The sequence below is a fragment of the Microbacterium sp. zg-YB36 genome, from assembly GCF_024623575.2.
Classification (GTDB): domain Bacteria; phylum Actinomycetota; class Actinomycetes; order Actinomycetales; family Microbacteriaceae; genus Microbacterium.
The window spans coordinates 1-57,671 of sequence record NZ_JANJFD020000011.1 but is presented as its reverse complement, the minus strand read 5'-3'; the positions used below and the strand labels follow the sequence as shown (position 1 = coordinate 57,671).

Genomic DNA, 57,671 nt, shown 5'->3' with positions numbered 1-57,671 from the left:
CTACCTCGGCGCGTATCTCACGTCGCACGAGCTGGCCACCGGTGGCATGAACGATCTCGCGCAGTACTTCGGGAACCGCATCGCCGGCCCCGACGTCACCCCGGAGCAGTTGCGCGAGCGGAGTTGGTGGAAGGGCGCTGACGGGTTCATCATCGTCGACGACTATGACCTCGTCGCGACGAGCCAGGGCAACCCGCTCGCCGTGCTGCAGCCGCTGCTCGCGCAGGCCGGCGACGTGGGGCTGCACGTCATCCTCACGCGCCGCACCGGGGGAGCCAGCCGCGCCGCCTACGACCCGATCATCCAGCGGTTCACGGATCTGGGCGTGACCGGCATCCTGCTGGGCGGAAACCCCGAGGAGGGCGCGCTGATCGGACGGGTCAAGCCGGTGCGCGCCGCCCCGGGGCGCGCGCAGATCGTCAGTCGCGAGCACGGGCTGGTCTCGGCGCAGCTGGCCTTCCCCCCGCCGACCGCCCACTGACCCCACCGCGCCGCCGAGTGAGTATTCGTGCCGCCGAGTGAGTATTCGTGCCGCCGAGTGAGTATTCGTGCTGCCGAGCGAGTATTCGTGCCGCCGACATTGCAGGTGGACGGCACGGCTACAGCGCGAGCGTCCAGATGCGGAAGGTGAGTTCGCCGCCACGCCAGGGCATGGTCTTCTCGCCCTGCGCGGCGAACCCGGCATGGCGGCAGAGGGCGTTGGATGCCGGGTTGTCCACACCGGGATATGCGACGAGAAGGTCGCGGCGACCGTCCGCCTGTGCGGAATCGATCAGCTGACGCAGCGCCTCGCCCGCGACGCCTCGACCCTGAAACTCCGGCAGTACGCTCCACCCCGTCTCGAACGCCGGATGCCCGTCGTGCTCGACCTCCCAGTAGCCGATGCCGCCGGCCGGGTCCGCGTCGACATCGATGCGGAACATGTGGCCCGAGCCGAGGCTCCACGCACGCAGGTAACGCTCCTGCCGGTCGACGAGTTGCGCCGGGGTTTCCGAGCCGCCGAGGAACACCGTCATCTCGGGCGTATTCATACGGACGAGCAGATCGAAGTCGTCCTCACTCCAGCGTGCAAGCGTCACCGGCATCCGGCGCCCCTCTCGACGCGTCCCATCCTGTCCGCCGCATTGAGTAGACGCCAAGCACCGGGTGCGATGAATACTCACTCGACGCGATGAATACTCACTCGCGGGCACGAATACTCACTCGCGGGCACGAATACTCACTCGGCGGCGGGTGTGGGGTGCGCACAACGGGGGGTCGGGGGGTGGGCGGCGGTGCCTGTCGATACCAGCCAACCGGGTTGAGGTCGGGTTGTGGGACACCTACGGTCGTATGATTCCGTTTCCCACCGAAAGGTGACCATGACCGACGCCGCAGTCCGTCCCCGCAAGCCCGCCACGAGCAAGCGCACCCCCGCCGGTGGCGCCCCGACCGCGCCGCACACCGCCGAGCAGGCCCACGAGTCCCGCATCGACATCGACGCCGTCACCGACCTGCTGCTGGGAACCTGGGCCGCCACCCGCCGCGAAGCGCGCGAGATGGTGAAGAACCCGGCGTTCTGGCGCATCGACGGGCAGCCGATGGCCGAACACCGGGAACGGGTCCTGGAGCAGCTGCACCTCCTCGTCGAGCACGGTGGCTCGCGGCGGGCCTACCCCGAGGAGTACGGCGGGCTCAACGACAACGGTGCCAACGTCGCCGCGTACCTGGAGCTGGTCCTCGCCGATCCGAGCCTGCAGGTCAAGGCGGGCGTGCAGTGGGGTCTGTTCGGCTCGGCGATCCACCACCTCGGCACGAAACCCCACCACGACAAGTGGTTGCGCGACGTGATGAACCTCAAGATCCCCGGGGCCTTCGCGATGACGGAGACCGGCCACGGATCGGATGTCGCCGCGGTCGGCACGACCGCCACCTACGACCTCGACACCGAGGAATTCGTCATCCACACCCCCTTCCGGGGCGCCTGGAAGGACTACCTCGGCAACGCGGCACTGCACGGGCGGGCCGCGACCGTCTTCGCGCAGCTGATCAGCGGCGGCGTCAACTATGGCGTGCACTGCTTCTTCGTGCCGCTGCGCGATGAGCAGGGCGACTTCCTCCCCGGCATCGGCGGCGAGGACGACGGCGTCAAGGGCGGGCTCAACGGCATCGACAACGGGCGCCTGCACTTCGACCAGGTGCGCATTCCGCGCGAGAACCTCCTCAACCGCTACGGCGACATCGCCCCCGACGGCACCTACTCCAGCGAGATCGCCAGCCCCGGTCGCCGCTTCTTCACGATGCTCGGCGCGCTCGTGCAGGGTCGGGTGTGCATCGAAGGCGCGGCCACCAACGCCACTGCGCTGGCGCTCAAGATCGCCGTCACCTACGCCAATCAGCGTCGCCAATTCGACAGCGGCAGCGGCAGCGACGAGGTCGTGCTGCTGGACTACGCCAAGCACCAGCGGCGCCTGCTGCCGCGCCTGGCGGAGGTGTACGCGCAGCATTTCGCCGGCGACGAGCTGATCCAGAAGTTCGACGGCGTCTTCAGCGGGCGCAAGGACACCCCGGACGAACGCGAAGACCTCGAGACCCTCGCCGCCGCGCTGAAGGCGATGTCCACCTGGAACGCGCTGGACACAATCCAGGAGTGCCGTGAAGCGTGCGGCGGCTCCGGCTTCCTCGCCGAGAACCGGCTCGTGGGGCTCCACCAGGATCTCGACGTGTACGCCACCTTCGAAGGCGACAACACCGTGCTGCTGCAACTGGTGGGCAAGCGCCTGCTGAGCGACTTCGCCAAGCAGTTCAAGGGTGCGGATGCCGCGAAGCTCGCTCGTTTCGCCGTCGGCCAGACCGCAGGCAGGGTCTTCCACGGCGCGGGTCTGCGCCAGCTCGGCCAGGCGGTCACCGATTTCGGGTCCACGGCACGTTCGGTCGAACTGGGGCTGCGGGCCGATCAGCAGCACGACCTGCTGTCGGGCCGGGTGCAGCAGATGGTGTCGGATGTTGCCGGGCGCCTGCGCCCCGCTGCCAAATTGGCACCCGCGGCGGCCGCTGCCCTGTTCAACGAGAACCAGTCCGAGCTCATCGAAGCGGCCCGGGCACACGCCGAGCTGTTGCAGTGGGAGGCACTCACCGACGGCGTGAACCGCGCCGGTGACGAGGGCACGCGTGAGGTGCTCACGTGGCTGCGCGACCTGTTCGGGCTGTCGCTGATCGAGAAGCACCTCGCCTGGCACCTGATCCACGGGCGCCTGTCGACCCAGCGCGCGGCGTCGGTGTCGCGCTACATCGACCGGCTGTGCGCGCGGCTGCGTCCGCACGCACAGGACCTCGTCGACGCGTTCGGCTTCGAGCCGGAGCACGTGCGCGCCCCCATCGCGTCGGGCGCCGAGCAGGATCGTCAGCAGGAGGCGCGCGAGTACTACGCCGCGCTGGCGGCATCCGGTACGGCGCCGGTGTCGGAGAAGTCACTCAAGAAGAAGTGACGCTGCCCGGCGCATAACTCAGGAAGAAGTCCCGACTCGGGCCCGTGCGATGATGCGCGGGCCCGTTCTTCCTGAATCGTGCGCCCGCGCGCCGTCCGCACCCCGCCGTAGGGTGGCGGGGTGAGCATCGACACCCGTCTCGGCCCCGACGATGTTCCTCGATGCGCGTGGGTGGGCGATGACCCCGAGTACACCCGCTACCACGACGAGGAGTGGGGTCGTGCGCTGCACGGCGACCGGGAACTGTTCGAGAAGATGAGCCTGGAGGGCTTCCAGGCGGGCCTGTCGTGGATCACGATCTTGCGCAAGCGCCCGCGGTTCCGCGAGGTCTTCGCCGGCTTCGACCCCGCCTCCGTCGCGGCGTTCGACGACGACGACGTGGAACGACTGATGACGGATGCCGGGATCGTGCGCAACCGCGCCAAGATCACCGCCGTGATCGGCAACGCCCGCCTCGTTGAGGCGATGGCGCCGGGCGAACTGGACGCGCTGATGTGGTCCTTCGCCCCTCCGCCCCGGCCGCGCCCGCAATCGTTCGCCGAGATCACCGCGACCACCCCCGAATCCGACGCGATGTCGAAGGAGCTTCGCCGCCGCGGCTTCCGCTTCGTCGGGTCGACGACGATGTACGCGCTGATGCAGTCATCGGGCATGGTCGATGACCACGTGGCGGGCTGCTGGCGCGCATAACACTGGGATGTCGCGGCGCGCAGGGCTACGGTGGGGCCACCGTGGATCGGCGGGACGGGCATCACCGGGAGGTGCCATGGCATCGGATGCGAGTGCGGGCTCGGGGCCGGTCGTCGTGCGTCACCCGGTCCCGACCGCACTGCGCCCCTTCGTCGCCGGCATCCTCGGCTTCGACGAGCAGGCGCCGCCGGAGGGACGCATCCGCGTGCAGCCGGGGGGCAGCCTGCTGGTGCTCAATCTGTCGTTCGCGGCACCGATGCGCGTGGTGGAGCTTCCGGCGGGTGAGGGCGCCGGCGTGACCTACCAGGCGTTCCTCGCCGGGCTCATGCCCGGCCCCGCCCGCACAATGTTCACGGGCAGGCATGCGTCGGTGCAGATCTACCTCACTCCGGTCGGCGCGCACCGGCTGCTGGCGGCGCCGGGCACCGAGACGGCGGCACGCGTGCTGCCGGCGGGGGACGTGCTGCCGCGCAGCATCCGGAATCTCCCCGATCGTCTCGCCGACGCCGCAGCGTGGGGAGAACGGTTCGCCCTCGTCACCGATGCGTTGCTGACGTTGGCGGCGAGCCCCGCCGCGGTCGACGAGCTGGTGCCGTGGATGTGGCGGGAATTGCGCCGCTCGGGCGGCCGCGTCAGGGTCGACCAGCTCGCCCGCGCGTCGGGCTGGAGCGTGCGGCACGTGTCGCACCGCTTCACCGAGTCCGCCGGCATCCCACCGAAACTGGCCGCCCAGCTCATTCGGTTCGAACGCGCCCACGCCGCGCTGTCGGCCGCCTCCCTCGCCGACGTCGCCGCCCGGGGCGGCTACGCCGACCAGAGTCACCTCGCCCGCGAGGTGCGGCGCTTCGCGGGCGAGACGCCGACCCAGCTCGTCCGGGCCGAGCGTCCCACCGCGTTCACCGCCCTGCGCCAACCTCCTGCGTCACCGGCTCCATAGCAGGCAGAAGCGTGACGTCGGCGATCTCCGCCCCGACGTCGTAGGCGACGCAGATCGTGCCGAGGTCGGTGGCGGTCACCGACGACAGTGTGAGTCGCCGCGGCTGTGGCAGCCCACCGAACAGGCGGGTGCCGGAGCCCAGCAGCAGCGGATGCACGAACAGGCGCAGCCGGTCGACCAGGCCCGCCGCCAGCAGGTCGCGGGCCAGTGCGCCGCTGCCCAGGAGCGCGATGTCGCCGTCGACCTGACGCTTCAGGTCGGCCACCACCTCCGGCCGGTCGATCTCGATGCGGGCCGTCCCCTGCCACTGCGGTAGACCCAGCGTGCGCGAGGCGACGTACTTCGGGGCAGCGTTGAGGTGCGCCGCCATCGGGTTACTGTCGGGCTGGAGCGGCCAGAACGACGCCATCTTCTCGTACGTCTTCCGCCCGAACAGGTAGGCCGCCGTGGCTGCCGCCTCGGCCGAGCCCTGCGCGCGGTGGATGCCGCCTGCGAAAGGTGCCCCCCAGCCCCCGTGCGTGAAGCCGCCGCTGGTGTCCTCCTCCGGTGAGCCGAGGCCTTGCATCACGCCGTCAGCGCTGAGGAATTCGATCATCGTCAATGTGCCCATGTCCTGCTCCTTTCCGCCTCGACGGTAGAAGCTCGCCTTCGACCGCATCTAGAACGAATCGGCAAAACGTCATCTGGCGCGCATAGCGGCGCATGGGGACTTCTCCCCACGGCGGCACCCTCGCGCGCCCACTAGGGTGGACCAAGCGCCGACGATATGTCGGACCCGACGCCACGCAATCGCTGGACACGACAAAGGGGGACTGTTCCAGATGAGGTCCTTCGCGTGGCTTCGTGCGCGCCCGCGCAGCCTTGCCTCGGCGTCAGTCGTCACCATCTCCGCCATTGCGCTGACGACGATGGCCTTCCTTTACGAGGGGTTCCCGACCACCGATGTCGAGCTGAACGACGGCTCCGTCTGGGTCACCAAGCAGTCCAGCTACCTCGTCGGCCGCTTCAACGATGCCTCCCAGGTGCTCGACGCCGGGCTGCGCACCGTCTCGGACCAGTACGACATCGTGCAGGACGGGCGCACCGTGCTGGTCCTCGACCAGGCCAACTCCACGCTCGCTCCGGTGGATGTGGCCACCGTCGCCACCGTCGGCGACATCGACATCCCCACCGGCGCCACCGTGGGCGTCGGCGCTGCCACCGTCTCGGTGCTCGAGCCGCAGGACGGCGCGCTGTGGGTCACCCCGGCGTCGGGGCTGGCGGGCTTCACTCCCGCCGACGACCCGATCGCCTCGTTCGGCGAGGGCGCCGCGGCCGTCACCGGCCCCGACGGCACCGTCTACGTCGCCTCGCCCGAGCAGGGCACCGTGACCACGGTGCGCTTGGGGCCGGAAGACGTGGAATCCTCCAGCGAGGAGATCGACGGTCTCAACGAGGGCGACGAGCTGTCGATCACGGTGGCCGGCACCACGCCGGTGCTGCTGAACAAGACCGACTCCCGGCTGTGGGTCGCAGGCCTGGGCCTGCGGGACCTCAAGGGTGTGGCGGATGCCGTCATGCAGCATCCCTCCACCTTCACCGAGCACGTCAGCTACGCCACCCCGACCGCGCTGGTCACCGTGCCCCTGGGCGACGGTGACGTCACCGAGACCAAGGCCGGCGGCAACGGCGCCCCCGCGGCGCCGGTGTCGCTCAAGGGCTGCGTGTATGCCGCGTGGGGCGGCTCGGCCCGCTTCGTCCGCGACTGTCCGCAGGACCGCGACGACCTGGTCGACGAGATCCCCGGCATGGCGGCGGATGCCACCGTCGTTTTCCGCGTGAACCGCGACGTCGTCGTGCTCAACGACATCGTCGCGGGCTCGGCGTGGACGGTCACCGAGTCGCTCGAGATGGTCGACAACTGGGACGACATCATCCCGCCCGAAGGCGGCGACGAGACCGAGCAGACCTCCACCGAGGTCTCCGAGGAGACGTCCCTGCCCGAGCGCACCGACGTCAACCACCCGCCGGTCGCCGAGGACGACGACTTCGGCGTGCGGCCGGGTCGCACCACGGTGCTGCCGGTGCTCGACAACGACAACGACCCCGACGGCGACGTGCTCACCGCCGAGGCGCAGGGCGGGGTGACCGTCGGCGACCTCGCCCCGATCTACGGCGGGCGCGCGCTGCAGGTGACGGTGCCCGAGGGGGCCACCGGCAACGAGCTGTTCACGTACGAGGTCAACGACGGCCGCCCTGGCGGCACGGATCAGGCCACCGTCTCGCTCGAAGTGCGCCCGTGGACGGTCAACTCCGCCCCGGTGCAGCGCACGATCCCGGTCGTCGTCGTCGAGCAGGGCGGACAGATCACCTACGACACGCTGCTGGACTGGATCGACCCCGACGGCGACGACATGTTCCTGCGCTCGGCGGCCACCGACGGTGGCGACGAGGTCGACTTCACCTCCGACGGCGAGATCACCTTCCGGGCGGTCGGGTCGGTGCAGGGTCGCCGCGAGGTCACCATCACCGTCTCCGACGGAAACGAGGACACCACCGGCACCGTGCAGGTGGACGTGCGCCCGGTCGGTTCGACCAAGCCCATCACGTCGCCCGACCACGTCGTGGTACGCACCGGCGAGAAGATCTCGATCTCTCCGCTGGACAACGACGTCTCTCCCAGCGGCGCCCCGCTGCGCCTGGCCCGGGTCACCGAGATCGCCGGCGCCGAGGTGTCGCCGGATTACAACGCCGGGACCTTCTCGTTCGTCTCGCCCACCCCCGGCGTCTATTACGTGCAGTACCTCGCCACCGACGGACCGCAGACGGTGGTGGGTCTGGTGCGCGTGGACGTGCTGACGGCAGCCGACCCCGACGACCCGCCGATCGCGGTGCGCGACGTCGCGCTGCTGCCGACGGGCAAAGACGTGCGCATCGACGTGCTGGCCAACGACTCCGACCCGGCCGGCGGCATCCTCGTCGTGCAGTCGGTCACCGCACCGCCGAACTCCCGCGTCTCGGTGTCCGTCATCGACCACCGCTATCTGCTGGTGACCGACCAGTCCGGGCTCTCCCAGCAGGTGACGATCCAGTACCAGATCTCCAACGGCCGCCACTCGGCGCAGGGTGACGTCGTCGTGATCCCGATCCCGGCGCCCGCGCAGCTGCGGCCGCCGGTCGCCGCCGACGACACCGTCGTCGTGCGTGCCGGCGACGTCGTGAGCATCCCGGTGCTGGAGAACGATTACCACCCCAGCGGCGACGCGATCACGCTGCTGCCCGACCTCATCGATCCGCTGATCGACCCCGCCGACGGTGAGGCGTTCGTCTCGGAGGAAGCCCTGCGCTTCCGCGCGGGCCCGGAGGCCAAGACGGTCTACGCGACGTACGAGATCGCCGATTCGCTCGGGCAGAAGGATGCCGGGTACGTCACGATCCAGATCCTCGACGTCGATGCCGAGAACAACCAGGCACCGCGCCCCCGGGACGTCACCGCCCGGGTGCTCAGCGGCTCCGAAGTGAAGATCCCGATTCCGCTGGACGGCATCGACCCCGACGGCGACTCGGTGCAGCTGGTCGGCGAGGCCTCCGCGCCGACGCTCGGGCGCATCGTGGACGTCGGGGACAACTTCCTGCTCTACGAGGCGTTCGGCGAGTCGTTCGGCACCGACGAATTCACCTACACGGTGCAGGACCGGCTCGGCCGCTCCGCCACCGCCTCGGTGCGGGTCGGCATCGCGCCGGCGACAGGCGTGAACCAGGCGCCGTTCGCGGTGAAGGACGTCGTGCTGATGCGGCCGAACCGTACCGTCGCCGTGCCCGTCACGGTGAACGACTCCGACCCCGAGGGCGACATCGTGCGGCTCGTCGACGGCGGCCTGGAGGTGCCCGAGGGTATCGAGGCATCCGTCAAGGGCGACCGCGTGGTCATCTCCAGCGCCGAAGAGACCGGCACCAAGACCATGACCTACACGATCCGCGATGAGCGCGGAGCGTCGGCCATCGGTTCACTCGTCGTCACGATCGACCCGGATGTGCCGCTGCAGACGCCCATCGCCCGCGACGACCGCGTGACGATCGCCGACGTCGGCGATCAGCCGCACGTCGACGTCGAGGTGCTGCTCAACGACGAGGACCCCGACGGGGTGCGCGACGAGCTGGCGATCAGCACGGCCGAGGAGGACGTCACGGTGCGCTCGGCCGGCGTCGTGCGCGTCCCGATCGCCGAGACGGCGCGCATCGTCCGCTACGACGTCACCGACGTCGACGGTCTCACCGCCTCCGCGTTCATCCACGTCCCCGGCTTCGCCGACCTGCGACCGTCGCTGCGCTCGACCGGTGCCATCGAGGTCATCAGCGGCGAGACGATCGAGATCGCCCTCGAAGACCACGTCGTCGTCGCCGGCGGCGGCCGGGCGATCATCACCGAGGCCGCGAAGGTCTCGGCGATCCACTCCAACGGTGCTTCGCTCGTGCAGGATGCCTCGACACTGGTCTACACCTCGGCGGACGGCTACAACGGCGCCGACGCGATCACGTTCGAGGTCACCGACGGCACCGGACCGGACGACCCGGAGGGCCGGATCGCGACGCTGAGCATCTCGATCACCGTGCTGCCGCCCGACAACGAGCCGCCGACCCTGTCGGGGGCCTCGATCACGGTCGCCCCGGGCGAAGAAGCGGCAACCCTGGACCTGCGCGGTCTCGCGTCCGACCCCAACGAGGAGGACGTGCCGAACCTGCAGTTCCGCACCGTCGACTCGGCCCCCGAAGGCTTCTCGGCGTCGGTGTCCGACGGGGTCCTCAGCGTTTCCGCCGACGCGGACACCCCCAAGGGCACCGTTGCGACGATCGACGTGGAGGTCACCGACGGCGAGACCGATCCGGTCACGGCGACGATGACCGCGACCGTCTCGGCATCCACTCGTCCGCTGGCCGTGGCCACCGACGACGTGCTGGCCGAGGCGCACCAGGGCGTCACGCAGACGATCGATGTGCTCGCCAACGACCAGAGCCCGTTCCCGAACGAGCCGCTGACCGTCATCGACGCGCAGGTGGAGTCCGGGCAGGTGCAGGGGCAGCCGCGGGTGCTGGAGAACGGCCGTGTCGAGGTCACCCCCGGCGCCGAGTTCACCGGCAGTCTCGTGGTGCGCTATCGCGTGCAGGATGCCACCGAAGACCCCGACCGTCTCGTGGACGGCCGCATCCGGCTGACGGTGCAGGGCCGCCCCGACGTACCAGGTACCCCGACGGTGTCCAGCGTGCAGGATCGCACCGTGGTGCTGTCGTGGTCGTCGCCGTCGAACAACGGCGCCGAGATCACGTCCTACACGGTCACCTCGACGGCGGGCAACTACACCAAGACCTGCGCCTCGACCACGTGCACCCTCGACGGGCTGACCAACAACGTCGAGTACAACTTCACCGTCACCGCGACCAACCGCGTCGGCACCTCGGACCCGTCCGCCCCGTCGGCCACTGCCCGGCCCGACGCCCGGCCCGACACCCCGCAGCCGCCGGCGCTGGGCTTCGGCGACCGCGCGCTGGACGTGTCGTGGACGACGCCGTCGACCCCGGGTTCGCCGGTGCAGTCGTTCGACCTGGAGATCTCGCCCGCCCCACCGTCGGGTGCGACGCAGAAGACCGGCGTGACCGGCAACGCGATGCGCTGGGAGGGCCTGGAGAACGGCACCGCCTACCAGGTGCGGGTGCGCGCGGTGAACCGCGCCCCCGAACCGTCGGCATGGAGCAGCTGGTCGCCCAACGAGATCCCCGCCGGGCCGCCGGCGGCCCCCGCGGCACCCACCACGCAGCGTCTGTCGCCGGTGGGCGGCCAGGCGCAGCTGCAGGTGTCGTGGACGCAGCCGTCGACGAACGGTGCGGCCATCGATGCCTATACGCTGCGCGTGCTGCGCGGCGGCAGCGTCGTCAACACGATCCCCGTCGGCGGCGGCCAGCTCACCCAGGCCGTGAACGTCGAGGCGTCGACGGCCGATTACACCTTCACCGTCGCTGCGACGAACAAGGCAGGGCAGGGTGCGTTCAGCGCGCCGTCGGCCCCGCGCCGGGCGTTCGTCGAGCCGGGCGCTCCCACCGGGGTGAGCGCGTCGCCGGGGAACGGACAGCTCTCCTTCACCGCGACGGCGGGCGCCGGCAACGGCGCCAACGCGAACGAGCTCGACTATGAGTACTCGATCAACGGCGGCGGCTGGAGCGGCTCCTTTGCGACCTTGACCAAGGGAGCGACCATCTCCGGTTCGGTCGGGGGGCTGGCCAATGGCACGACCTACTCGATCGCCATCCGAGCGGTCAACCGGATGGACGGGCAGTACTACGCCGGCCCCGGTTCGCCGGGATCCAACGGGGTCGTCCCGTTCGGCCCGCCGAACACTCCGGGCGCGGGCGCGTCGGCCAGCGGCACGTCGATCACCTTCTCGTGGTCTCGCCCCGCCCTCAACGGCCGCGACATCGCCCGCATCGAGATCAACATCGCCGGCGGCGGGTGGGAGAACGTCGGCGCGCAGAACGGCAGCCGGGCCGTCGACTACGGCCACGCCCAGCACCACACGATCCAGGTGCGGGTGGTCGACACCGAGGGTCAGGTCAGCGGCGTGGCATCCGCCAGCGCCCGCACCTCCGACCCGCCGCCACCCCCGAGCGCGCGTTCGGTGAAGGGGTCGCCTCGGCCCGAACAGGGCTGTGTGCACATGTGCTACAACCTGGCCGTCACCACCAGCGCCAACTTCCCCGCCGGCAGCTACCGCTACCAGTGCATCGCGGGCGGCCGGCAGTGGAACGACTACGAGGGCCCGGTGCACATCGGCGCCGGCACCACGACGGAGTTCCAGTGCTGGCGCGGCGACCCCGGCGCCGTCACCTACGTCAACATCGTCGGCTGGGGCGCCGCAGAATCGTTCGTCTGGTGACGCACCGAGACCATAGGAAAGCAGGAAACTCATGACGATGACCGTGGAGCAGGCAACGTGGTTCCGTGACACGTTCACACGTCTGGCCGACAACGTCGGGCAGGCCGTGCTCGGCAAGGACGAGGTCGTGCGCCTCGTGCTGACGGCCATGCTCGCCGAGGGGCACGTGCTCCTTGAGGACGCGCCGGGGACGGGAAAGACGAGCCTGGCTCGTGCGCTGGCGGCCACCGTTCAGGGCACCAGCAGTCGCATCCAGTTCACGCCCGACCTGCTGCCCTCGGACGTGACGGGTGTGACGATCTACGACCAGGCGACGCACAAGTTCGACTTCCACAAGGGACCGGTGTTCGCGCAGGTGGTGCTGGCCGACGAGATCAACCGTGCCTCGCCGAAGACCCAGTCGGCGCTGCTGGAGGTCATGGAGGAGTCGCGCATCACCGTCGACGGTGTCGCGCACGAAGTGGGCCGCCCGTTCCTGGTGATCGCCACGCAGAACCCGATCGAGCAGGCCGGTACGTACAAGCTCCCCGAAGCGCAGCTGGACCGGTTCATGCTGAAGACCTCCATCGGCTACCCCGACCTGGCCGTGGCCGAACGCATCCTCGCCGGCTCCGCCGATCGCAACCCCACCGCCCGGCTGCAGCCGGTCGTCACGGCCCACGCCGTGGCCGAGATGGCCGATCTCGCCGCGACGGCCCACGTCGACTCCGCGCTGCTGCGCTACGCGGCGCAGATGGCCGAAGCCACCCGCGGGACCAAGGAGACCACCATCGGCGTCTCGGTGCGCGGCATGCTCGCAATCGTCCGCGCCGCGAAGGTCAAGGCCGCCAGTGAGGGCCGCCACTACGTGCTGCCCGACGACATCAAGGCACTCGCGCTGCCGGTGTGGAGCCACCGGCTCGTGCTGGACCCCGAGGCGGAGTTCTCCGGCGTCACCGCCCGCAGCGTCGTGCAGCGGGTCGTCGACGACATCCCGGCGCCGCAGGCCCGCGCGGCATGACCGCCTCTGCGCACCCCGCCGCCCCGACGCTTGCGCGCCGGGGCGCTCGGCGTGCGCCCTCGGCCGCGCGCCCGACCCTCCGCGCCCGCTACGAGGCATCCGTTGCCCCCGTCGCCGGGCCCGTGGCGCGTCGGCTCGGCCGCATCTTCGGCGTCGTCACGCCGCTGGGCTGGGGGGTCGCCGCGGTGACGGCGGTCGCCGGCATCGCCGGCATGATCCTTGGCTGGTGGGAGCTGACCACGCTCGCGCTGTGCGGCATCGCGCTGCTGGCCGTGTGCTCGGTGTTCCTCATCGGCCGCACGCAGTACGACGTGTCGCTGGATCTGACCCGGGAGCGGGTCGTGGTCGGCGAGCGTGCCGTGGGCAGCCTCACACTGCGCAACCCCGGCACGCGGGCGATCCTGCCCGCACGCGTCATCCTGCCCGTCGGCCACGCCCGCCCGGTGTTCGAAGTGCCGCGGCTGGCGGTGGGCGCCAGCCACGACGACCTCTTCGCGATCCCGACGACCCGCCGCGCGGTGCTGACGGTCGGCCCGGTCAGCGCCGTCCGCGGCGACCCGCTCGGCATCTTCCAGCGCACCCAGGCGTGGACGGATCCGCTCGAACTGTTCGTGCACCCGCACACGGTCGGGCTGGGCGGGATGTCCGCCGGATTCCTGCGGGACCTGGAAGGCCTTCCCACCCGCGATCTGTCCAGCGACGACGTGTCGTTCCACGCGCTGCGTCAGTACGCCCCGGGCGATGACCGCCGTCACGTGCACTGGCGGTCAACGGCACGCGTCGGCACGCTCATGGTGCGCCAGTTCGAAGACACCCGGCGCTCGCACATCGTCGTGACCCTCTCGCGCAACGCCGCCGAGTACGCCGACCCCGAGGAGTTCGAACTCGCCGTCTCGGCCGCCGGTTCCATCGCAGCGCAGGCCATCCGCGACGACCGTGAGGTGTCGGTGCTCAGCCAGGACGTCACCGTCCCCACCATGGCCGGCCGCCCCCTGCTCGACGCGCTGTCGGGCATCGAGACCGCCCATGCCGTCGCGTCGACCACGGAGCTTGCCGCGCGGGTCAAGGTCGAGGCGCTGCAGGCCAGCATCGTCGTCATGCTCACCGGGTCCCGCGTCTCCGCGCCGGCGCTGCGCGCGGCCGCCCGCACCCTGCCCGGCGGCGCCCGCGTGCTGGGCGTGTCCTGCACGGCCGGGGCCACCCCGGGCCTGCGCCGACTGGGGGACGCCACGGTGCTCACCCTCGGCGCGCTCTCGGACCTTCCCGTCGGCCTGCGGCGGGTGCTCTCGTGAGTGACACCGGTACCGAGCGGATGCCGCTGACGCGCCGCACCGCGATCGATCTCGCCGCGGTCGCCGCGCTGATCGCCGTGTCGATCGTCGGGTTCGGTCCCACCTTCGACAGCCCGTACTTCCTCATCACCGGGTTCGGCGCCCTCGTGATCGGCCTGGGCCTGGCGGTGCTCGGCACCGTGCTGCGGTGGGGGGTGCTTCCCCTCGCGGCGGCGACGATCGCGGCCTACTTCGTCTTCGGCGCGCCGCTGGCGGTGCCCACGACGACGCTCGGCGGTGTCGTGCCGACGCTGGAGAGCCTGCTCACCCTCGCCGGCGGCGTCGTGTTCGCGTGGAAGCAGTTCCTCACCGCCGTCGCGCCGTTCGCGGCATCCGATTCGTTCCTGATCGTCCCCTACCTCTCGGTGCTGTTGGTCTCGGTGCTGTCGGGCTCGATCGCGCTGCGCGCCAGGCAGTACGGCTGGACGCTGCTGCCCGCCGGCGTGCTGCTGGTGCTGGCGATCGCGTTCGGCATGTCCCAGCCGGCGGTGCCGATCATCCAGGGCGCCGTCTTCGCCGTCGTGGCGATCGCGTGGGCGTCGTACCGCCGCTCGATCTCGGCGCACCGGTACGCGGCCGAATCCGGTTCCACCACAGTGCACGGCACCGGGCGTCGCGTGCTGGCCGCGGCCGGCGTACTGGCGCTGGCGATCGGTCTCGGTGCCGGCGCGAGCGCCGTGGTGGCCCCGGCTGGTCCCCGCTATGTCGTGCGCGACGCGATCCTGCCGCCCATCGATCTGCGCAACTACGTCAGCCCGCTGCAGTCCTTCCGCGCTTACGTGCGCGACAAGGCCGATGAGACGCTGTTCACCGTCGAGGGGCTGCCAGAGGGTGGCCGGGTGCGGCTGGCGACGCTGGATGCCTACGACGGCGTCGTCTACAACGTCGCGAGCGAGGGCGCCGGGTCGTCGGCGAGCTTCCTGCGCATGGGCGACAAGATCCCCGCCACCGTCGAGGGGGAATCCGCCACGCTCGAGGTCGAGATCGGGTCGCTCCGCGGCGTGTGGCTGCCCGATGCCGGGTATCTCACCGGCATCAGCTACCGCGGCGACCGTGCCGACGACCTGCAACGGTCCACGTTCTACAACCGCGCGACCGGCGTCGGCGTCGTGACCGCGGGGCTGCGCGAAGGCGACAGCTACACACTCGAGGTCGTGCTGCCCCGCACGCCCACACGGGCGCAGTTGGAAGAGGCCGCGATCGCCCCGCTCGCGCTGCCGCCGCAGCAGGACGTGCCCGAGGGCACCGCGTCGATGGCGTCGAAGCTCGTCGGCTCGGCCGACACCCCGTTCGAGCAGGTCGATGCCCTCGCGACCGCGCTGTCGGCGAAGGGGTTCTTCAGTCACGGACTCGAGGGCGAGGCGATCTCGCGCGCCGGGCACGGCTCGGAGCGCATCCAGGCGCTGCTGGCGACGCCGGAGCGCATGATCGGCGACGACGAGCAGTACGCCGTCACGATGGCGCTGCTGGCCGGTCAGCTGGGACTGCCGGCACGCGTGGTGATGGGCTTCTACCCCGAGGAGGAAGCCACCGGCGGGGCTTTCGCCGCCACCGGCGAGGACCTGCACGCGTGGGTGGAGGTCGCGTTCGACGAGTACGGCTGGGTGCCCTTTGACCCCACGCCGCCGGAGGACCAGGTCCCGACCGACCAGCAGACGGTGCCGCAGACCGAACTGCAGCCGCAGACGCTGCAGCCGCCGCCGCCCGCGCAGGATCCGGTCAACCTGCCGCCGGACGTCCCGGAGGACGAGGGCAACGAAGACGACGACGATGGCGGCCCGTTCGCGTGGCTCGCGATCCTCGCGTGGATCGCGGCGGGCATCGGCATCCTGCTGGTGCTGGCGGCTCCCTTCCTGGCGGTGCTGCTGCTGAAGCTGCGTCGCCGCCGTCGGCGCCGCGAGACCGGCGCCCCGTCGGAGCGCACCAGCGGCGCGTGGGACGAAGTGCTCGACACCGCCCGCGACTTCGGCGCGAAGACGCCCACCGGCGGGACGCGCCGGGAGGACGGGGCTGTGCTGGCCGAGGCCCTCGCGACACCCGGCGTCGTCGCGGTGGCACAGCGCGCGGATGCCGGCGTGTTCGGTCCCGGCGAACCGGCCGAGCAGGACGTCGAGGAGCTGTGGCGCGAGGTCGACGAGATCATCGTCGGCCTGCAAGGCTCGGTCGGCTTCTGGCGTCGGCTACGATCGCGGCTGAGCCTGCGGTCGCTGATCCGCCCCGCCGGCAAGCCCGCTCGCAGTCCCCGAGGCCGCACCGCGCCCGCTACGAAGGACCGGTCATGACCACATCACGCCCCACCCCCGCGCGCTACACCGCCGGCGATGCCTACGCGATCGCATCGCCGCGCGGCGTCGCGCTGGTCTCCCCCGAGGTGGACCCGGAGATCGTCGAGGGGGTCTGGCAGGCGCTGGCCTCCGGTGGCGGGCTCGCCGGAGTGCTGGATGCCGCGACCGGATCCAGTGGCCGCTTCGCCGATGTGCCGCCGTTCGGGATGGTCGTCACCGGCGAGCCTGCCCGCGTGCTCGTGCGCGGAGCGGTGGAAGCCCACGTGACCGACGCGGCCGGGCGCACCTGCGTGCTCAGCGGCACCGGGGTCGCCACCTGGGCCGAACACGTCGTCGCCGACGCGCGCGCGGTGGCGTTGCGCATCGGCCCCGCTGCCGGGGTCGCCCTTCCGATCGTGGACGGCATCGTCCGCGCCGGCGGGGTGACGGTCGTGCTGACGCAGGATGCCGTTGACGTACCGCTGGCGCCGATCGCCCCGCCGGTGCTGGCGCCGATCGCCCCGCCGGTGCTGGCGCCGATCGCCCCGCCGGTGCTGGCGCCGATCGCCCCGCCGGTGCTGGCACCGACCGCCCCGCCGGTGCTGGCACCGACCGCCCCGCCGGTCCCGGCGCTCATCGACACCGACGATGAGCCGGCTCCTGCCGAGGGCGAGCCCGCAGACGCCGAGCCGGTCGAGGCCGAACCCGCAGATGCCGAGGAACCGTCGCCGGAGCCGCTCATCGACGTACCGGCCTGGGTCAGCGGCGACGCCGCTGCGGCCCGCTCCGCCGCCGGCGCCGACGACCCGCTGGAGACCGTGCAGTCCGACCGCCGTGGCCGCTTCGCCCACCTGTGGGGCGAGACGGTGATGGCCTCGGTGGCCGCCGCAGCCGTCGCCGATGCGCAGCAGCCTGCGGCCGCAGGCGATGCTCCCCGCCCCGACTCCGGCGGCGAATCCCTGGTGCGCGCGGGCGACCATGACGGCGCCACCGTGTCGCTGGCCGCCGCGCGCGCCATGCGGGCGAGAGGCCGCGCCGAGGCCGACCTGCCGCCCGTGCCCGCCCCGCCCGCCCCGGTGCCGCCGCCGGCGCTGGGCCGCCTCGAGCTGTCGACGGGGCGGACGCTGGTGCTCGACCGTGGTGTCGTCATCGGCCGGCGGCCCCGTGCCACACGCGTGGGCGACGACGTGCCGCAGCTGGTCACGGTCGAAAGTCCCAGCCAGGACATCTCCCGCAGTCACATCGAGGTGCGCCGTGAAGGCGAATCGGCCGTCGTGGTCGACCTCGACACCACCAACGGCACCGTGCTGCACCGGGACGGCTCCAGTCCCATGCGATTGCACCCCGGGGAGGCGACCATCCTGCTCGACGGCGATGCGCTTGACCTCGGTGACGAAGTGACCGTGACCTACCGGGAGGGTTGATGAACGCGTCACGTCCGCCCACCGCTCCTCCGGACATCCCCGGCTTCATCTATCGGGAACTGCTCGGCTCGGGCGGGTTCGCCGACGTGTTCCTCTACGACCAGGCGCTGCCGCAGCGTCGCGTCGCGGTGAAGGTGCTGCTGGCCGATCGGCTCAGCCAGACCTCCATCGAGGATTTCGCCGCTGAGGCCAACATCATGGCCCAGCTGTCGACGCATCCCGCGATCGTCACGATCTACCAGGCCGGTGTCTCCGACGACGGCCGGCCATATCTGGTGATGGAGTACTGCTCCCGCCCCAACCTGCAGGCGCGGTACCGACGTGAGCCGTTCTCGGTGGCCGAGTCGCTGCGGGTGGGCGTGCAGGTCGCTGCCGCCGTCGAGACCGCGCACCGCGCCGGTATCCTGCACCGCGACATCAAACCGGCGAACATCCTCGTCACGGAATACAACCGGCCGGCACTGACCGACTTCGGCATTTCGACCGCCGGCGACTCCGTGCAGGAACTGGCGGGCATGTCGATCCCGTGGTCCCCGCCGGAGGCATTCGCCGAGGCAGGGTCGCCGGGACGCAGCGGAGACGTCTACGCGCTCGGCGCCACGGTCTACACGCTGCTGGCAGGGCGGTCGCCCTTCGAGATCCCGGGGCAGCGCAACGGCAGTTCGGAACTCATTCAGCGGGTACTGACGATGCCGGTGCCCCCGCTGGGCCGCGCCGACGCGCCGGCCTCGCTGCAGCGGGCGCTGGAGCGGGCCATGGCCACCGCCCCCGGCGACCGCTACGCCAGCGCGCTGGACTTCGCCCGCGCGCTGCAGCGGGTGCAACTCGAGCTGAACATGGCCGCCACCCCGATCGACGTCATCGACGAGAGCGTCGACGACTCCCCGATGGAAGACGAGGACGGCGGGCTGACCCGCATCCGGGGCATCGTCAGCATCGACCCCTCGCTCCCGCCGCCGATCGTGCGGGCACCCGGCTCGACGACCCCGCTGGCGGGCACCACGTCGCCGCCGGCGGGGACGACGGTCGGCGCCACCATGCTGCGCCCCGCCGCCGGTCACCTGCCCATGTGGGACAGTGCGCCCCCGGATGCCACCGTGCAGCGTTCCGCGCCGCTGGGTACGTCCACGGCCGCTCCCGCGCCGGCGTTCGCGGCGGCGCCCCCGGTGGCGGACTCCCCCGTCCAGGGCGAGGAGGAGGCCCCGGCTTCGGCACCCGCCCGCCCCCGGCGGACCGGCGCGCTCATCGGGGGCATCGTGGCTGCCGTCGTCGTGCTCGGTGGCGGCGGCATCGCCCTCGCGGCGGCGACCGGGCTGCTGGCACCGGCGGCAGAGCCCTCGTCGGCGCCTGAGGACGAGGAAGAGGGCCCGGCCGACATCCTCCCCGACGGCGGCGTGCCCACCGTGGCGGACTTGGAAGGGGCCGTGCAGGGCGACAACGTGACGTTCACGTGGCGCAACGCCGAACCCGAGGAGGGCGACACCTACCTGTGGGCCGTCCAGCGCCTCGGCGAGGAGTCCCGGATGGAATCCACCGATCAGACCACGCTGACGGTGCCGGCCGAGCCGGGTGGGCGCACGTGTGTCGAGATCACCCTCGTGCGCGCCGACCGGCAGAGTTCGCCGGTGGCGGAGGCGTGCGCGCCCTGACCGTCAGGGCAGAGGCACCGCCCCGGTGTCGGCGGTGTGCGACAGCACTTTGACGATGACGCCGCGACGGCGCAGCTCCGCGATCGTGCGGGCCTCCTCGTCGACGTTGCGACCGAGCGCGTGCACGGTGGCGACGACCACCACGTCGCCGCCGGAGAGCCGGCCGAACAGCCGGGTGAGGCGCTCCTGCCAGGTCTCCATCGTCTCGGGTGCGGGGTGGCGGAAACCTTCGATCGGCACGCCGAAGCGGGAGAGCTCATCGCGCTGACGCACGATGGAGGGCATGTCGTCGCGGGCGACCACGAGCCCCACCAGGCGGGAACCGGCGGGCCGGGCCAGCCACCAGTCGCGCGACTGCTCCAGGTCGCGGAAGGCAGGGGGCACCTCGCCCGGCTCGGTCGGCAGCGCGATCGACTCCGCATAGTCTGCGGGGGCGCGGTACCCGGCGGCATCCTGTGGCGTGGCATCGGTCATGGCGGCTCCTTGCTCCCCACTATTGTCCCGCAGCCGGCGGGCGGACCCTAGTCGTCGTCGTCCAGCCGCAGTCGCAGGCTCAGTTCGTCGGCGTCGAGTTCGGCCAGCGAGTGGCGCAGCGCCGCGGAGCTGAGCCCGCTGTTCGACAGCGACACCAGTCGCACGCGCATCGCCCGGATGAGAGCCAGCCGCAGTTCCAGCGCCTCCCGGTGCGCGACGGTCTCCTCCTCGTCGGGGGGATCGGCAAGGCTCCCGCCCACCCGCTCGACCAGGTCGGCGGGAAACGGCGTGCCGTCGCGGCGCCGCAGGTCGGGGTGAGAGAGCGCGATCATCGCCGCTTCGCGCAGCTCGCCGTCGATGCGGTCCTGTTCGTCCCTCGTCAGCTCGTCGCTTTCCGGCGGGATCCGCAGCAGGCGGGCGAAGGCGGGGAGAGTGAAGCCCTGCACGAGCAGGCTGATCACCGCCACGAGGAACGCGGTGAGGATGAGCAGTTCCCGGGCGGGGGTGTCGCGGGGGAGGGTCTGCGCCGCCGCGAGGGTCACGACGCCGCGCATGCCTGCCCAGACGATGATCGCGCCGTGCTTCCAGCCCAGCGGCGAGGACTGGTAGTAGTCCAGGTCGGCGAACGCGCGCCGCAGCCGCCGTCGCAGCGCCGCGATGCGCCGCTCGGTGAAGGCCGCGCGGTGGGGCGGCGTGCCGGTGTCGCCCTGCTGCGGGTCGATGGCTTCGATCCGGGCGCCGAACCGGTCGAGCCGCTCCCGCTGCTTGTGGCGCGCGCGGCGCCCCTGCAGCTGCACCAGCAGCGCGACGTAGCCGGTTCGCACGACCAGCACGATGCCGAGCGCCGCGAGTGCCAGCCAAGCGGCGCGCAGCGGACCATCGTGCAGAGCGACATTCTCGCGCCAGATGTCCTTGAGCTCCAGACCCATGATGAGGAACACCGCACCCTCGAGGACGAGTTCGATCGTGCGCCAGTTGAGCGTGGCCGACAGTCGCTGCTCGGCGGTGAGCCACCGCGCCGAGCCCTGCCCCGTGACGATCCCCGCGACGACCGCCGCGACCAGGCCCGACCCGCCCAGGTGCTCGGTGGGAAGGTAGGCGGCGAAGGGCACGGCGAAACCGACGGCGGTGTTGGCGGCGGAGTGGCCGACCCAGGTGCGAAAGCGCAGGCTCAGCAGACCCACCAGCGCCCCCACGGCCAGCGCGACCAGCACGCCCCACGCGAAGGCGCCGGCGAACTCGCCCGCCGCAACCGCGCCGCCGGTGGCGACGGCGGCGACGGCGGTGCGCAGCAGCACGAGCGAGGTCGCATCGTTGAGCAGGCTCTCGCCCTCGAGCATCGTCACCACGCGGGGTGAGAGCCCAAGACGCTTGACGATGGAGGTGGCCACGGCATCCGTCGGGCTGAGGATCGCCCCCAGCGCGATCGCCTGCAGCAGCCCCAGGTCCGGGATCGCCCACGTGAAGAACAGCCCGAGCACGACCGAGCTGATCACCACGAGCACGACCGACAGCCCCGCGATGGGCCCGAAGTCGCGGCGGAATTCGATCGCCGGCAGCGACACCGCCGCGGAGTACAGCAGCGGCGGCAGGATGCCGACGAGGATGATCTCCGGATCCACCTCCACCGCGGGCACGAACGGCAGCAGGCTCACCCCGAGTCCTGCGATCACGAGCAGCAGGGGACCGGCGATGTTCAGCCGCGGGGCCAGGCCGGTCGCCACGGCGATGACGACGACCCCCAGGATGGCCAGCACGATGACGGCATCCATGCGCACCTCCCCTCGCGTGCGGTTGCGATGCCTGCACGATATCGAGGACTGCGGATGTCCGCAGAAGGGGGCATGCTGAGATGCGCAACGGAAGGGATCGCCATGACCGCCAACGCCGTCGAGTCCGCCAGCGACCCCGACACCCACGACATCATCCGCGTCATCGGCGCGCGCGAGAACAACCTGCAGGACGTCACCATCGACCTGCCCAAGCGCCGGCTGACCGTCTTCACCGGCGTCAGCGGGTCGGGCAAGTCGTCGCTGGTGTTCGGCACGATCGCCGCCGAGTCGCAGCGGCTCATCAACGAGACCTACAGCACGTTCGTGCAGGGCTTCATGCCCACCCTCCCGCGGCCCGACGTCGACTTCCTGGAGGGGCTGACCACCGCGATCCTGGTCGACCAGGAGCGGATGGGCGGCAACTCCCGCTCCACGGTGGGCACCGCCACCGACGCTCATGCGATGCTGCGGATCCTTTACAGCCGGCTCGCCCTCCCGCACATCGGCTCATCGCAGGCCTACTCCTTCAACGTGCCGTCGGTCACGGGGGCGGGCGCCATCAAAGTGGGCGACAAGAAGGCGGTGAAGCGCGAGTACACCGTCACCGGCGGTATGTGCCCCCGCTGCGAGGGCACCGGCGAGGTCAGCGACATCGATCTGGACGAGCTGTTCGACCGCACCAAGTCGCTGGCCGAGGGGGCGATGACCGTCCCCGGCTACAGCGTCGACGGCTGGATGGTGCGCGCTTTCACCGAGTCGGGCTTCATCGACGCCGACAAGAAGATCCAGGACTACACCGAGGCGGAACGGCACGACTTCCTCTACAAAGAGCCCACCAAGGTCAAGATCCAGGGGATCAACATGACCTACGAGGGGCTCATCCCGAAGATGACCAAGAGCTTCCTGCAGAAGGATCGTGACGCGCTGCAGCCGCACATCCGGGCGTTCGTGGACCGAGCAGTGAAGTTCACGCCGTGCCCCGAGTGCGGGGGCACCCGGCTGAGCGAGGCGGCGCGGTCGTCCACGATCGACGGGGTGAGCATCGCGGATGCCGCGGCGATGCAGATCACCGATCTCTCCGAGTGGCTGCGCACCATCGACGACCCGAGTGTGGCGCCGCTCATCGCGGGACTGCGCCACACGATCGATTCGTTCGTCGAGATCGGGCTCGGCTACCTCTCGCTCGATCGCGCCTCGGGCACGCTGTCCGGCGGCGAAGCGCAGCGCACGCGGATGATCCGCCACCTCGGCTCGGCGCTCACCGACGTGACCTACGTCTTCGACGAGCCGACGGCGGGGCTGCACCCCCACGACATCCAGCGCATGAACGCGCTGCTGCTGCGCCTGCGCGACAAGGGAAACACCGTGCTGGTCGTCGAACACAAACCCGAGGTCATCGAGATCGCCGACTACGTCGTGGATCTCGGCCCGGGGGCCGGGCGCAACGGCGGCGCGATCATGTATCGCGGCGACGTCGCAGGACTGCGAGCCTCGGACACCGTGACCGGGCGGCACCTGGATCACCGCGCCCGACTGAAGGACTCCGTCCGCCCCCACCGCGGCACGATGCCGATCCGCGGCGCGACGCAGCACAATCTGCGCGGCGTCGATGTCGACATCCCCACCGGAGTGCTCACCGTCGTCACCGGCGTCGCCGGGTCGGGCAAGTCATCGCTCATCCATGGGAACCTCCCTGCGTTCAACGATGTGGTCGTGGTCGACCAATCGGCCATCCGCGGGTCGCGCCGCAGCAACCCGGCCACCTACACCGGCGTACTCGATGTCATCCGCACCGCCTTCGCGAAGGCCAACGGCGTGAAGCCGGCGCTGTTCAGCGCGAACTCCGAGGGCGCCTGCCCGGTGTGCAAGGGCCTCGGGGTCATCATCACCGAGCTGGGCTTCATGTCCACCGTCGAGACGGTCTGCGAGGTGTGCGAGGGGCGCCGGTTCACCGACGAGGTGCTGGAGTATCGCCTGGACGGCAAGAACATCGACGAGGTGCTGTCGATGCCGGTGGCCGAGGCGGCATCCTTCTTCGCCACAGGGCCTGCTCACACCACGCTGGCCCGCATGGTCGATGTGGGACTGTCGTACCTGACCCTCGGGCAGCGGCTGAACACCCTCTCCGGCGGCGAGCGGCAGCGGCTGAAGCTCGCGATCAGCATGGCCAAGAAGGGCGCGGTCTACGTGCTCGACGAGCCGACCACCGGCCTGCACCTGGCCGACGTCGACAATCTGCTGGGCATGCTCGACCGGCTGGTGGATGCCGGCAACTCCGTCGTCGTGATCGAGCACCACCAGGCGGTGATGGCGCACGCCGACTGGATCGTCGACCTCGGTCCCGGTGCCGGCCACGACGGCGGGACGATCGTGTTCGAAGGCACCCCGACCGAGCTGGTGCAGCGTGGCGACAGCCTCACCGCCCAGCACCTGCGGGCGTACGTCGCCGCCTGACCCGCGACCGGTCAGATCGCGCCGAGCTCCCGCACCGCGTCGCGCTCCGCCGCGAGTTCGGCCACCGATGCCGCCAGTCGTGCTCTGGCCCGGTCGTCGAGCTCGAGTCCCTCGACGACGCGGTAACCGGACCCGTCGCTGGTCACCGGGAACGAGCAGACCAGTCCCTCGGGCACCCCGTACTCCCCGCGCGACACGAGTGCCGCCGACGTCCAACCCGAGTGCGTGCCGAGCGCCTCGTCGCGCACGTGCGAGATCGCGGCGTTGGCCGCCGACGCGACCGACGACGACCCTCGTACTTCGATGATCTCCGCCCCGCGCCGCGCCACCCGCGGAATGAACACGTCGTCGAGCCACGATGCCGCGGCATCCGTCCCGCCCAGCTGCTCCGCCAGCGCGTCGAACACCGGGCGTCCGGCGACGGTGGCGTGCGAGACGTCGGGGAACTGGGTACTGGAGTGGTTGCCCCAGATGATCACGGCCTGGAGGGTCGTCGGCGTGACCTGGAGCGCAGCGGACAGCTGGCCGACCGCTCGGTCGTGATCGAGCCGGGTCAGCGCACTGAAGCGCTCGGCCGGGACGCCGGCGGCGGCGGCGGCCGCGACCATGGCATTGGTATTGGCGGGGTTGCCCACCGTCAGCACGCGCACATCGGCGGCGGCGTGCTGCGCGATCGCCGCACCTTGCGGCGCGAAGATGCCGGCGTTGGCGGCCAGCAGGTCGGCGCGCTCCATGCCCGCCGCCCGGGGCCGGGACCCCACGAGCAGCACGCGGTTCGCACCCGCGAACGCGACGGCCGGGTCGTCGGTCACCTCGACGTCCTGCAGCAGGGCGAAGGCGCAGTCCTGCAGTTCGAGCGCGGCGCCTTCGGCGGCGCGCACCCCCTGCGGGATCTCCAGCAGCCGCAGCCGCACCGGCTGATCCGGACCCAGCATGTCGCCCGCGGCGATGCGGAACAGCAGTGCGTAGCCGATCTGCCCTCCGGCGCCGGTGATGGTCACGGTGACGGGGGTGGCATCCATTCCTTGAGCCTAGAGGTGCACGGAGGGGCGGTCAGTGTACCGGACCCGGGCGATCGCGGTCCGGCACCCCGGTTTCCCGGGCGCGGAACGGTACCTTGTGAGGCGTGACGTTCAACGACAACGCCCGAGTCGGCGGCAACACGGCCAAGCGCCGTGGCCGCGGCGGCGCCATCGTCGGAGGGGGCATCGCCGGCATCGGCGGCATCGCGGTGCTGCTGCTGAGCATCTTCACCGGCCAGGACTTCACCAGCCTGCTGGGCGGGGCCGGCGCCGGCGGGGCGGCGGAGGAGTCCGCGATCGAGAACTGCGACAGCGGCGCCGACGCGAACGCGAGAGACGACTGCCGCCTGGCCGCCGCATCGCTGAACCTCGACCAGTTCTGGGCGGCGGAGCTGGACGGCTACCGCCAGCCGCAGCTGATCGTGGTGGACGGGTCGACGCCGACTGCGTGCGGCACGGCATCCAACGCCACCGGCCCCTTCTACTGCCCGTCGGAGGAGACCGTCTACGTCGACCCGACGTTCTTCGGCATCCTGCGCGAACAGTTCGGCACGACCGCAGGGCCCCTCGCGCAGCTGTACGTGCTCGCCCACGAGTACGGGCACCACGTGCAGCAGATCACCGGCATCTTCGACCGCTACCCGCCGGGCGACAGCGGCCCCGACAGCAACGGCGTGCGCATCGAGCTGCAGGCGGACTGCCTCGCCGGCGCGTGGGTGGCCGACCTTCCCCGGCAGGTCGATGAGAACGGCGTGCCGTTCATGCAGGCACCGACCGAGACCGAGATCCGCGATGCCCTGGGGGCAGCGGCAGCCGTCGGCGACGACAACATCCAGCGGCAATCCGGCGGCACGGTGAATCCCGAGAGCTGGACCCACGGCTCCAGCGAGCAACGTCAACGCTGGTTCGACACCGGCTACCAGCACGGCGCCCAGTCGTGCGACACCTTCTCTGCATCAGGATCGGAATTGTGAGCGACATCGCGCACCTCGACGGCATCCTCTACCCACCCATCGAGCCGTATGAAACCGGCGAGCTGCTGGTGGGCGAAGGCAATCGCATGTACTGGGAGCAGTCGGGCAACCCCGATGGCAAGCCCGTCGTGTTCCTCCACGGTGGACCCGGTGGCGGCACGTCACCCTGGCAGCGGCGGTTCTTCGACCCCGAGGTCTACCGCATCATCCTGTTCGATCAGCGCGGCTGCGGACGCAGCACGCCGCACGCGAGCAGCCCGGATGCCGACCTTCGTCACAACACCACGTGGCATCTGGTCGCCGACATCGACCTGCTGCGACGCAGCCTCGGCATCGCCCGGTGGATGGTGTTCGGCGGATCGTGGGGCAGCACGCTCGCGCTGGCCTACGCCCAGGCGCATCCGGCCGCGGTGAGCGAACTGGTGCTGCGGGGCATCTTCACGCTGCGCGCCTGCGAGCTGGAGTGGTTCTATGAGGGCGGCGCGTCCTCGATCTTCCCGGATCTGTGGGAGGAGTTCATCGCGCCGATCCCGGTGCTCGAGCGGGCGCACCTCATCGAGGCGTACCACCGGCGACTGAGTGACCCCGATCCGGCCGTGCACGTGCCGGCGGGGGTCGCGTGGTCGCGCTGGGAGGCATCGACGGTGACGTTGCGACCCGACGAGGAGCTCGTCGCGTCGATGTCCGACCCCGCCGATGCCACCGCTTTCGCGCGCATCGAGAACCACTACTTCCTCAACCGCGGCTGGCTGCGCGAGGGGCAGCTGATCGCGGATGCCGGGGCGATCCGCCACATTCCGGGCGTCATCGTGCAGGGCCGGTACGACGTCTGCACGCCGATGATGACGGCGTGGGATCTGCGCCGGGCGTGGCCGGAGGCCGAGTTCGTCGTAGTTCCGGACGCCGGGCACTCCGCCTCCGAACCCGGGATCGCCGCCGCGCTGCGCGCCGCGACCGACCGGTTCGCAGGGGTCGCGGATGCGGTGGCGTCGGGCGGGGCTGGATTCCCGGCGTATGCGGAGGCGTCACAGTCGTGAGCGCCGGGCAGCGCTTCGACTGAGTCTCGCGCCACCGCCGGGGTGGTTCGGTCGTCGCATCCGTCCCGTGGCGGGCGGCGTTGGGTCCGTTCGTGACGACCGAGCGAGGTCGCGGGCCGTCGGGGCGTCGCATCCGCCCCCGTTCGCGGCGCCTGCGGGGACGTTCGTGACGACCGGATGCCGTCGGTCAGCCGCGCCAACCCGCGGCTCGCAGTGCGGCAGCCACCTGACGCACCACCTCACGTGGATGGCGGTCGACCATTTCGTGCGTCAGCCGGACCACGCGCCACCCCGCCTCGGCGTAGGCCTGGTACTTCTCGATGTCCCGGTTCCACTGCTCGCGCGACGTGCGGTGGTGGTCCCCTCGTACTCAACGGCGACGCGGTACGCCGGGTACGCGATTTCGCTGCATCCGAGCCATCGCCCGTGTGCGTCGTACACGTCGACGTCGAGTTGCGGCTCGGGCAGCCCGCCGTTCACCAGCATGAGCCGCGTCTTCGTCTCCGCAGGCGAAGAACTCCCGGTGCGCACCAGCGGAAGCGCCTGGCGCAGCCGATCCACGCCGACACGACGCCCCGCCACGGATGCTGCGGCGAGCTGCTCGATCGTTGCCAGCGGTGGCCCGCTGGGTGGACGGAACCCACCGGGATGGCGCGGCACTCGGACCATCGCGTCGCCGAAGGCCACGAGCTCGGCGAGGTCGAGACGAGCGCCCAGCATGGCCCAGGTCGTCGCGGGGGACGTGACGCGGATGCCGTCGACCGCGTTCACATGCGCGAGCGATGGCCGCACGGCGTGACCATTGACGCCACGGCCACGGGGTGCGCGCCCGGGATGATGCACCGCCACCTCGATGGGGGCGTATGCCGGCAGGCGTAGGGGATACCCGTGGAGCACCGCGGCCGTGCCCAGACAGAGGAACGCCTCCTCGGGCATCACGAGCGCGTACGCCCTGACCCGGGCGCACAGCTCGGCGCGCCGGGAGGCGAACAAGCCGGCATCCGGGACGCCTGCAGCCGGCCGCATCCGGACGCCGTGGAACGGATGGGCGAGGTCCGGCCGGGTCAGTCGCTTGCGGGTAACGCCGAGGGCCGCGGCCTGGGCAACGGTGAAGGCGTCGCCGAGTTCGGAGGGGAGGGGTGTGCGTTGCGGCATCCATCCACCGTGCCGATGGTCGCGGGCCGGCGTGCGCGTCACTGGCCGATCGGGGGATGACTCCGCGCGATCGGGGCCTGTGGAGGAGGCGCACCAGCTTGCGTGCGTGCTGGTGCGCGGCCGTTCGGTCGACGCGAATGCCCCAGTGCGGGCACCCGACGGGTGCGGATGCGGCGACCGAGCGCCGGCGCACGTGGTTCGGTCGTCACGATAGAGCCCGCAGCGGCGATAGGAAGGGTCGAATGGGACGACCGAACAGCAGGCAGCGGGGGCGTTGGGGGCGGGGGAGCGAGGGGAGCGGGGCGGCGCTACGCGCCGAAGGCCTGCAGCAGCGTCACCGACAGGCGCGCGGGGTTGCCGTCCATGCGGAACCGCGTCAGGCCCTCGCTCACGGCGGCCCCGGTGCGGGCGGTGACGAACCACGGCGGCTTCGGCAGCACCGACGGCCGGCCGCCCGCGGCAAGGTTGCCGGCCGACAGCGACGCCGGGAACGGGCGGAATGGCCCGCGCACGACGCTGCGCTCGACCCGATCCAGCAGTCGCGCGTTGTGCACGACGCCGATGCCGCTGGGGGCGTCGGCGAGCGTGCCGCCGGGGAACGCGCCCCACGTGCAGGTCGGGGTGAGAAAGCCCAGCGCCGTCCACGCGTTGATCGCGATGGTCCCGTAGCGCAGCTGCGCCATGGCGCGCTCGAACCCGTCGCCCAGCGCCGTCTGCACGACCGGGTCTACGAGGACATTCGCCCCGAGCGTGCCGGTGAGCCGGTCGTTCGCATGCGCGACGGCGGCGTCGACGAACTCCTGCCCGACACCGGGCAGCTCGACGACCCCGAGCACGGGGGCGAAGTACTCCGTGGTCTCGATCGCCGCGGCATCCTCCCCCTGCGCGTGCACCAGCAGGCGGGTGCCGTCATCGCTGAGTTCGGCGCCGGGATACGCGGATGCCGCGGCAGCCACGCTTGCCTGGCCGTTCGGGTACCAGACCGAGCGCCGGGGCGCCGCGTCGTATGCGGTGCGCAGCGCCGCGAGGAACGCCTCGCGCTGCGGCCAGTCGGAGCTGAGCAGCATCAGCTGGCCGGCGATGCAGTTGTGGCCGCTGTTGTACAGGCGCATCGTCACGACGTGCTCGGCGTGGAAGCGCAGGTCGGCGTCGGACCACTCGCCCGGCACGACGATGATGGGGGACACCCCGCCCAGCTCCGCCGTGATGGGTGTGGTCAGCTGCGGCTCACCCGCCGAGCGCCGGGCGGCGGCATCCGCACCCCGGCCCCACACGATCGCGTCGAACGTCGTGACCGACCCGGTGATGTGCACGTGGTCGATGTCTGGGTGCGTCGTCAGGTACCCGCCCACGTCACCACCGCCTCGGACGATGCGCAGCATCCCGGGCCCGATCAGCGGCGCGAGGGCGCGCTCGAACACCGGCACGAGGACATCCTGGGTCGGGTTGACCTTCAGCAGCGAGACCCGGTTGAACGCGAGCAGCTCGTACAGCACGTCCAGGAACGGGATCGCCGTGACGTTGCCGGCCCCGAGCACCAGTCCCACGCCGCCCGATTCCCCGCGCGCGAGCTGCCCCAGCCCCGCCGTGCGCACCGCGTCGGCGGCCGAGACCCCCGGCTGCAGCCACACCTCGCCGGTGTACCCCGACAGCAGCAGCCGGTCGATCGGCGCGATCGGCAGCACGTGCACGCGCACCCGGCCGCCCGGTGCCTCGTCGATCTTCAGCCCGTCGAGCGGACTCGCGCCGCGGGCGAGCGCGCCGAGCGTGTCGGCGTAGGCGTCGAGCGCGACGAGTGCGGCATACGGTCCGGAGAGCCACTCCTCGCCCCGCAGCGGATGTCCCGGCTCCAGGCCCTTGGACGTCGCGGCGACGTCGGCCCATTCCTCCGCGACGGCCACCACGGCGGCGCGGATGCGGCGCAGCAGCGTGCGGCGCTGCCCGATCGTGAGGCCCGTCCACACCCGGGTGCCGGTGCGGAGGTCCTCGATCGCGGCATCCAGCTTCGCCCGTTCGGCGTCGGCGAGTGCGGAGGCAGCGGCGGGGGAGGCGATGGATGCCACGGGAGCACTCCTTCGGATCGGGAGGTCCAGTTTAGGCGGGGACCGCAGGCGTGCCGGCGGACTCGATGTCGCTGCGGCGCAGCCGGTACCGGGTGAGGGTGACCAGGCTCAGCGCCACCAGCGCGGCGGGAATCACGCTGAAGCTCAGCACGATGCCGTCGACGGCGGCATCCGGCTGGGTGACGCTCTGCCCGGCGGTGCGCTCGACGTAGCCCGTGACGGCCAGCACGATCGACAGGGTCGTCGCGCCCAGCGCGAAGCCGGCGGTCTCGCCCGCCGTCCACACGCCGCCGAACGCTCCGGCCCGGCCGGGTCCGTGGCGGCTCGCGTCGTGCGCGATGACGTCGGGGAGCATCGCCATCGGCAGCGACTGCATGCCCGCGTAGGCGATGCCGGCGACGCCGACCGGGCCGTAGATCCAGGCGCCCGGCGCCCACATCGCGCCGATCGTGGTCAGCGCCGCGGCGGCGAACAGCACGCTCGCGAACACGAACGCGCGCTCCTTGCCGATGCGGCGCGCGATGCGTCCCCACCCGGGGGCGGCGAGCAGCGCGGGGGCGATCAGTGCGACGAACAGCAGCGTGACGGCATCCTCGGATCGCAGCACCCAGGTCGCCAGGTACTGCGCGCCGGCGAGCATCATGCCGGTGGCCAGCGCCTGCAGGCAGAACGTCGCCAGCAGCGCCCGGAACGGCGCGCTGCGGCGCAGCGCCTCGTAGGCGGAGCGGAAATTGTCGCGGATGCCGCCGGCGGGCGTGGTGGCGTCCTTGCCGATCGCCTGCTCGGCGTGCCCGCTGAAGGTGGGGGAGGTCAGTGCGGCCTGCTCCGCCGCCGACGTGCCGCCGGCAGCCATCGCAGAGCGGCGAGTGCGGGTGCGGCCGGCGACTCCGGTTGCCACGAGCATGCCGGCACCGATGACGACCCCCGCGACGATCCCCATCAGGAGGTAGCCGGTGGTCGGGTCGCCGGTCACGCCGCGCAGCAGCGGGCCGCCGGCACCGAACAGCAGGATCGCGAAGGTCAGCACCACCACGCGCCAGGTCAGCAGGGTGGTGCGGGCGTCGTAGTCGCCGGTGAGCTCGGCCGGCAGGGCGATGTAGGGCACCTGGAACAGGCTGAACGCCGTGGCCGTCGCGACGAACGCGACCAGCACCCACAAGGCGCCGAGGGTCGGGCCCAGCTGCGGCGGTGCGGCGAAGGTCAGCGCGAACAGCACCGGCAGCGCGAGCGCACCGACGGCCATCAGCCGGCGGCGCGAGCCGTGGCGGGCGAGGTCACGGTCGGTGAGCGCGCCAATGACGGGGTCGATGAGCACGTCCCAGATCTTCGCGGCAGCGACGATCACGCCGGCGAGCACCGCGGTGACCCCGAGGCTGTCGGTGAGGTAGTACGTCAGCACCAGCCCCGGCAGCGTGGCGAAGCCGCCCGTGCCGATCGAGCCCACCGCGTAGCGGGCGATCGTGCTCCGGGTCAGATCGGCGGATGCCGCGACAGAGCCCATGGGGGCAGTGTAGGGGTCAGATCAGCGAGAGTTCGCGCAGCTTGGCTTCGACGTCGTCGTTGCTGGGCTCGACGTGGTGAGTGGCGTCGGGGTACACCACGACGGGGATGTTGGTGCGTCCCGAGATCTCGCGGGCGACGTCGGCGGCGGCCGGGTCGGTCTCGAGGTCGATGTACTCGTAGCCGACGCCGAGGGCGTCCAGCTGCGACTTGGTGCGGCGGCAGTCGCGGCACCAGTCGGCGCCGAACACGGTGAGGGTGGAGGGCTGAACAGTCATCCCGCCAGCCTAGGGCCGGACGGCTGGGCGTCCGCTCGGTGCCTCAGGGCTCGGCGCGGACGCCTACGGCAGGGCGGTCGGGCGTGACAGCGACGACCGTCGTGCGCTTCGGTGCGTAGACGACGAGCGCGTGGAACACGAAGCGCACGACGAACGCGGCCACCAGTGTCAGGGCTGCAGCCAGCACGCTCGGGATGTTCGTGCTCTCCACCAGCATCCACATGATCGGGATGCGGATGACCGCTTCGAGGTTGTTGAACAGGAAGGACTGGACGAATCGGTGCCGCATGCGGCCGGATTCGGACCGCATGTCGGCGAAGACGAGGTACTCCAGCAGCAGGAAGTTGCCGATGATCGTCAGCTCGCTGGCGATGACCGCCGCGACGACGTACTCGACGCCCAGGCGGATGAGTCCCCACATGATCACGAGGTTCACGATCGCGCCGAACCCGCCCACCAGGGCAAACGCCGACATCCGTCCGAAGCGCAGCATCGTCAGCTGGGTGAGGAAGCGTACGCCCTGCCTGAAGGATGCCTTGGACGCGCCGGCATGACGCTCGGCGAAGTTGAACGGCACTTCGGCGGTGCGCAGCTGCCGGCGGGCGAGTACCTCGAGCAGGATCTTGAATCCGCGGGGGCGCAGTGCCTCGACGTCGAACCCCTCGCGGTCGATGAGGAAGAATCCCGTCATCGGGTCGGAGCAGCCGTGGAGCTTGCGGGGGAACATCGCCTTGGTCAGCAGCGTCGATGCCCGGGATACCGCCGTCCGCGTGGCATCCGCCAGTCCCTTCGACGTGCCGCCGCTGGCATAGCGCGACGCGATCACCACGTCGACGCCGCCCGCCTCGGCGCGCTCGAGCAGCGCCGGGATGGTCTCCGGCGGGTGCTGCAGATCGCCGTCCATGACGAGGCACCATCGCGACTGCGCGTGGCGGAACCCCTCGACGACCGCGCCGCCGAGGCCGGCGATGGGCTCGGCGCGATGAAGCATCCGGACGGGGAAGGGGGAAGCAGCGGCGGCTGCCCGCACGATGGCCGGGGTGTCGTCGGTGGAGTCGTCGACGAACAGCACTTCGAAGTCCCGCTCTCCCATGACCGCGCCGATGCGGGCGAGGAGTTCGACGACGTTCGGACCTTCGTTATAGGTCGGGACGATGATCGTCAGATCCATCGGCGTCCTGTCGTCGGGCGGTCGGGTCGTCCCAGGGTAGCCCGTCAGTCGATGAGCTGCCTGAGGTCGTCCACGGTCATCCCGTAGTTGATGCGGATGCAGGGGAGGGCCAGCTTGTCAGTGCCGGGGCGCACGTATCCCTGCTCGATCGTGCGGGCCAGGTCGAATCCCGCCTGGCGCAGCCCCTCTTTCGCGGTGTCGTTGTAATGGCCGAACGGGTAGGCCACCACTTCTTTCGCGCCCAGGATCTGTGCGGAGGTTTCCAGGTCGGCGGCGATCTCGGCCGCCGACCAGTTGACGATGCGGCCCTGACCGTTGCCGCCGGCCTCGTGCATGTCGTGCGTGTGGGAGCGCTGGAGCACGTAGGGGTTGGGTGCCGGCTCGGAGCGGAACTTCGTGATGACGAAGGACGTCGTCAGCAACCCCTTCGACTCGATGATCGGGGCTGCCAGTTCGAGCCAGGTGTGGTGGGCATCGTCGTCGGTGATGATCACCGACCGGGCGGGCAGGTACAGGACCCCGTCGATGAAGGCACTGAGCTCATCCCAGGTGGGCAGGTAGAAGCCGCCCGCCGCGATGTAGTCCATGTGCGCCTGGAAGTCGCCGATGTACGCGTAGTTCAGTCGCAGCCAGTCGTCTTCGCCCTCGGGGTTCGTCGTGAACTGGTGGTACATCAGGATCGGGACTGCGGTGTCCTCGGCGGCGACATCGTCGGGTGCCATCCACGCGCCGAACAGGGTGCGCTGACGATCGGTGCAGGTAGCGAGCTTCGAACCGTTGATGCGTGCGGATGCCGCGTGCGCCGCGGCATCCGCTGCCGTCGGGTACCAGCCGGCGAACACGGCACCATCGCGCCGTGGAATGGGCAGCGCGCCGTACAGCTGGCCCTGGGTGACCAGCAGCGGATCGGGCGGGTTGATGTCGAGCTGGAACGTGACAGCGCAGGCGCCGGGGTCCTCGGTTGCGGACAGCAACTGCTCGGCGGAGGTCAGGGCCGGCGGCGGCGGAGCGGCGGTGGCCCGCGGGGGCGCCGGCGTGCTCGGCGGTGCAGGGCGGCCCGCCGCCGTGAGCGGCGGGATCACGACTGCGGCGACCACGGCGATGCCGGCGACCGCCAGCACGGCGATCAGCGCCGCCGCGCGACGGCGTGGGTTCGCTCGCTTAGCCCTCGCCGCATGCCGGGAGGTGGCCATCGTCGCCGCCTTTCGAGCGCCGACCCCAGTGCCGCGCTCGAGGCGAGCCTAGGGTCTCGACGACGTGCGTGCGGAAAAACCTCACCCGATGGCTTCGTCGCGGCATCCGGGCGTTAACGTCAAAGGCCCCCCTCCCAGTAGAAGCCTGGAAGAAGGGCCAGTGGCTCCGACGGGCGTCGATCCCGTGACCTCACGATTTTCAGTCGTGCGCTCTACCAACTGAGCTACAGAGCCGCGCGGCGGTGCGATGACTGCCGCGTCCGACACGAGAGGCCCTCTCGAAAGAGGGCCCGTCGCTGTGGAGCGACCCTGACGGGACTTGAACCCGCGACCTCCGCCGTGACAGGGCGGCACGCTAACCAACTGCGCTACAGGGCCATGCATATTCAATTGTAGGTGTGACCCCAACGGGATTCGAACCCGTGCTACCGCCGTGAAAGGGCGGCGTCCTAGGCCGCTAAACGATGGGGCCGAGTGAGCCCGTTGGGACGAACCCGGTGCTCATGCTTACCGACGACCAAGCATAAGCATTGCTGGGGCAAAACACCAATCGAGGGCGCGTCCTCCGCGTGCCGAGGGAGTCGAGGGCCCACGATGGGCCGAGAGGCAGCCTGGTCCGGCCGCAGAAAACCCCTGCTCAACGTTGCAGATGGGGCTGTTGTTGCTACTGTGAATACGCCTTGGTTCCCCCGACGAGGCGAAGAGATGAGGTGCCGCGTGCGTTTCCCGCGCAAGGAAACCCCCGAAGACTGCGGCTGCGCCCCAACCCCGGCTGAGCAGCGTGCGCTTGCCAGCGGCATCACCCGCCGCGGCGTCCTGACGGTCGGCGCCTTCGGCCTGGTCGCTGCCAGCGCGCTCGCCGCACCGTTCGTGCCCGCCGCCTTCGCCGCAAGTTACCCCTCGTGGGACGACGTGCAGCGCGCGAAGCAGAACGAGGCGGCCAAGAACGCCGAGATCACGCGCATCGAGAAGCTCATCAGCGACCTCACGGCCGACGTCGCACACAAGCAGGCCGAGGCCGAGCGCCTGGGCCTGGAGTACCAGGCAGCACAGGAGGCGTTCGAAGCCGCTGTGGATCGCGCCGAGTCACTGCAGGCGCAGGCGGATGCCGAAGAGGCTCGGGCACTGGAGGCGGCGCAGAAGGCCGGCCAGGTCGCCGCGCAGCTGTACCGCAACGGCGGCGGCGACACCTCGCTCCAACTGTTCTTCTCGGGCTCGGCCGCAACGGCCGACGACCTGCTGGCCCGGCTCGGCACGATGGACAAGCTCCTCGCCGCGAACCAGGCCGTCTACACCGACGCCGTCAGTGCCCGCGACAACGCGCAGAGCCTGAGCGATCAGGCATCCGTCGCCCGCGAAGAACGTGACCGCCTCAAGTCCGAGGCCGAGATGAAGATGGTGCAGGCGCAGGCTGCCGCCGAAGCCGCGCAGGCGGCACTCGCGCTGCAGACCGAGCACCAGGCGACACTGCAGGCACAGCTCGCGGCGCTGCGGGACACCACCGCGCAGACCGTCGCCGGTTACCAGGCCGGCGTCGAGGCCGAACGCCTGGCCCGTCTCGAGCGCGAGCGACTCGCGAAGATAGAAGCCGAACGCAGGGCCGCCGAAGAGGCTGCCAAGAACAACGCCGGTGGCGGTGGCGGTGGCGGTGGTGGCGGCGGTGGCGGTGGCGGTGGCGGCGGTGCTGCACCCGGCGGATCCGGTGGCGGTCAGGGCTGGGTACGCCCGCACGGCGGATGGATCAGCTCGGGGTTCGGCGGTCGTGACAGCATCTGCTCCGACAGCGGCTGCAGCGGAAGCGGCCACCGCGGCATCGACTTTGCGAACGGCTGTGGCTCGCAGATCTACGCCGCAGCGGCCGGCCGTGTGATCCACGCGTCATTCAGCTATGGCGGTTGGGGCAACTACGTCAAGATCGACCACGGCGGCGGCATCGTCACCGGCTACGCGCACATCCGCCCGCAGGGCTTCGCCGTGGGCGTCGGTCAGAACGTCGGAGCCGGCCAGGTCATCGCGTACGCGGGCAACACCGGGGTCTCGTCGGGCTGCCACCTCCACTTCGAGGTGTATGACGACGGGGTGCGGCGCGATCCGGCACCGTTCTTGCGCGCCCGCGGCGTCTCGGTCTAGCAAACGACGAAGGGCGGATGCCGCAGCACCCGCCCTTCACAACGCTCGCCGTCAGACGGTCTTGGGCGCTTCGCCCTCACCCTGCGTGCGGGTCTGCTCGTCGTGCTCCTGGAACCGCACGAACGATTCGGCCACGAGTCGCTCTGCCTCTGCGGCATCCGCCCACTCGTCGACCTTGACCCACTTGCCGGGCTCCAGGTCCTTGTAGTGCTCGAAGAAGTGGTTGATCTCGCCCTTGGTCCACTCGTCGAGGTCGGACACGTCCTGGACGTGCGCCCAGCGCGGGTCCTTCGCGAGCACCGCGACGACCTTGTCGTCGCCGCCTGCTTCGTCGCTCATCTTCAGGACGCCGACGGGGCGCACCTTCGCCATGACGCCGGGGTACAGGTCGCGGTCCAGCAGCACGAGGACATCCAGCGGGTCGCCGTCCTCGCCGAGGGTGTTCTCGAAGAACCCGTAGTTGGCGGGGTAGCCCATCGGGGTGAACAGCACGCGGTCCAGGTACACCCGGCCGGTGCCGTGGTCGACCTCGTACTTCACGCGGCTGCCGCGCGGGATCTCGATGACGGCGTCGTACGCGCCCATAGCTGGTGCTCCTTCAAGACAGGGGTGGGATGCGGCGACCAGCCTAGTCGCGGGCGCGTCGGACCATAACTCAGGAAGAAACCGGGGTGCCGCGGCCTGGTGGGGCCCCGACGGGGCGGTTTTCCTGAGTTGTGACCCGATCCGGCGTGCACAACGTCGCTGATCCGGCGCCGGGGCCGCCGGAAACCGCCCCCGTGGGGACTGCGCGGCCCGGTTTGGCGACGTTGTGCACGGCGTGGGGCGGCTACCGTTGTCGCGTGCCGTCCCTCAGCCCCGCCGTCGCCGAGATCCGCCGTGCCGTGCGCGCCGCACTGCAGCCGTTCGCCGGGTCCGGCACCGTCGTGGTTGCCCTCTCCGGCGGCGCCGATTCGCTGGCGCTGGTCGCGGCCACCGCGTTCGAGGCACCGAAGCTCGGGCTGACGGTGCGCAGCGTCACCGTCGACCACGGCTTGCAGGACGGCTCGGCTGAGACGGCAGCGGATGCCGCGCGCGCGGCAGCCGCGCTGGGCATCGACGCCACGGTGGTCGCCGTCACCGTCGACGGACCCGGCGGCCCCGAGGCCGCAGCCCGCGACGCCCGTTACCGTGCCCTTGCGCAGGCGGCGCAGGGCGCCGCGGCTGTGCTGCTCGGGCACACCCTCGACGACCAGGCCGAGACCGTGCTGCTGGGCCTTGCCCGCGGGTCGGGTGCGGCGAGCCTGGCCGCCATGGCGCCCGCCCGCCGCGACGAGGCGACCGGGGTGCTGTGGCTGCGCCCGCTGCTGGCGGTGCGCCGCGAGACGGTGCGGGCGGCGTGCGAAGCGATCGGGCTGACGCCGTGGCAGGACCCGCACAACTCCGACACCCGGTTCGCCCGCGTGCGAGTGCGTGAGCGGGTGCTGCCGATGCTCGAGGCTGAGCTCGGCCCCGGCGTCGCCGAGGCGCTCGCCCGCACCGCCGAGCAGCTGCGCGAAGACGCCGAGGCCTTCGCCGAGATGATCGACGAGACGATCGAAGACATCGTGCAGCCGGCCGAGGCGGGCATCGCGGTGTCGGTCGCGGCGCTGGCCGCGAACCCGCCGGCGCTGCGCCACCGCATCATCCGCCACGTCGTGGCCAGCGAATTCGGGGTCTCCCTCACCCGCACGCAGACCCTCGAGGTGGCGCGGCTGGTCACCGATTGGTCCGGTCAGGGACCGATCGACCTCCCAGGATGCCGCGCCCGTCGCCGCGACGGTCTGGTCGAGTTCACGGCGGGTCCGGCGGATACCTACACTTGACCCATGCGTGCAGCTGACATCTCGGACCAGCTTTCGACCATCCTCGTCACCGAGGAGCAGATCCGGGAGAAGCTCGACCAGCTCGCGGCGCAGGTCGATGAGGACTACGCCGGCAAGGACCTGCTGCTGGTGGGCGTGCTCAAGGGAGCGGTCATGGTCATGGCCGACTTGGCCCGGTCGCTGCAGAGCGACATCACGATGGACTGGATGGCGGTGTCCTCCTACGGTGCCGGCACGAAGTCCAGCGGCGTCGTGCAGATCCGCAAGGACCTCGACACCGACCTGCACGGCAAGCACGTGCTGATCGTCGAGGACATCATCGACTCCGGTCTCACCCTCAGCTGGCTGCTGGAGAACTTCGCCTCCCGCGGGGCGGAGTCCATCGAGGTGCTGGCGCTGCTGCGCAAGCCGGAAGCGGCCAAGGTCGAGATCGACTGCCGCTACGTCGGCTTCGACATCCCGAACGAGTTCGTCGTGGGTTATGGCCTGGACTACGCCGAGCGCTACCGCAACCTGCGCGACGTCGCGGTGCTCGCCCCGCACGTCTACGCCTGAGCACCCCCCTATTCAGCCCTGGGCGAATGCACAGATCGTCCGTGGCGCGGCGCGGTAGCCTGATTCCCTGTCGCCCGTCCCTGTGCACGGGTTGCTCTCCGACGAAAGGGATCGGGCGTCGGCCCGCACCATGGACTTCAAGAAGATCACTCGCAACCCGCTGATCTACATTCTGCTGGTCGGCGTGCTGCTGCTGGTCGGGTTCTCGCTCATCTCCAGCCTCGGCGGGGCGAAGCAGATCACGACCCAAGAGGGCTTGGAGCTGCTCAAGGGCGGCACGGTCACCGAGGTGCTCAACACCGACGGCGACCAACGAGTGGACATGACGCTGTCCGAACCCCACGACGGGGCGACCGACGTGCAGTTCTACTACGTCGAGGCCCGTGCCGACGAGGTCATCAGCGCGATCGATGCCGCCGAGCCCAAGGACGGCTTCAACGACGCCGTGCCGCGTGCGACCTGGTTCGACGGCTTCATCTCGCTGTTCCTGCCGATTCTGCTGCTGGGTCTGCTGTTCTGGTTCCTGCTGTCGTCTGCCCAGGGCGGCGGCGGCAAGGTGATGCAGTTCGGCAAGTCGCGCGCCAAGCTGGTCACCAAGGAGACTCCCACCGTCACGTTCCAGGACGTCGCGGGCGCCGACGAGGCGATCGAGGAGATGCAGGAGATCAAGGACTTCCTGAAGGACCCGGCCCGCTTCCAGGCCGTCGGCGCCCGCATCCCCAAGGGCGTGCTGCTGTACGGTCCTCCCGGAACCGGCAAGACCCTGCTCGCCCGCGCCGTCGCCGGTGAAGCGGGCGTGCCGTTCTACTCGATCTCGGGTTCGGACTTCGTCGAGATGTTCGTCGGCGTCGGCGCCAGCCGCGTGCGTGATCTGTTCACGCAGGCCAAGGAGAACGCCCCCGCGATCATCTTCATCGACGAGATCGATGCCGTCGGTCGTCACCGCGGTGCCGGACTCGGCGGCGGTCACGACGAGCGCGAGCAGACGCTCAACCAGATGCTCGTCGAGATGGACGGCTTCGACCCCAAGGCGAACGTCATCGTCATCGCGGCCACCAACCGCCCCGACATCCTCGACCCCGCGCTGCTGCGCCCCGGCCGCTTCGACCGGCAGATCGGTGTGGATGCCCCCGACCTCAAGGGCCGACTGAAGATCCTCGAAGTGCACGGGCGCGGCAAGCCGCTCGCCGACTCGGTCGACCTCGAGGTCGTCGCGCGCAAGACGCCCGGGTTCACGGGCGCGGATCTGGCGAACGTGCTCAACGAGGCCGCGCTGCTGACGGCGCGCTCCAACGCGCAGCTGATCGACATGCGGGCCCTCGACGAGGCCATTGACCGCGTGATCGCCGGCCCGCAGCGGCGTACCCGCGTGATGAAGGACAAGGAAAAGCTCATCACCGCGTACCACGAGGGCGGCCACGCCCTGACGGCGGCGGCGATGAACCACACCGATCCGGTGACCAAGGTCACGATCCTGCCGCGCGGCAAGGCTCTCGGCTACACGATGGTGCTGCCGCTGGACGACAAGTACTCCATCACGCGCAACGAGCTGCAGGACCAGCTCGCCTACGCGATGGGTGGCCGCGTCGCCGAGGAGGTCATCTTCCACGACCCCACCACCGGCGCCTCCAACGACATCGAGAAGGCGACGAGCATCGCCCGCAAGATGGTCACCGAGTACGGCATGACCACCGAGGTCGGCCCGGTGAAGCTGGGAGCGGCATCCGGTGAGATGTTCCTCGGGCGAGACATGGGGCACGGCCGCGACTTCTCGGAGTCGGTCGCCGAGCGCGTCGACATGCAGGTGCGGGACCTGATCGAGCAGGCGCACAACGAGGCGTACCAGGTGATCAACGAGAACCGCGACGTGCTCGACAAGCTCGCGCTGGCGCTGCTGGAGAAGGAGACCCTCGACCACATCGAGCTGGCCGAGATCTTCAAGGACATCACGCACCTGCCGCCGCGTCCGCAGTGGCTGTCCAGCAGTGAGCGACCGGTGTCGCCGCGGCCGCCGGTCGAGGTGCCGCGCCGCCGTGAGGACGCCGGGCTCGCCGCCGCGGTCGAGGCCGATGAAGCGGTCGAGAAGGCCACTCGTCGCCGTCCCACCGGGCAGGCACGACCCGCAACCGCGTAGGCTCGGGGTGTGTCCGTCGACCGTGATCGCGTGTCCGCCCTGGTGCGGGAATTGCTCGTTGCGATCGGGGAGGATCCCGACCGTCCGGGCCTGCGGTTGACGCCGCAGCGCGTGGCCGACACCTACGCCGAGTTCTTCGTCGGCGTGGGCGCCGATCCCGCCGAGCCCCTCGCGCACACGATCTCGGTCTCGCGCGGTCCTGCCCCCGACACGCTGCCGTCGGGCGCGGTGATGCTGCGCGACATCCGCTTCCGTTCCATCTGCGAGCACCACCTGCTGCCGTTCGCCGGGCACGCCCACATCGCGTACCTCCCCGGAGAACAGGTCGTGGGGTTGGGCGCCCTCCCCCGGGTCGTCGACATCCTCGCGTCCCGCCCGCAGGTGCAGGAGCGGCTGGGCGAGCAGGTGGCCGACACGATCGCCGGCGCCATCGACGCCCGCGGCGTGCTGGTCGTGCTCGACGCCACGCATCAGTGCGTCACGATGCGCGGTGGCAGGCAGCCGGATGCCTCGACGGTGACGGTGGCCGCCCGCGGCGAGATGACCGACCCGGCGGCGCGCACCGAGGTCATGGCACTGCTGGCGGGGAGCCGTCGGTGACCGTCGTGATGGGAATCGTCAACGTGACCCCCGACTCCTTCAGTGACGGCGGGCGGTACGCCCAGACGGATGCCGCGATCGCCCACGGCCTGCAGCTGGTCGCCGGCGGTGCCGACATCGTCGACGTGGGCGGCGAATCGACCCGCCCCGGGTCCGGGCGCGTCACCGCGGCGGTCGAGCAGGAGCGGGTGCTGCCGGTCGTGGCGGCCCTGGCCGCCGCGGGGGTCGTGGTCAGCATCGACACCATGAACGCCGACACCGCCGCCGCTGCCGTGGCCACCGGGGCGCGGATCGTCAACGACGTCTCCGGCGGGCTGGCCGACGACGCCCTGTTCGCCGCTGTCGCCGTCACCGACGCCGAGCTGGTCATCGGCCACTGGCGCGGCCACTCCACCGACATGTACGCCGGGGCGCACTACGCCGACGTCGCCGGCGAGGTCGTGGCCGAGCTGCGCGCCCGGGTGGCGGCGGCCCGCGCCGCCGGCATCCCGACCGAGCGCATCGTCGTCGATCCCGGCATCGGCTTCGGCAAGCGGGGGGACCAGAACTGGCAGGTGCTTTCACGGCTCCCCGAGCTGGTGGCGCTGGGCCCCCGGGTGCTGGTGGGCACGAGCCGCAAGCGCTTCCTGCTCGAGGCGCTCGACGCGCTCGAGACGCTCGAGCCTCCGGATGCCGCCGGGCACGAGGACGATCAGCGGCGGCGCGATCTTGCGACCGCCGTCACCAGTGTGCTGGCGGCGCAAGCAGGGGCGTGGGCGGTGCGCGTGCACGATGTCGCCGCCACGCGCGACGCGCTGCGCGTGGCGCGCGCCTGGCAGGAAGGAGTCGCTTCGTGAGCGACCTCGACGAGATCGCCGTCACCGGCATCCGCGCGTTCGGACATCACGGGGTGTACCCCGACGAGCGCCGCGACGGGCAGGAGTTCGTCGCCGACGTGGTGCTTCACCTGTCGACCGAGCGGGCCGCGGCCAGCGACGACGTCGCCGACACCGTGCACTACGGCGAGCTGGCCGAACAGGTCGCGGCCATCCTCGCCGGTGACCCGGTGGACCTGCTCGAGACGCTCGCGGCGCGCATCGCGGACGCCGTCCTTGCCCGTGACCTCGTGGAGCGCGTGCGGGTGACGCTGCACAAGCCCGCCGCACCCATCCCGGTGCCGTTCGACGACGTGACCGTGACCATCACCCGCGGGAGGATGCCGTGAACCGCCGACTCGCGCAGGGCATCTCGGCGGACACCGAGACGCCGCCGGTCCCGCCGAGCGTCGCCGTCGTCGCGCTGGGGGCGAACCTGGGTGACCGCGCCGCGACGATGACCGAGGCGGTGCAGCAGCTGGCGCGGATGCCGCTGACGACCGAGATCATCGCGTCGGCACCGATCGAGACCGTCGCGTTGACCGCCGACGGCCCCGATCCGCAGGCGCCGGCGTATCTCAACGCCGTCGCGCTGGTGCACACCCGGCTGGCACCGAGTGTGCTGCTGGAGTACCTGCACGCCATCGAAGCCCACCACGGTCGCCCCCCGCGCGACCGGGACGCCGCGCGGTGGCAGTCGCGCACGCTGGATCTGGACCTCATCACCTACGGTGATGTGCGCAGCGCCGACCCGGCGCTGCTGCTGCCGCACCCCCGCGCGGCGGAGCGCGACTTCGTGCTGCGCCCATGGTTGACCGTGGACCCCGACGCGGAGCTCCCCGGATACGGCAGGGTGGCCGAACTGCTGCAACGGCTGCGGGACACCGCGGCGGAGGAGTACTCGTGAAACGCACCGGCGCCGGCATCCTGGCCGTCACCGCCCTGCTGGGCCTGGGCGCCGGGTTCCTCGTGGACCAGGCCCTCACCGCGAGCGGGCGGTCCACGTTCTCGCCGTCGCTGATGCTGCCGGTGCTGCTGGTGGCCCTCGGGGCCCTCCTCATCGTGTTCGCGCTGCCGATCGCTCGCGCGACGCGTGGGACCGCCCCCGACGGGGCGCGGCCGGTGAACCCGTTCCAGGCGCTGCGGATCGCGATGCTCGCCAAGGCCTCCAGCATCGTCGGGGCAGGGGTGGCCGGTTTCGCGCTGGGACTCGGTGCCTTCTTGGCCTCCCGGCCGGCCGAACCCTCGTTAGGCTCGGTGGCGACGATCCTCGCGACGGTGATCGGCGGCGCGATCCTCGTGGCGGCAGGACTGGTCGCCGAGCAGCTGTGCACCATCCGGAAGGACGACGATGACCAACCCCCCGCACCCGGGCCCGGCGCCACTCCCTCCCACCACTGACGGGGGCGTGACCGCGCCGGGGATCGACAGTGCGCTCGACGCCGGCACGTACAACCGGCTGATCGAACCGGGCAGCGAGAACCGGCTCGCGCTGGAACGCGGGGTGTGGCACCAGATCTCCCGTAAGTACCTGTGGGTGCAGCTGATCGCCAACGGTGCCATCCTGCTGATCATCGTCGTCGCGATGCTGGTGCTCGCGCTCGCGCTGCAGCAGACGTGGGCGTTCATCCCCGGCGGCATCCTCACCGTCATCATGGTGTGGACGATCGCGATCCTGCCCCGCCAGGTGCGCGCGATCGGTTATCAGCTGCGCGACGACGATCTCGTCTTCCGCCGCGGCATCCTGTGGCAGCGCATGGTCGCGGTGCCGTACGGGCGGATGCAGCTGGTCGACATCACGCACGGACCGCTGGACCGCGGGTTCGGCATCGCCCAGCTGAAGTTCGTCACCGCCGCCGCCACGACCGGGGTGACGATTCCCGGCCTGTCGCAGCAGGCCGCCGAGGCGCTGCGCGACCACCTCATCGCCGTCGCCGAGAGCCGGCGCACGGGCTTGTGACGGATCCCGCGATGACCGACCAGGACACTTCCCCGCCGCCGGCACTCGTTCGTTCGCCGCTCAGTGACGGCGAATGGCACCGCGTGCACCCACTGACTCCGCTGCTGCGCGGCGGGCTCGCCCTTATCGTGGTGGTCGGTGTGATCGTGGCGAACCTCCGCGACCGGCTCATCGCGCTGTTCGTCCCCGGGATGGGGGAGGACGAGGCTGGGGAGTGGGACACCGGCGACGCCATCGACTGGGTGCTCGCCAACAACCTGCTGGTCGTGGCGCTGCTGATCCTGCTCGCGGTCATCCTCGCGCTCGTGGCCGGGTTCTACCTGTCCTGGCGGTTCCACACCTTCCGCATCACCGACGACGACGTCGAGGTGAAAAGCGGCATCTTCTTCCGCACCCAGCGGCGCGCGCCGCTGGACCGCGTGCAGGGCGTCAACCTCACCCGCCCGATGGTCGCGCGGCTGCTGGGGATGGCCAAGCTCGAGGTCGTCGGTGCCGGCACCGACTCCAACGTCAAACTCGACTACCTCACCACGACGAACGCCGAAGAGGTGCGCGCCGACATCCTGCGGCTGGCCTCCGGCCGGCGCCTGGGCGACGCGGCATCCGCCCGCGCCGGCGGCTCGCTGTCGCAGACGGTCAGCCGGGGGCTGACCGGACTCATCGAGGGCGATGACCAGGCATCCAGCGCCCCCGAATCGGTCGTGCACATCCCGGCCGGCCGCCTCGTGGCATCCCAGATCATCAGCCCCGCCACAGTGGGGCTGCTGCTCGGCGTGATCGCCGTCATCATCGGTGCCGTCGCCGGGGTGCCGTGGCTGCTGCTGAGCTTCGTGCCGGCGCTCATCGGTTTCGGCGCCTACTGGATCCGCCAGATCGTGCGGTCGCTGCGGTACTCGATCGCGCCGACCCCCGACGGCGTGCGCATCACCTTCGGCCTGCTGACCACCGTCACCGAGATCGTGCCGCCGGGCCGGGTACATGCGCTCGAGGTGAGCCAGTCGATCCTGTGGCGCGGCTTCGGCTGGTGGACCATCAAGATGAACCGGCTCACCGGGCGCAGCGCCGCGGACACCACGACGGACCAGTTCACCACGGTGCTGCCGGTGGGCACCTACGCCGACGTGGAGCGGGTGCTGCACCTGCTGCTGCCCCACATCGCCGACGGCGATCTGCCGGCGCTCGTGCGTCAGGGGGTCGACGGTCCGGCCGAGGGCGACCCGTTCACGACCACCCCGAAACGCGCCCGCATCATCCGGCTGCTGTCCTGGCGGCGCAACGGCTTCGTGCTGACCGACGACCTGCTGCTGCTGCGACGCGGCGCGATCTGGCGCAAGCTCGCCATCCTGCCGCTGGCGCGGCTGCAGAGCGTGGCGATCCATCAGGGACCCCTGGACCGGCTGCTGCGCGTCGCCGCGGTACGAGGCCACATCGTCACCGGACCCGTCTACGCCAACGTCTCCGCGATCGACCGCGACGACGCGCTGGGCGTGTTCGACGCCGTGGCCGCCGCCGCCGTGCGCGCGGCCGCGACCGACCGCTCGCACCGGTGGGCGGGGGAGGACGACCCGGACCCGCAGGTGCCGCCGATGCTGCGGCGGGTGCGGCCACCCGACCCGGAGCGGCGCGATGCGCTTCCGCCGACCTCCGAGCGCCCGGAGGCGCGGCCGCCGGATGCCGTGCTGCCGGAGGACCCGCGATGATGCGCAGCTCGCGACTCGGGGTCGGGGTGATCGGCGCCGGCCGGGTGGGACCGGTGATCGGTGCGGCGCTGGCCGGCGCCGGACACGCGGTGGTGGGCATCACCGGCGGATCCGACCCCGATCGGGTCGAGGCGATCCTGCCCGGCGTGCCGGTGCTGGATGCCACCGAGGTCGCTCGCCGCAGCGAGCTCGTGGTCATCGCGGTTCCGTCGGCGGAGCTTCCCGGCCTGGTGCAGGGCCTCGCCGATGTCGGCGCGTGGCAGATCGGCCAGCTGGTGCTGCACACCGATCCCTCGTACGGCTTCGGGGTGCTCGCTCCGGCCGCGTCGAAGGGCGCGATCCCGCTCGCGCTGCATCCGGCCATCACCTTCACCGGCACCTCGATCGATGTGCGCCAGCTCGTCGACGCCCACGCCGCGGTGGCGGCGCCGGCGGCCGTGCTGCCGATCGCGCAGGCGCTGGCGGTGGAGCTCGGTTGCGAACCGGTCGTCATCGCCGAAGAGGATCGCGCCGCCTACGCCGAGGCGATCGCGACGGCCACCGAGTTCTCGCGGTCGATCGTGGCGCAGTCCACCGCCCTTCTCGCGCAGGCGGGCGTGGTCAATCCCGGCAGCTACTTGGCCACGCTCGTGCATTCCACGATCGATCAGGCCCTCACCGCCGCCGGCCGGGGCGCCGCGGAGGACGGGCTCAACTCGCTGGGCTGAGCCGAAGCCTCACCCGAGGTCCACGGCGTGGTGGTCGGTCACATCCGCCGTCTCGTCCTCGGGTTTGCGGCCGGTCGGGCCGGCGACGGCGATCGTGAACGTCTGCACGATCGGGTCGGGCAACCCCACCATGCGCACATCGCAGACCAAGGCGCCGCGCTCGCACGGCACGCTCCAGCGCAGCGCGGAGCCGTCGGTCGCCCCGACCACCCGCTGCTCGAGCGGCGCCAGGTCGGGGCGCACCGGTCCGACCTGGGCCAACGCCGCACGCAGGCGCTGCTCGCGCACCGGCTCGGGGACGTCCCGCAGCACGTTGCGGGCCAGGAGCGCTCCGGCATCCGACAGCGGCCGGCCCGTGCGCAGCAGCAGGTCGATGCGGCGGGCGGCGGCGATGGTCTGCCGCCAGGGCCGCACGACGGCCGACGGCGCGTCGATGCGGCCCAGCACGTCGCCGAGCAGGGCGCCGGCGACACCGCCCGCACCGAACGCGTCGCTGTTGCCGAACACGACGACCCCGATGCCGGTGGCCGGGTGCCACCGCATGTGCGAAGAGAAGCAGGGAAGCCCCCCGGCGTGCTGCACGATGCGGCCGAAGCGCCGGTCGTGCTCGATCATGAGCCCGTACCCGTAGCCGGCCCCGTCGAGGTCGCGGCCGGCGAACCTGCTGCCGCCGGCGGGCATCAGGGCGCGGGCCGTCTGCATCTCGCGGCGGGACGCGGCGCCGAGCACATCGGGCGCGGCGGGGTCGTCTCCGAACGCCGAGCCGAGGAACTGCATCCACGTCGCGATGTCGTCGACGGTGCTGAACAGGCTGCCGATGCACGCCAGCGCGCCCGAGCCGACATAGGGCTCCGGGGTGAACGTGGCGCCGTCGTCGAACGTCCGGAAGCCCGCGGCCAGGTCGGTGCCGGTGGGATAGTCCCCGGCGTCGGGGCGCGTGTGGGTCAGGCCCAGCGGTTCGAGGATGCGCTCGCGCACGACGCTCTCCACGTCGCGCCCGGTCACCGCCTCGATGGCGCGGCCGACGAGCGACTGGCCGATGTTGGAGTACTGGTACTCGGTACCAGGCCGCGCCGACAGCGTCAGCCCGGCGGCCACGAGGGTGGCCATCTGCTCGCGGGAGTCGCCCAGATGGTCATCGCCCCACGGATTGTCTTCGGCGAGCCCGCCGCGGTTGGACAGCAGGGCGTCGAGCGTCGTCACCGCGGGCGCGCCGTCGAACCGCGCCGCGGCCAGGCCCGGCACGAGGCGATCGGCCGGGGCATGCAGGTCGAGCAGCCCCTCGTCCCGCAGCGACAGCGCGGTGGCTGCCAGGAAGCTCTTGGACATCGACGCGATGCGAAAGACGGTGCGCCGACCGCTGGCGACGCCGTCCCGTCGCGGCTGGCCGTGGCGGGCCACGGCGATTATCCGGCCGCGGTGGGAGACGGCGGCGATGCACGCCGGCGCCCTGCGGATCGTGTCGGCATCCAGGTGATCGGCCAGTGCGGCCTCGGCCTGCGCAGCCCACTCAGCGGGCGCTTCGGCAGGCGGAACGGCATGGCGGATGCCGACGGTGCGGTGCCCGGTCATGAGAGGGGTGCCCCGACCGCTGCGCAGTCGTCGGCTGCGATCGCGGTGGTGGCCAGGCGGGCATCGGCGGCGGCACGCACCTCGGCGGCGAACGCGCCCGTGAGCGCGCGACTGACCCGCGTGTTGTGTTCGTCGACGGCGCGCGCGGCATCCACCAGCTCCGCCACCGGCCGATCCCCTGGCGCCGGCGTGGTCGGCTCCTGCCAGTTCTGCAGGTCGTCGGCGCACACCTCGGGGTGGAACTGCACCCCCCGCACGTGCCGGCCGAGCCGGAACGCCTGGTGCGCGACGGCGTCGCTGGATGCGAGCAGGACGGCGTCCGGCGGCAGTGCCGTGATCATGTCCTGATGGTTCTCGATCATCGGTGCCCCGGCGCCGAGGGCTTGCATGACCGGGTCCGCCCGGCCCGCCGCGGAGGTGGTGATCGCGGTCGCGCCGCGCTCCTTCGGCCCGAACGACGCGCGCACTTCGCCGCCGGCGACGTGTGCCAGCAGCTGTCCGCCCAGGCACACGCCGAGGGTCGGCAGGTCGGCATCGATGGCCCGCCGCGCGAGCTGCCGCTCCTGCGCGAGCCAGGGCGCCTGGTCGTCCTCGTCGGGCATGAGTCCGCCGCCCAGCAGCAGCAGTCCGTCGTAGCCGGCGATGTCACCGGGCAGGCCGTCGGCACCGCGCACCAGCTCGACGGCGATGCCCTCCTCCTCGAGCCACCGGCTGAGACGCCGCGGACCGGAGGAATCGTCGTTCTGCACCGCCAGCACGCGGGGGCGCGCCGCGGCACGCGCCGCGGTGTCGACGGCGCAGGTCAGCGCCGCAGCTGACGGGGGTGCGGCGCGGCCGGCGAGGAACGCGAGGTGATCGACATCCGACGCCGCCAGCACGCGCAGCACGTTGCCGTGGGCCAGGGCCTCCAGCTCGCCCTGCGACCAGCCGCGGCGGCGCAGTTCGGCCAGCAGATCCTGGTACGTCGACACGTCGTGGAGCCCGGTGGGCATGGCATCCGTTCCGTCGTAGTCGGCACCGAGACCGACCGCGTGCACTCCCGCGACGGCGCGGACGTGCTCGATGTGGTCGGCGACCTGCGAGATGCCCACCTCGGGCGCGGGACCCTGCTGGCCGGCGAGCACCCAATCGCGACGCGCCTGGGACACGAACGAGGGGACGAAGGCCACCATGACCACGCCGCCGCCGGCGCCGATCGCGGCCAGCACGTCGTCGGGCACGTTGCGAGGGTGATCGCACAGCGCAAGCGCTGCCGAGTGGCTGACGATCACGGGGCGGATGCTCACCTGCAGCGCGTCGCGCATCGTGCTCGGCGCCACGTGCGCGAGGTCCACCAGCACGCCGATGCGGTTCAGTTCGCGTACGACCTCGCGCCCGAACTCGCTCAGCCCGCCGTGGCGCGCGACGTCGGTGGCGGAGTCAGCCCAGTCCGTCGTCAGCGACCACGTGAGAGTGAGGTAGCGCGCCCCCAGCCGGGCGTACTGGCGCAGCACCGCGAGCGAGCCGTTCAGCTGCGCACCGCCCTCGACGCCGATGAGGCAGGCCAACCGTTCCGCCGCCATCGCGGCGCGCACGTCGGCGGCGGTTCGGGCGAACGCGAGCCGGCCGGGGTGGTCGCCGACCAGCCGGTGCACGAAGTCGATCTGTTCCAGGGTCGCGGTGACCTGCTCGGCGCCCGTCAGCACGGGGTCCACCCACACCGACCAGAACTGCCCCGCCACGCCGCCGGCAGCCAGCCGCGGCAGGTCGGTGTGCAGCTGCGGCACAGCACCGCGCAGCCCGCTGGTGTCATAGCCGCGGTGTTCGCGGCTGGCCCAGGGGAGGTCATTGTGCCCGTCGATGACAGGGATCATGTCGTCACGCCCTCCGCGCGTCCAGGTGATTGCGCAGCCGCGCCGTCGTCACGTCGTCGACCGGACACGGCGCCCCGTCGATCGACCGTACCGCCGCGGCCCCTCGCACACTCGAGCACAGCCACGCCGCGTCGGCGCGCAGCAGGTCGGGAACCATCAGCGGTCGCGTCGACACGTGCTCGCCCCAGGCTCGGAGACCCGCGAATACGTCCGCCTGCGTCGTTCCGGGCAGGACGCCCAGTTCGGCCGGCGGGGTGACGTACTCGCCGTCGATCCGCGCGACCAGGGTCGAGGTCGGCCCCTCCAGAACGAACCCGTCGCTGCTGACGAAGACGACGTCCTGCGCGCCGCGGCGGGCGGCTTCCCGCAGCGCTGCCATGTTGATCGCGTACGAGAGCGTCTTGGCGCCCTGCAGCAGCCAGGGCGATGTTTCGGCGACGTCGTGGCGGTAGCCGCGGTCCAGCAGCACGACATCCAGCGCGGCGGGGGCTGCGGCCGGCGCGAGGGAGGCGAAGCCGAGCGCCCAGCCGGTGGGTACCCCGTCCCCCGCTTCGTCGCCGCGCGACAGCACGATCTTCACCGCGGCGCGCGGGTGCCGCCCGCTCAGATCGTCCGCGGCGGTCAGCACGGCGTGGCGCCACAGCTCCCGGCTCGGCGCGGGCAGGTCCAGCAGCCGCGCCGACCGCTGGAAGCGGTCGAGATGCTCCTCGAGGGCCTGCGGCACGCCGCGGATCACGACGATCGTCTCGAAGATCCCGTCACCGCGGGCGGCGCTGAGGTCGGTCGCGGTGAGCAATGCCCCGCGCGGATCGACGCGCTGCAGGAACCGGGCGGGATCCTCGTCGGCGGCGAGGTCGAGGACGTAGAGGACGAGCGGGTCCATGCGGGGTTTCCTGTCTCAGGCGGCGATGGCCGCGGTGTCGAAGTGGCGTGAGGTGTTCTCGAGGATCCAGTCGGTGTCGACAGCATGGCCAAGCCCCGGGGTGCGGGGGACATCGACCCTGCCGTCTCGCGCGACGACGGGCGGCACGATGACGTCGCGCGCGTAGTACTTGTCCGACCCCGACACATCGGAGGGCAGCGTGAACCCCGGCAGCGACGACAGGGCGACGTTGGCGGCGCGGCCCACGCCGAACTCGTGCATCCCGCCGCACCACACCGGAATCCCGGCGTTCAGTGCGACATCGTGCGCGCGGCGGGCGAGGGTGAGGCCGCCCATGCGGGAGACCTTGATGTTGAGCACCCGCCCGGCATCGAGGGCGAGCATCGTGCGCAGGTCCCCCAGGTCGACCACCGACTCATCGAGGCACAGCGGGGTGGCCAGCTGCGCCTGCAGTCGTGCGTGCGCGACGAAGTCCCGCGGCGCGAAGGGCTGCTCGATCATGGTCAGCCGTTCGCTGTCCAGGCCGCGGAACACCGCCACGGATTCGGCGGTGTCGGGATAGGCCCCATTGGCATCCACGTGCAGATCGAGGTCGGGATAGGCCGCGCGCACCGTTCGCACCGGTGCCACGTCCCAGCCGGGCGCGATCTTCAGCTTGACCCGGCCGTAGCCGGCGGCGAGCTGGCGGTCCACCTGCGCGAGCAGCGCGTCCAGTCCCGGCTCGATCCCCAGCGAGACCCCCGCCGCGACCGACTGGCGGGTGCCGCCCAGCGCCGTGGCCAGCGGCTGGCCGCTCGCGCGGGCATGCAGGTCCCAGGCGGCGATGGAGAAACCCGCCTTCGCGAACTCGTGGCCGCGGATCTTCGCCCACACCTGCTCGAGTTCGGCCGGGGTGTCCCACGCGGAGCCCAAGACTGCGGGGACGAGGTAGCGCACCGCGATGGTCCAGGCCGTCTCGGTGGTCTCCGACCCGTAGAACGGATCGGCCGGCGACGCGATCTCGCCCCAGCCGACGGTCCCGTCGGCATCGGTGGCTTCCACCAGCAGGTGGTCCAGCCCGGTCTTGCGGTGCGAGCTCGTCTCGAACCCGTGCACGAGCGGCAGGCCGACTTGGAACAGGCGCAATCGGTCGATCCTCACGCGTCGGTCTCCTTGTTCTGCTCCGGATGGTAGAGCCCGAGGTCGGCGGCGAACCGGTCCCTGCCGGCCAGGCGTCGTCTGGCACCCTTCGCGCTGGCGGTGGTCAGCGTGCTGAGCAGATGGCACACCGCGGCCACCGCGGTGGGGGAGTCGGCGAACGAGGCCGAATGCGTGTGCACGCGGATCACCGCCGCTGCCACGCCGGTCAGCGGCGCGTTCTCGCTGTCGGTGATCAGGATGAGCTGTCCGCCTGCCTCGTGGAAGAGCTGCCCGAACCGCACCGTCTCTTCGCGGTAGCGGCGCATGGTGAACGCCACCAGCACATCGGATGCCCGCACGTCGGTGAGGACGGTCAGGGGAGACAGGGCACGGCCGTCCACCAGGAACACGTTGGAGAGGGTGGTCGACAGGTCGGCATTGAGCAGCTCTGCGTAGGCCGCCGTCTTGCCGCGGCCGGTGATGTAGCGCCGGCGTGCGCCCAGGATCAACGCCGCCGCGTGCGCGACCTCGCCGGTGCGGCTGAGCTCCTCGAACGTGCGCGCCAGCGATCGGGCCTCGGCCTCGATGACGCGCGCCTGCAGCGACTCGGCCGAGATGTTGGTGCGGAAGCGCTCGCCGTAGCGTGCGCCGGGGGAATCCAGCGAGCGGTCCAGTTCGCTGTCGTCGACGTCGTCCACGTCGTCCGGTTCGGTCGTCATCGTCCCTCACCCCTTCCGTTGTGCCGACAGGTACACGGCGGTCTCGGTGTCGATCCGTCGGCAGGCGACCAGCACGCGGTCCCCCGCCAGCATCGACGTCAGCCCGTCCCGCACCCGGGCGCGCAGGCCGTCGGCGGCGGCGTCCGCTTCGCCGCGCAGTCCGCTCACCCCGATGCCGCCCGCCGGGACGGCGAGCCACGACGCCGGCTGCGTGGAGCCGTCCGTGCCGGTGGCGACCGCGTCGACGACGCGTCCCCAGTCGGCGCGGCCCAAGGCGGGCGGCTGGGCGCCGCGCACCGCGTCATACGGGTCGAGTGCGCGTTGCAGCGGCCAGTCCACGAGCACCCGGTCGGTGCCGGGGCGGTCGTAGTAGTCGGGTACGTACGCGACACCCTCGGCGTGCAGCGCCGAGAAGTTGAAGTGCGCGTTGCGCGCCAGCAGCGGGTCGAACGTCCAGCGCATCGTGGTGTGCCCCCACTGAAGCGCGATGTCGCGCTGGCACTCCTTCAGCAGCCGGCCCACCCCGCGCCCCTGGTAGCGCGGGTCGACCACCGCGGCCTGCGAGTAGTGGAAGTCACACCCGGCGGCGTCGCGCCCGGCGAAGCCGTAGGCGAAGCCGATGAGTTCGCGTGCCGGAGTGAAGACGCCCACCGCCGAGCCGCCGTTGCGCGCCAGCGCAGTGAGAAGGTTGGGGTTCAGTGAGAAGTCGCGGTCGGCATAACCGAAGACCCGCTCGTACAGCACCGCCGCCGCGCGGTAGGCCGCAGCGTCGCCCAAGCGTTCCGCGCGGAGGGGCATGGCGGGCGCGTGGGGCACGATACGTATCCGATGTTGGGGGGTGGGGAGAGGTATGAGACTGAAATTATCCGACCACTCCCGCCGTCACAAGACTAGATATGTTACGTAAAACGAAATTCTTAGGGAGTCACATGAGCGACGCCATCTCCGAACAGGCGACCGTCCTGGAGCGGCTGGAGCAGCTGGTGCGCCTCGAGTCGCCGTCGCGGGACATCGCCGCGAGCGAGGCGATCGCCGACCTGTTGCGCCAGTGGTGGGAGGCTCTCGGTGCCCGCGTGCGGCTCGTGCGCACGGATGCCGGGCTCACCCTGGTCGCCGATCTCGACGGCGCGGGCGCCCCGATTCTGCTGGTCGGCCACTCCGACACGGTGTGGCCCCGCGGCACCCTGCAGGCCGACCTGCCGTGGGCGGTCGACGGCGACATCGTGCGGGGTCCGGGTGCATACGACATGAAGAGCGGCCTGGTCGTGATGCTCGCGGCGGTGCAGCGCCTCACCGGTCGGGCGCACCGCGCGGTGCGGGTCGTGGTGGTGTGCGACGAGGAGATCGGCTCTCCCACCACGCAGGCGCTGGTGCGCGAGGCCGCGCAGGGCGCCGCCGCCGCGATCGGGTTCGAATCCCCCCACCCGGACGGCGCCCTGAAGGTGGGGCGGCGCGGCAGCACGCGGCTGCGGCTGTCGGTGCGCGGGCGCGCCGCACACGCCGCCCTCGACCCGGCCGCCGGCGTGTCGGCGATCGACGAGCTGGTCGATCAGCTGCTCGCGGTACGCCGGATCGCGTCGGACCCGCAGCTGCCCAGCGAGGTGTTGTGCAACGTCGGCGTCATCCGCGGCGGCACCGCGGCGAACGTGGTGCCGGCCGAGGCGGATGCCGAGATCGGACTTCGCTTCATCGATCCGGTCACAGAGGAGAAGGTGCTGGCGCAGCTGGGTCGGCTCGCACCGGTCCGTGCCGGTGCGTCGGTGGAGTGCGCCCTGCTCAGCCACCGCCCCGCATGGCTGGCATCCGACGCCGACGCCTCGCTGCTGGCTGCCATCGCGGGCGCCGGCGCGACGCTGGGCCAGCAGGTCGACGGCCGGCCGGCGGCCGGCGCGGGCGACACGAACCAGGTGGCGGGCTTCGGCATCCCCACCGTCGACGGGTTCGGTCCGCGTGGCGGCGGCGCGCACGCGCTCTCGGAACACCTGTCACTGACATCGCTGTCCGAACGCATCGCCCTGCTGGAGGCGGTGCTGCTGGCTGGAGTGAGTGCGGCCGATCATCCGTAACGGATCATCTGATCGCGCCGGACGGCCTGAGAACGAACCGGGACTGAGCGGTGTGCGGTCCGAATTTATGCCTGGTTGCGCAGATTGACCGAAACGGAAGATTTCTTCTCGCGTCGTGGTCATTTCGTGTGCTATTCCACGAGTGCGGCGCAATGTAACAGTCGTGTGAAATCGTGGCCGGATCCCCACGATCGGTCACAAATACGTTGACCGCATCGTCGACGATGAGGTTCTATGTAGTCCATCGCCGGCCCGGCCTGCCGCGGCCAAGGTTCTCCCTGAAAGGAACCCCCATGCCCAATCGTCCTCGGACCCGTGCCCGCCGGGCGCTGGCAGTGGTCGCGGCAGCTGCGCTGATCGCACTGCCGGTCGGCGCCGCACACGCATCGGATACGGCCCCTGCCGCCCGTGCTGTGGCCGCCGAAGCCACGTCGACGCCTGACGCCGACGCCACGACCTTCCGCATCGCCACTTCCGGTTTCGTCGACACGTTCAACCCGTTCGTGTCCATCTACCTGACGCCGACGAACATCCTGCGCTACGTCTACGAGTACCTCGTGCAGAACGACGCCGAGGACGGCTCGCCGACGAAGGGTCTTGCCGAGAGCTGGGAGGTCGAAGACGGCGGCATGACCTGGGTCTACACGCTGCAGGACGACCTGACCTGGTCGGACGACGAGCCCATCACCTCGGCAGACGTCGTCTACACCTACGAGCAGATGATGTCCGTGCCCGAATTGAGCGTGGCCAACGGCAACCTGGTGTCGAACTTCGAAAGCGTCGAGGCACCGGACGACAAGACCGTCGTCATCAACCTGAAGACCCCGCAGGCACCCAACCCGGGCACCGAGGTGCCGATCGTCCCCCAGCACATCTGGGAGGAGATCGACGACCCGGCGACCTTCGCCAACGACGCCGACGTCGTCGGCTCGGGGCCCTACCTGCTCGACAGCTACAGTGCGAACCAGTCGATCACGCTGCGCGCCAACCCGAACTTCTGGCAGGGGGCTCCCGCGGTCGACCGCATCCAGTACGTCTACTACACCAACTCCGACGCGCAGGTGCAGGCGCTGCGCTCGGGCGAGGTGGACTTCGTCTCCGGACTCACCCCGACCCAGTTCGACGCGCTGGAGGATGTGGAGGGCATCACGACGCACTCCGGTGTGGGGCGTCGCTACCACTCCATCAGCATCAACCACGGCACCGTCACCCGTGACGGGCAGGCATACGGCACCGGCAACGAAGCACTCAAGGATGTCAACGTGCGCCAGGCGCTGCGCCTGGGAACCGACACCGAGACCCTGCTCGAGCGAGTGATGGAGGGTCGTGGCGAGCTGGCCACCAGCTTCATCCCCTCGTCGTTCCCGAAGTGGGCCCTTCCCGCCGACGACGACGTGATCATGTCGTACGACCCCGAAGCGGCCATGGCCAAGCTCGAGGAAGCCGGCTGGACCGTGGGCGCGGGCGGCATCCGCGAGAAGGACGGCACCCCGCTGCAGCTGCGCCTGCTGGTGGATGCCGACGACCTCACCGAGCAGTCGATCGCCGAGTACTTCGTGCCGTGGATGGCCGAGATCGGTGTCGGCATCACGGTGGAATCCACCGACGGCGACACCATCAGCGCCCGTTCGGTCGCGGCTGACTACGACCTGTACTTCAGCGGGTGGAGCGTCAACCCCGACCCCGACTACCAGCTGGGCATCAACCTGTGCTCGACGCTGCCCACCGGCACCGACGGCTCCGGCGGCACCAGCCAGGACGGCTACTGCAACGAGGAGTTCGACGAGCTGTACGCTCAGCAGCGCTCCGAACTGGAGGAGGAGAAGCGCCAGGAGATCGTCCACGAGATGCTGGCGATGAACTACACCGACACCGCGCAGATCGCCACGTGGTACGCCAACTCGCTGGAGGCCTACCGCTCCGACCGGTTCTCCGGCTTCACGCTGCAGCCCGCCGAGGGTGGCATCATCGCCAGCCAGGCCGGCTACTGGGGCTTCCTCACCGTTGAGCCGGTCGAGGGCGCCGTCAGCGACGAGGGCGGTGTGCCCACCGGGCTCATCGTCACCGGAGTGGTCGTCGTGCTGATCGTCCTCGGCGTGCTGATCTTCGTCCTGCTGCGACGTCGCAAGATGGCCGACGTCGAATGAGTGACGGGGGCGGGGGGGGCGCGGGGGGGAGCGGCGCGCCGGCGCCCCGCACCAGCACCCACGACCCC

45 protein-coding genes and 3 tRNA genes (1 of these 48 running past the window's edge) are annotated in these 57,671 nt (G+C 71.2%); 27 read left to right on the top strand and 21 right to left on the bottom strand.

Annotated features, from left to right (window positions below; genetic code table 11):
* A protein-coding gene (eccCa, locus tag NQ151_RS14850) for a type VII secretion protein EccCa (RefSeq protein WP_257528574.1) crosses the window boundary here: on the top strand, positions 1-481 show its 3' end. The gene continues 3,533 nt to the left of window position 1, outside the view; only the last 481 of its 4,014 coding nucleotides appear in the window; its start codon lies beyond the left edge, outside the window; its stop codon occupies positions 479-481.
* A gap of 118 nt (positions 482-599) precedes the next feature.
* Here the strand turns inward: eccCa and NQ151_RS14845 are convergent, their stop codons facing one another.
* On the bottom strand, positions 600-1,085 hold the full coding sequence (locus NQ151_RS14845) for a GNAT family N-acetyltransferase (RefSeq protein ID WP_257528573.1): 486 nt from the start codon (positions 1,083-1,085) through the stop codon (positions 600-602).
* A 276-nt stretch (positions 1,086-1,361) separates the two neighbouring features.
* Here NQ151_RS14845 and NQ151_RS14840 point away from each other — a divergent pair, with 276 nt between their 5' ends.
* The 3 genes from NQ151_RS14840 to NQ151_RS14830 all read left to right on the top strand — a co-directional run bounded on the left by NQ151_RS14840 (position 1,362) and on the right by NQ151_RS14830 (position 5,094).
* A complete protein-coding gene (locus NQ151_RS14840; protein ID WP_257528572.1) occupies positions 1,362-3,467 on the top strand; it encodes an acyl-CoA dehydrogenase family protein in 2,106 nt (701 codons plus the stop codon).
* 126 nt (positions 3,468-3,593) lie between these two features.
* Positions 3,594-4,157 carry a DNA-3-methyladenine glycosylase I gene (locus tag NQ151_RS14835; RefSeq protein ID WP_286130184.1) on the top strand — a complete coding sequence of 188 codons (564 nt, stop codon included), beginning with the start codon at positions 3,594-3,596 and terminating at the stop codon, positions 4,155-4,157.
* A gap of 76 nt (positions 4,158-4,233) precedes the next feature.
* Entirely contained in the window at positions 4,234-5,094 is an 861-nt protein-coding gene (locus NQ151_RS14830; protein WP_257528571.1) for a helix-turn-helix domain-containing protein, read from the top strand.
* Here NQ151_RS14830 and NQ151_RS14825 read toward each other — a convergent pair.
* Positions 5,054-5,704 carry a dihydrofolate reductase family protein gene (locus NQ151_RS14825; protein ID WP_257528570.1) on the bottom strand — a complete coding sequence of 217 codons (651 nt, stop codon included), beginning with the start codon at positions 5,702-5,704 and terminating at the stop codon, positions 5,054-5,056. The two genes, NQ151_RS14830 and NQ151_RS14825, sit on opposite strands and share 41 nt — an antisense overlap.
* 298 nt (positions 5,705-6,002) lie before the next feature.
* On the opposite strand from NQ151_RS14825, the gene NQ151_RS14820 reads away from it, so the two are divergent.
* From NQ151_RS14820 to NQ151_RS14795, 6 genes are read left to right on the top strand one after another with little or no spacing between them, the layout of a single operon-like run.
* On the top strand, positions 6,003-11,999 hold the full coding sequence (locus tag NQ151_RS14820) for an Ig-like domain-containing protein (RefSeq protein WP_257528569.1): 5,997 nt from the start codon (positions 6,003-6,005) through the stop codon (positions 11,997-11,999).
* Positions 12,000-12,030: 31 nt separating this feature from the next.
* Positions 12,031-12,999, top strand: a complete 969-nt coding sequence (locus NQ151_RS14815) for an AAA family ATPase (RefSeq protein ID WP_257528568.1) — start codon at positions 12,031-12,033, stop codon at positions 12,997-12,999.
* The gene (locus NQ151_RS14810; protein WP_257508858.1) at positions 12,996-14,291 is read left to right on the top strand and encodes a DUF58 domain-containing protein; all 1,296 of its coding nucleotides are present in this window, start codon (positions 12,996-12,998) and stop codon (positions 14,289-14,291) included. Before NQ151_RS14815 ends, NQ151_RS14810 begins: the two co-directional genes overlap by 4 nt.
* Positions 14,288-16,612: a transglutaminase TgpA family protein gene (locus NQ151_RS14805; RefSeq protein ID WP_257528567.1), complete on the top strand. Its 2,325-nt coding sequence runs from the start codon at positions 14,288-14,290 to the stop codon at positions 16,610-16,612. Before NQ151_RS14810 ends, NQ151_RS14805 begins: the two co-directional genes overlap by 4 nt.
* A complete protein-coding gene (locus NQ151_RS14800; RefSeq protein ID WP_257528566.1) occupies positions 16,609-18,018 on the top strand; it encodes an FHA domain-containing protein in 1,410 nt (469 codons plus the stop codon). The genes NQ151_RS14805 and NQ151_RS14800 overlap by 4 nt, the downstream gene beginning before the upstream one ends.
* Positions 18,018-19,667, top strand: a complete 1,650-nt coding sequence (locus NQ151_RS14795) for a serine/threonine-protein kinase (RefSeq protein WP_257528565.1) — start codon at positions 18,018-18,020, stop codon at positions 19,665-19,667. The genes NQ151_RS14800 and NQ151_RS14795 overlap by 1 nt, the downstream gene beginning before the upstream one ends.
* 3 nt (positions 19,668-19,670) lie before the next feature.
* Here NQ151_RS14795 and NQ151_RS14790 read toward each other — a convergent pair whose 3' ends face one another.
* Both NQ151_RS14790 and NQ151_RS14785 read right to left on the bottom strand, forming a co-directional pair.
* Positions 19,671-20,141, bottom strand: a complete 471-nt coding sequence (locus NQ151_RS14790) for a recombinase family protein (RefSeq protein WP_257508862.1) — start codon at positions 20,139-20,141, stop codon at positions 19,671-19,673.
* A 47-nt stretch (positions 20,142-20,188) separates the two neighbouring features.
* Positions 20,189-21,913 (bottom strand): cation:proton antiporter, encoded by a 1,725-nt coding sequence (locus NQ151_RS14785; protein WP_257508863.1) that lies wholly within the window; start codon positions 21,911-21,913, stop codon positions 20,189-20,191.
* Positions 21,914-22,015: 102 nt separating this feature from the next.
* Between NQ151_RS14785 and NQ151_RS14780 the strand changes: the two genes are divergently transcribed.
* Positions 22,016-24,367 carry an ATP-binding cassette domain-containing protein gene (locus NQ151_RS14780; protein ID WP_257528564.1) on the top strand — a complete coding sequence of 784 codons (2,352 nt, stop codon included), beginning with the start codon at positions 22,016-22,018 and terminating at the stop codon, positions 24,365-24,367.
* 11 nt (positions 24,368-24,378) lie between these two features.
* Here the strand turns inward: NQ151_RS14780 and NQ151_RS14775 are convergent, their stop codons facing one another.
* Positions 24,379-25,389, bottom strand: coding sequence for a malate dehydrogenase (locus NQ151_RS14775; RefSeq protein ID WP_257528563.1), 1,011 nt, complete (start codon positions 25,387-25,389; stop codon positions 24,379-24,381).
* 104 nt (positions 25,390-25,493) lie between these two features.
* Between NQ151_RS14775 and ypfJ the strand changes: the two genes are divergently transcribed.
* Both ypfJ and pip read left to right on the top strand, forming a co-directional pair.
* Positions 25,494-26,363 (top strand): KPN_02809 family neutral zinc metallopeptidase, encoded by an 870-nt coding sequence (ypfJ, locus tag NQ151_RS14770; protein ID WP_257508866.1) that lies wholly within the window; start codon positions 25,494-25,496, stop codon positions 26,361-26,363.
* Positions 26,360-27,400, top strand: a complete 1,041-nt coding sequence (gene pip, locus NQ151_RS14765) for a prolyl aminopeptidase (protein WP_257528562.1) — start codon at positions 26,360-26,362, stop codon at positions 27,398-27,400. The genes ypfJ and pip overlap by 4 nt, the downstream gene beginning before the upstream one ends.
* Positions 27,401-27,670: 270 nt before the next feature.
* On the opposite strand, the gene NQ151_RS14760 is transcribed toward pip, so the two are convergent.
* From NQ151_RS14760 to NQ151_RS14720, 9 genes are all read right to left on the bottom strand, one after another.
* Complete coding sequence (locus NQ151_RS14760; RefSeq protein ID WP_257528561.1) at positions 27,671-28,555, bottom strand: hypothetical protein; 885 nt, start codon at positions 28,553-28,555, stop codon at positions 27,671-27,673.
* Between the two features lie 308 nt (positions 28,556-28,863).
* Positions 28,864-30,618, bottom strand: coding sequence for an aldehyde dehydrogenase family protein (locus NQ151_RS14755; protein WP_257528560.1), 1,755 nt, complete (start codon positions 30,616-30,618; stop codon positions 28,864-28,866).
* Positions 30,619-30,649: 31 nt separating this feature from the next.
* A complete protein-coding gene (locus NQ151_RS14750) occupies positions 30,650-32,119 on the bottom strand; it encodes an MFS transporter (protein ID WP_257528559.1) in 1,470 nt (489 codons plus the stop codon).
* 16 nt (positions 32,120-32,135) lie between these two features.
* Entirely contained in the window at positions 32,136-32,396 is a 261-nt protein-coding gene (locus tag NQ151_RS14745; protein ID WP_257528558.1) for a glutaredoxin family protein, read from the bottom strand.
* A gap of 43 nt (positions 32,397-32,439) precedes the next feature.
* Complete coding sequence (locus tag NQ151_RS14740) at positions 32,440-33,567, bottom strand: glycosyltransferase (protein WP_257528557.1); 1,128 nt, start codon at positions 33,565-33,567, stop codon at positions 32,440-32,442.
* A gap of 44 nt (positions 33,568-33,611) precedes the next feature.
* Positions 33,612-34,760: a polysaccharide deacetylase family protein gene (locus tag NQ151_RS14735; RefSeq protein WP_257528556.1), complete on the bottom strand. Its 1,149-nt coding sequence runs from the start codon at positions 34,758-34,760 to the stop codon at positions 33,612-33,614.
* Positions 34,761-34,921: 161 nt separating this feature from the next.
* Positions 34,922-34,994 (bottom strand) — tRNA-Phe (locus NQ151_RS14730).
* Positions 34,995-35,064: 70 nt separating this feature from the next.
* Positions 35,065-35,138: transfer RNA gene (locus tag NQ151_RS14725), tRNA-Asp, on the bottom strand.
* A gap of 21 nt (positions 35,139-35,159) precedes the next feature.
* Positions 35,160-35,232 (bottom strand) — tRNA-Glu (locus NQ151_RS14720).
* 245 nt (positions 35,233-35,477) lie between these two features.
* Between NQ151_RS14720 and NQ151_RS14715 the strand changes: the two genes are divergently transcribed.
* A complete protein-coding gene (locus NQ151_RS14715; protein ID WP_257528555.1) occupies positions 35,478-36,890 on the top strand; it encodes a peptidoglycan DD-metalloendopeptidase family protein in 1,413 nt (470 codons plus the stop codon).
* A 51-nt stretch (positions 36,891-36,941) separates the two neighbouring features.
* Here the strand turns inward: NQ151_RS14715 and NQ151_RS14710 are convergent, their stop codons facing one another.
* Positions 36,942-37,475, bottom strand: a complete 534-nt coding sequence (locus NQ151_RS14710; RefSeq protein WP_257508874.1) for an inorganic diphosphatase — start codon at positions 37,473-37,475, stop codon at positions 36,942-36,944.
* A gap of 257 nt (positions 37,476-37,732) precedes the next feature.
* Between NQ151_RS14710 and tilS the strand changes: the two genes are divergently transcribed.
* From tilS to NQ151_RS14655, 11 genes are all read left to right on the top strand, one after another.
* Positions 37,733-38,734 carry a tRNA lysidine(34) synthetase TilS gene (gene tilS, locus NQ151_RS14705; RefSeq protein ID WP_257528554.1) on the top strand — a complete coding sequence of 334 codons (1,002 nt, stop codon included), beginning with the start codon at positions 37,733-37,735 and terminating at the stop codon, positions 38,732-38,734.
* Between the two features lie 3 nt (positions 38,735-38,737).
* The gene (hpt, locus tag NQ151_RS14700; protein ID WP_257508875.1) at positions 38,738-39,289 is read left to right on the top strand and encodes a hypoxanthine phosphoribosyltransferase; all 552 of its coding nucleotides are present in this window, start codon (positions 38,738-38,740) and stop codon (positions 39,287-39,289) included.
* A gap of 130 nt (positions 39,290-39,419) precedes the next feature.
* Complete coding sequence (gene ftsH / locus NQ151_RS14695; protein WP_257508876.1) at positions 39,420-41,423, top strand: ATP-dependent zinc metalloprotease FtsH; 2,004 nt, start codon at positions 39,420-39,422, stop codon at positions 41,421-41,423.
* A 9-nt stretch (positions 41,424-41,432) separates the two neighbouring features.
* Positions 41,433-42,023: a GTP cyclohydrolase I gene (gene folE, locus NQ151_RS14690; protein ID WP_257528553.1), complete on the top strand. Its 591-nt coding sequence runs from the start codon at positions 41,433-41,435 to the stop codon at positions 42,021-42,023.
* On the top strand, positions 42,020-42,859 hold the full coding sequence (folP, locus tag NQ151_RS14685) for a dihydropteroate synthase (protein ID WP_257528552.1): 840 nt from the start codon (positions 42,020-42,022) through the stop codon (positions 42,857-42,859). Before folE ends, folP begins: the two co-directional genes overlap by 4 nt.
* Positions 42,856-43,227, top strand: a complete 372-nt coding sequence (folB, locus tag NQ151_RS14680) for a dihydroneopterin aldolase (protein WP_257528551.1) — start codon at positions 42,856-42,858, stop codon at positions 43,225-43,227. Before folP ends, folB begins: the two co-directional genes overlap by 4 nt.
* Complete coding sequence (gene folK / locus NQ151_RS14675; RefSeq protein ID WP_257528550.1) at positions 43,224-43,784, top strand: 2-amino-4-hydroxy-6-hydroxymethyldihydropteridine diphosphokinase; 561 nt, start codon at positions 43,224-43,226, stop codon at positions 43,782-43,784. The genes folB and folK overlap by 4 nt, the downstream gene beginning before the upstream one ends.
* Entirely contained in the window at positions 43,781-44,278 is a 498-nt protein-coding gene (locus NQ151_RS14670) for a DUF3180 domain-containing protein (RefSeq protein ID WP_257508881.1), read from the top strand. The genes folK and NQ151_RS14670 overlap by 4 nt, the downstream gene beginning before the upstream one ends.
* Positions 44,229-44,837, top strand: a complete 609-nt coding sequence (locus NQ151_RS14665; RefSeq protein ID WP_502883580.1) for a PH domain-containing protein — start codon at positions 44,229-44,231, stop codon at positions 44,835-44,837. Before NQ151_RS14670 ends, NQ151_RS14665 begins: the two co-directional genes overlap by 50 nt.
* An 11-nt stretch (positions 44,838-44,848) precedes the next feature.
* Complete coding sequence (locus NQ151_RS14660) at positions 44,849-46,537, top strand: PH domain-containing protein (RefSeq protein WP_257528548.1); 1,689 nt, start codon at positions 44,849-44,851, stop codon at positions 46,535-46,537.
* The gene (locus NQ151_RS14655; protein WP_257528547.1) at positions 46,534-47,244 is read left to right on the top strand and encodes a DUF2520 domain-containing protein; all 711 of its coding nucleotides are present in this window, start codon (positions 46,534-46,536) and stop codon (positions 47,242-47,244) included. Before NQ151_RS14660 ends, NQ151_RS14655 begins: the two co-directional genes overlap by 4 nt.
* Positions 47,245-47,253: 9 nt before the next feature.
* Here NQ151_RS14655 and NQ151_RS14650 read toward each other — a convergent pair whose 3' ends face one another.
* Genes NQ151_RS14650 through NQ151_RS14620 form a run of 6 tightly spaced genes read right to left on the bottom strand, consistent with a single transcriptional unit; the run spans position 47,254 to position 54,206 of the window.
* Positions 47,254-48,816 (bottom strand): serine hydrolase domain-containing protein, encoded by a 1,563-nt coding sequence (locus tag NQ151_RS14650; RefSeq protein ID WP_257528546.1) that lies wholly within the window; start codon positions 48,814-48,816, stop codon positions 47,254-47,256.
* Positions 48,813-50,669, bottom strand: coding sequence for a membrane dipeptidase (locus NQ151_RS16795; RefSeq protein WP_353477579.1), 1,857 nt, complete (start codon positions 50,667-50,669; stop codon positions 48,813-48,815). The genes NQ151_RS14650 and NQ151_RS16795 overlap by 4 nt, the downstream gene beginning before the upstream one ends.
* Positions 50,670-50,673: 4 nt before the next feature.
* Positions 50,674-51,552 (bottom strand): aminodeoxychorismate lyase, encoded by an 879-nt coding sequence (locus NQ151_RS14635; protein WP_257508886.1) that lies wholly within the window; start codon positions 51,550-51,552, stop codon positions 50,674-50,676.
* 15 nt (positions 51,553-51,567) lie between these two features.
* Entirely contained in the window at positions 51,568-52,692 is a 1,125-nt protein-coding gene (gene menC / locus NQ151_RS14630; RefSeq protein ID WP_257508887.1) for an o-succinylbenzoate synthase, read from the bottom strand.
* Positions 52,689-53,390 carry a MurR/RpiR family transcriptional regulator gene (locus NQ151_RS14625; RefSeq protein WP_257508888.1) on the bottom strand — a complete coding sequence of 234 codons (702 nt, stop codon included), beginning with the start codon at positions 53,388-53,390 and terminating at the stop codon, positions 52,689-52,691. The genes menC and NQ151_RS14625 overlap by 4 nt, the downstream gene beginning before the upstream one ends.
* A gap of 6 nt (positions 53,391-53,396) precedes the next feature.
* The gene (locus tag NQ151_RS14620; RefSeq protein WP_257508889.1) at positions 53,397-54,206 is read right to left on the bottom strand and encodes a hypothetical protein; all 810 of its coding nucleotides are present in this window, start codon (positions 54,204-54,206) and stop codon (positions 53,397-53,399) included.
* Positions 54,207-54,319: 113 nt separating this feature from the next.
* Here NQ151_RS14620 and NQ151_RS14615 point away from each other — a divergent pair, with 113 nt between their 5' ends.
* On the top strand, positions 54,320-55,456 hold the full coding sequence (locus NQ151_RS14615) for a M20/M25/M40 family metallo-hydrolase (protein ID WP_257528545.1): 1,137 nt from the start codon (positions 54,320-54,322) through the stop codon (positions 55,454-55,456).
* Between the two features lie 293 nt (positions 55,457-55,749).
* Positions 55,750-57,603, top strand: a complete 1,854-nt coding sequence (locus tag NQ151_RS14610) for an ABC transporter substrate-binding protein (RefSeq protein WP_257528544.1) — start codon at positions 55,750-55,752, stop codon at positions 57,601-57,603.
* Positions 57,604-57,671 lie beyond the last annotated feature (68 nt).

Bases quoted from the DNA above. Each gene is read 5' to 3' on its own strand.
- NQ151_RS16795 (WP_353477579.1), bottom strand. From the start codon at position 50,669: ATGATCCCTGTCATCGACGGGCACAATGACCTCCCCTGGGCCAGCCGC.
- NQ151_RS14790 (WP_257508862.1), bottom strand. From the start codon at position 20,141: ATGACCGATGCCACGCCACAGGATGCCGCCGGGTACCGCGCCCCCGCA.
- NQ151_RS14745 (WP_257528558.1), bottom strand. From the start codon at position 32,396: ATGACTGTTCAGCCCTCCACCCTCACCGTGTTCGGCGCCGACTGGTGC.
- NQ151_RS14820 (WP_257528569.1), top strand. From the start codon at position 6,003: ATGGCCTTCCTTTACGAGGGGTTCCCGACCACCGATGTCGAGCTGAAC.
- NQ151_RS14815 (WP_257528568.1), top strand. From the start codon at position 12,031: ATGACGATGACCGTGGAGCAGGCAACGTGGTTCCGTGACACGTTCACA.
- NQ151_RS14610 (WP_257528544.1), top strand. From the start codon at position 55,750: ATGCCCAATCGTCCTCGGACCCGTGCCCGCCGGGCGCTGGCAGTGGTC.
- NQ151_RS14710 (WP_257508874.1), bottom strand. From the start codon at position 37,475: ATGGGCGCGTACGACGCCGTCATCGAGATCCCGCGCGGCAGCCGCGTG.
- NQ151_RS14825 (WP_257528570.1), bottom strand. From the start codon at position 5,704: ATGGGCACATTGACGATGATCGAATTCCTCAGCGCTGACGGCGTGATG.
- NQ151_RS14800 (WP_257528566.1), top strand. From the start codon at position 16,609: ATGACCACATCACGCCCCACCCCCGCGCGCTACACCGCCGGCGATGCC.
- NQ151_RS14785 (WP_257508863.1), bottom strand. From the start codon at position 21,913: ATGGATGCCGTCATCGTGCTGGCCATCCTGGGGGTCGTCGTCATCGCC.
- NQ151_RS14660 (WP_257528548.1), top strand. From the start codon at position 44,849: ATGACCGACCAGGACACTTCCCCGCCGCCGGCACTCGTTCGTTCGCCG.
- NQ151_RS14625 (WP_257508888.1), bottom strand. From the start codon at position 53,390: ATGACGACCGAACCGGACGACGTGGACGACGTCGACGACAGCGAACTG.
- NQ151_RS14750 (WP_257528559.1), bottom strand. From the start codon at position 32,119: ATGGGCTCTGTCGCGGCATCCGCCGATCTGACCCGGAGCACGATCGCC.
- NQ151_RS14615 (WP_257528545.1), top strand. From the start codon at position 54,320: ATGAGCGACGCCATCTCCGAACAGGCGACCGTCCTGGAGCGGCTGGAG.
- NQ151_RS14775 (WP_257528563.1), bottom strand. From the start codon at position 25,389: ATGGATGCCACCCCCGTCACCGTGACCATCACCGGCGCCGGAGGGCAG.
- NQ151_RS14840 (WP_257528572.1), top strand. From the start codon at position 1,362: ATGACCGACGCCGCAGTCCGTCCCCGCAAGCCCGCCACGAGCAAGCGC.
- NQ151_RS14635 (WP_257508886.1), bottom strand. From the start codon at position 51,552: ATGGACCCGCTCGTCCTCTACGTCCTCGACCTCGCCGCCGACGAGGAT.
- NQ151_RS14795 (WP_257528565.1), top strand. From the start codon at position 18,018: ATGAACGCGTCACGTCCGCCCACCGCTCCTCCGGACATCCCCGGCTTC.
- ftsH (WP_257508876.1), top strand. From the start codon at position 39,420: ATGGACTTCAAGAAGATCACTCGCAACCCGCTGATCTACATTCTGCTG.
- NQ151_RS14655 (WP_257528547.1), top strand. From the start codon at position 46,534: ATGATGCGCAGCTCGCGACTCGGGGTCGGGGTGATCGGCGCCGGCCGG.
- NQ151_RS14810 (WP_257508858.1), top strand. From the start codon at position 12,996: ATGACCGCCTCTGCGCACCCCGCCGCCCCGACGCTTGCGCGCCGGGGC.
- hpt (WP_257508875.1), top strand. From the start codon at position 38,738: ATGCGTGCAGCTGACATCTCGGACCAGCTTTCGACCATCCTCGTCACC.
- NQ151_RS14735 (WP_257528556.1), bottom strand. From the start codon at position 34,760: ATGGCCACCTCCCGGCATGCGGCGAGGGCTAAGCGAGCGAACCCACGC.
- NQ151_RS14780 (WP_257528564.1), top strand. From the start codon at position 22,016: ATGACCGCCAACGCCGTCGAGTCCGCCAGCGACCCCGACACCCACGAC.
- NQ151_RS14665 (WP_502883580.1), top strand. From the start codon at position 44,229: ATGACCAACCCCCCGCACCCGGGCCCGGCGCCACTCCCTCCCACCACT.
- NQ151_RS14830 (WP_257528571.1), top strand. From the start codon at position 4,234: ATGGCATCGGATGCGAGTGCGGGCTCGGGGCCGGTCGTCGTGCGTCAC.
- NQ151_RS14650 (WP_257528546.1), bottom strand. From the start codon at position 48,816: ATGACCGGGCACCGCACCGTCGGCATCCGCCATGCCGTTCCGCCTGCC.
- NQ151_RS14845 (WP_257528573.1), bottom strand. From the start codon at position 1,085: ATGCCGGTGACGCTTGCACGCTGGAGTGAGGACGACTTCGATCTGCTC.
- NQ151_RS14740 (WP_257528557.1), bottom strand. From the start codon at position 33,567: ATGGATCTGACGATCATCGTCCCGACCTATAACGAAGGTCCGAACGTC.
- NQ151_RS14760 (WP_257528561.1), bottom strand. From the start codon at position 28,555: ATGCCGCAACGCACACCCCTCCCCTCCGAACTCGGCGACGCCTTCACC.